Below are 55,933 nucleotides of genomic sequence, written 5' to 3'. Positions count from 1 at the left end.
GGCGGGACGGAAGGGTGGTGATATTAATGCAGAGTGAAAACCAACAACCAACCCTTGTAAGACCTAAGGTTAAAGGATTCCATCCATTACCAATCCGATCAATCATTACCAGCAACCCCTAGACCAACCCACCAAAATAGCTGTTCCTTGGCACAAAATGCCGTGTTATGATTAACCTAAACCATTGCGAAATGTGATGATTTAATCAGGTTTTAGGAGTGTACCATGGCCCCTGTAAAAGTTGTCTTACCAAATGGCCTGCGAATTTATACCGATGAAATGCCCCATACCCATTCAGTTTCGATGGGTATTTTTACCCAAGTTGGCTCGCGCTATGAAAATGCTCGCCTGACGGGAATTTCACATTTTTTGGAGCATATGTTTTTTAAGGGTACTGCCAAATACCCCACTGCCAAAGACCTTAGCGAGGCAATTGAGGGCATTGGTGGCTATATCAACGCTACTACCTCGTATGATACAACCTGTTATTATTGTAAAGTTGCCAATATTCATACCGAACGCGGCATCGATGTGTTAACTGATATGCTCAACGCTGCCCTATTCGACCCTAAAGAAATTGAAAAAGAACGCGGCGTGATTCAAGAAGAAATTAAAATGTCGCTCGATGTACCCGCTCAATGGGTGCATCAATTGCTCGACGAATTAATGTGGGGCGATCAGCCACTTGGCCGTGATATCGCTGGCACGCTCGAAAGTGTTGGAGCCTTTAGCCGCGAAGATTTGTTGAATTACCGCGATCAGCATTATGTTGCAGGTAATACGGTCATTTCGTTGGCTGGCAACTTTAATAGCACCGAAATTGTTGATCGTCTGACGAGCTTATTTAGCCATTATCGGGTGCTTGACGTGCCCAAACCAATTACCACCAATAGTTTTGGCACAGCTCCAGTTGTGCATCTTTTAAATAAACCAACCGAACAAACCAATTTTGTGTTGGGCCTCAAATCGTTTGGCTATGGCGATAGCGATCGCTGGGCGCTCAGCGTGCTCGATAGCATCCTTGGTGGCGGTATGTCTTCGCGCTTGTTCCAAGAAATTCGCGAAGAACGCGGCTTGGCCTATAGCGTCGGCTCCTACACCGCCGAATACGATGACGCTGGCAAATGGATTGTGTATGGCGGGGTTGAAGTCAGCAAGGCAGTCGATGCAATTGCCGCAATTATCGAAGAACTGCGCAAATTGCGCGATCATGGGGTGACTGCCGCCGAGTTACACCGCATCAAGGAGCAAGTTAAGGGCGGAATGCTGCTTGGGCTGGAAGATACTTGGTCGGTGGCCAATCGCAATGCTCGCCACGAACTGCGCTACGGCGAGGTGATTCCGGTTGAGCAAATTGTGGCTTGGATCGAAGCGGTCACGCTCGAAGATATTCAGCGCGTGGCTCAACGCCTAATTCGCCCAGATAACTTATACTTAGCAATCATCGGCCCGCATGCCGAGGCTGCTGAATTTGAACAAGCTATCACGTTATAGCCATTCGCCGCGAGATGCTGGTTGGCAACGCAGCCAACCAGCCGCATATTGCAAGCATAAGGAGAACACCGCGTGAGCCGTTTTGATGAAATGCGCATTTTTAGTGGAACGGGCAACCCAACCCTAGCGCAGGCGATCAGCTCGTACATTGGCATTCGCCACGGTGAACTGAGTATCCATACGTTTCCGAATGAAAATATTTTTGTCAAAATCGAAGAAAGCGTCCGCGAACAAGATGTGTTCGTGGTGCAATCATTAGGTGCTCCGCTTAACCATTTGATTATGGAAATGTTGATTATGCTCGATGCCTTCAAACGGGCTTCGGCTGGTCGCATTACCGCTGTGATTCCTTACCTCGCCTATAGCCGCACCGATAAAAAAGACCAACCACGCGTGCCAATTACTGCCCGTTTGCTGGCCGACCTGATCGTCGCTGCTGGAGCTCAACGGGTGCTGACCCTCGATTTGCATGCTGGTCAAGTTCAAGGCTTTTTTAGCGTCCCCGTCGATGAAATGAGCACCATGCACCTGCTGACCAACGAGGTCAAATCGTGGGGCTTGGAAAATGGCATCATCGTCTCACCTGGCTTGGGTTTTGCCAAAAAAGCCCGTAACTTCGCCGAAGCTGTCAATATGCCCTTGGCCTTGGTCGAAAAACGTCGAATCAATCACCACGATGGCACGGTTGGTCATTTGGCAATTTTGGGCGATGTGGCTGATCACGATTGTGTAATCGTCGATGATGAAGTTGCAACTGGCCATACCATGGTGCGGGTTTCCGAGTTGTTGATGGAACGCGGCGCACGCTCGGTTCGCGCTTGCTGTATCCATCCTTTGCTCTACGGCGATTCAGTTGAGCGGATCAAGCGCAGCCCAATCGAGCGCTTTGTCACCACAGATACGATCACCTTGCCACCGGAAAAACGCTGGCCAGCCTTGGTGGTCAAGTCAGTTGCTCCGCTCTTGGGCGAGGTCATTCAGCGTATCCACACTGGGATTTCGGTCGGCGCAATGTTTCCCGCTGGCCCACAAATTGGCCGCTGGTAAATTAATACCCAAATAAGCACCATAACCCGAAGATTTAGCTAAACAGTGCGATCTTCGGGTTGTTTAATCTGGCATAAGGATGTTTGGCGATGCTTGATTCGATTGATGTTTTGGTAATTGGTGGTGGCGCAACGGGCACGGGAGTTTTGCGCGATTTGGCGATGCGCGGCTTGAGTTGCGTTTTGGTCGAGCGCCGCGATCTGGCCGATGGCACAACTGGCCGCTACCACGGCTTGCTGCATTCTGGCGCACGCTACATTGGCCGCGACCGCGAAGCAGCCCGCGATTGTGCAATTGAAAATCAGATTTTGCGCCGCATCATTCCGCATTGCATCGAGGATACCAGCGGCTACTTTGTGTCCACGCCCCAAGATCCCAAACGCTACGCCGAAGAATTTTTAGGTTTGTGCTTTGCGGCAGGCGTGCCAGCCCAACAAGTGCGGGTTAGCAGCCTTTTGCAACGTGAGCCAGCGCTCAATCGCGGCATTTCGCATGCCTTCGAGGTTGCCGATGGTTCGGCTGATGCCTTTTTGACAGTTGAAGCCAATGTACGTTCGGCTCGTGAGTATGGCGGGCAGACCTTACTCTATCACGAAGTGATCAATTTAATCGTTGAGGCTGGCACAGTCGTTGGCGCTCGCTTGCGCAATACCCTGACTGGCGAGGAATTTAATCTCGCCTGCCACTACGTAGTCAATGCTGCTGGAGCGTGGGCTGGCCGGATCGCCGCCATGGCTGGAATCGCCGTTGATATTGTGGCGGGCAAAGGTGTGATGGTGGCCTTTAATCATCGCTTGGTTAATAGCGTGATCAATCGCTGCAAGCAGCCAGGTGATGGCGATATTATCGTGCCTGTGCGCACGGTTTGCGTGGCTGGAACCACCGATGAAAGTGTGCCCGACCCCGATGATCGTTCGATGTTGGCCCATGAAATTGCCACAGTTTTGGATGAAGGTGAGATTCTAATTCCTGGTTTGTCTCAAGCCCGCATGCTGCGAGCATGGGCTGGCGTGCGCCCACTCTATCGCGAGCAAGCCACCACCGAAGATCGCGATCTTAGCCGCGATTTTAAAGTGCTTGATCATGCCCAACGCGATGGGTTAGACGGCATTGTTTCAATTGTAGGCGGCAAATACACAACCTATCGCATGATGGCCGAACGTACAGTCGATCTGGTTGCCAAATATGTGCAAAACACCAGCGCCTGTCGCACCGCTGAGGAAGCCATTCCAGCGCCCGATCAACGTCGTTTATTTACGGTTGGTGCACCATTGGCAACAATTGAGGCCGAACAAAGCTATGGTGATTTAATTTGTGAATGCGAATTGGTTACCCGCCAACGTTTGCTCGATGCATGGCAAGCAGGCGCAACCAGTATCGACGATTTGCGCCGCGACACGCGCATCGGCATGGGGCCGTGCCAAGGTGGTTTTTGCACGATGCGCACCGCCGCTCTTGCTTACGAAGCCCAAGTTGCCGATCAACAACAAAGTATCGAGGCAATTGAGCACTTTTTGCAAGAACGTTGGCGCGGTATTCAGCCAATTCTCTGGGGCGATCAGTTACGTCAGGCACGGCTCGACGAGCAAATTTACCTTAATTTGCTGAATGTAAACCCTGAGGATGCCCAATAATGCGGCAGCAACTTGCCCGTTGGCAACAATTGGCTCGCCAGCTCAAACAACAACTACGGGTACTATTGTTGGCATGGCGTGATCCGCGTGTGCCGTGGTATGCCAAAGCCCTAGCAATGTGCACCTTGGGCTATGCGTTCAGCCCAATCGATCTAATTCCCGATTTTATTCCGGTGTTGGGATATTTAGATGATCTCTTGACCCTGCCGCTTGGCATTATGTTAAGCATCAAACTCATTCCTAGCATTGTTTGGCAAGAATATACAATCAAGGCCCAGCAAACTCCAGCCCAAGCTAAACCAGTTAGTTATATCAGCGCAGGCTTGATTATTGGGCTTTGGCTTGGAGCAGCATGGTGGGCATTTAATTGGCTACGCTAGGCATAAATTCAATCAAAAGTCGCTTCATTAATCAAACCTAGAATGCTATACTAGGAAAATACTGACTAAAGTACCAAACCAATGAGGGAAGAACAATGCAAATCGCCGCATTATTGGCCGAGGCTCGCCAAGCCTTGAGTGTAGGAGATCGTGCCAAAGCCAAACAGTTCGCTTCACAAGCCTTGCGACTTGATAGCAAGCACATTGAAACATGGCTTTTACTGGCCGATTTGGTTGAAGTTCCCGCGCAAAAACGCGATTGTTTTCAACGAATTTTGGCCATCGATCCTACCAATGCACAAGCCAAACAAGCCCTGAACCAACTTGATGCACCAGCCCCAGTTGCTGCCGCCAGCTTTGAATTACCCAAATCGGCGTGGTTTGGCAGCAAATCAGCTGAGCCAGAACTAACCGCCCAAGTTGGTGGGCCGATCGCAACAGCACCATTAGCAACCAACGCACCGAGTGGCATTCGACCACTCGGTTCGAGCCAAGCTGCCTCATTAGTTGAATTGAGCAATACGGCTGTGGGTGGCACCACCCCAACTGGCTATGTTCAGCCAATTCAGCCTAGCTATAACCAAACAAATTATCCACAACCCAACCAAGCCTATAGTTTGCCAGCAGCAAGTTATGGCCAAGCCCAGCCACAATATGGTCAAGTGACCTACCCATATGTTGAGCCAAGTGGCGCAGCCAAATTCTTGAAATGGCTAGTTTTTGCAACATTAGGCTTAATAGTAGTTTGTGCAGGGATTGGCTTGATGGTCAATTTTGGCAAAGAGCCACCGCCAACGCCCAAAGTCAGTGCCCAAGATCGCACGACAGCGATGCTTGGTGATACCATGAAGATAATCGTTAATCCCGATTTTTATGATAAAAGCAAACAGAAAGCCATTGTTGAGCCTTATTTGAATAACTATTTTATTGAGGCTGCCCGTACTAATACTGGACGGTTAGACCAAACTGTTCTTGATAGCTTCGATAATGGAGTAGATCAACAGGCCTTTCTGGCGGCTCTACCTTATATCAAAGATGCCTATGTTACGCCAACCCAGTATACGGTAGAATCACAAACGAATGAGATGATTACACTCAAGTTAATCAGTGGAGATCTTGTATTTACTTTTCATAATGGTAAATTTCTCCAAGTTCCATTAAAAGATACCTACGATACATTTACCTGGGTCAATGATGATGGAAGATGGTATCTTGCTGGGATAAGTTTAAAATAAGTTAGTCAGAGGCATTATCTATTCTCAATATTGATATAGAATAGCATTAAACTGTTACTCCGCCCCAATGCTGTGGCTGGTATACTTAAGCGAGAGAGTCGAAGGCCATTCTTTGTGCGGAGGCTTAGAACCCATGGACGCAACAGCCGATATTGGCTTAATCGGGTTGGCCGTAATGGGCCAAAACTTAGTTTTGAACATGAACGACCACGGTTTTGTGGTCGCTGTCTATAATCGCACCACCAGCAAAGTCGATCAATTTTTGGCTAACGAGGCTCAAGGCACCAATGTTGTCGGAGCGCATTCGTTGGAAGAATTGGTCGGCAAACTCAAGCGCCCACGCCGCGTGATGTTGATGATTCAGGCTGGCAGTGCGGTCGATGCCACAATCGATCAATTAGTGCCCTTGCTGGAACCTGGCGATATTATCATTGATGGTGGTAATTCACTGTTTACCGATAGCAATCGCCGAACTGCTGATCTCGAAGCCAAAGGCTTGTTGTTCATCGGCACAGGGGTTTCGGGCGGCGAGGAAGGTGCACGCCATGGCCCTTCGATTATGCCTGGTGGTTCGCCCGCCGCATGGCCGCATGTGCAGCCAATTTTCCAAGCCATCGCGGCCAAAGTTGATGATGGTTCGCCATGTTGCGATTGGGTTGGCGAGGGCGGCGCTGGCCACTTCGTCAAGATGGTGCATAACGGCATCGAATATGGCGACATGCAATTGATCGGCGAAACCTACGATGTCATGCGCTCGTTGGGCTTGAGCGCCGACGAGATGAGCAGCGTGTTTGGCGAATGGAACGCGGGCAAACTCGATTCATATCTGATCGAAATTACCCGCGATATTCTGGCCTTCCGAGATAGCGATGGAGCACCGTTGGTCGATAAGATTTTGGATAGCGCTGGCCAAAAAGGTACAGGCAAATGGACGGTCGTTTCCGCTTTGGATAATGGCATTCCGCTGACATTAATCGGCGAAGCCGTGTTTAGCCGCTTTTTGTCGGCACTCAAAGATGAACGGGTGCACGCCGCCAGCGCGATCAGCGGGCCAGCCGATCAGCCAAACGTTGATCGGGCCGCCTTGGTCAACGATCTCCGTGATGCCTTGTATGCTGCCAAAATCGTTTCATATACGCAAGGCTATATGCTGATGCGAGCCGCTGCCAAGGAACAAGGCTGGAATCTCAATTATGGTGGGATTGCCTTGATGTGGCGCGGTGGCTGTATCATTCGCTCGGCCTTCTTGGGCAAAATTGAGGAAGCCTATCGCAATAATCCCGAATTGGTGAACTTGTTGCTCGACCCCTATTTCAGCAACGAAGTACAGCAATCGCAAGCCGCTTGGCGACGAGTGATTGCCCACGCCGTCCTCGCAGGCATTCCAGTGCCAGCCTTATCGAGCGCTTTGGCCTTCTTTGATGGTTACCGCACCGGCAATTTGCCAGCCAATCTGTTACAAGCTCAACGCGATTACTTCGGTGCTCATACCTACGAGCGCATTGATGCTGAGCGTGGCAAGTTCTTCCATACCAACTGGACAGGCAAAGGCGGCACGACAACTGCCGGAACGTACCAAGCGTAGTTCAAGGCAGAAAGCACAAGTCAAAAGTCAAAATAGTTCATTCTTGGTTTAATCTAAGAAACCATTTTGATTTTTGACTTGTGCCTTTTGAATTAATTTGGTATGCATAGTATGTTAGGATTAACCAAATTCAGCCATTGATCAAAAAAGGCCTGCCTAACACTTGGTTGAGCAGGCCTTCAGTTTTAGAGTAATCGAAGGTTACTTGAGGCTTTCGGCAATCTTGGTGGCTTGTTCGCCATCGATGTTGCCAGTAATCACGAAGGTCACATCGCCTTCTTGCCAAGTCAACACCACACCAACATTGCCACGGCCTTCAATCAAGGTGCCTTGAACGCCACGGACGGTTACTTCAGTGCCGCCACGTTGAATCTTAGCATCTGGATCATCGCCTTTGGCTTGAACCAAGGTCCATTCCACATCAGCGCCAGCGTAGGTTTGAATTACGGTGGTGGCTTTGGCAAGGGTCAACAATTGAACATCGCTCAAGGTTGTGCCCAAGGTTTCGCCGGGAGCCAACAGTTCGAAGCCTGCTTGTGCCTTAGCTTCGTCCAAGGTCAAATCGGTAGCTGGAGCAGCTTGTTCCATTTCCTTGATCATATCGGCGATCTTGACGATTTCGGCGTTAGCTGGTGGCTGAGCGCTGAAAATCGCCATATCGATGCCTTTATTGACTTCAAGGGTTTCAGCGGCAAAGCTGACATTGCCCATATCTTTGGCATCAAGCACAAACTTGACTGGCATCCAATTGGTATCTTCCAACCAAACGTTGATGTCAACCAACAAATCGATTGGCAATTGTTGTTGGGCATCTGATTTTGGCGCAATGCTGACTTTGTAGGTATTGAAACCAGCAACTTCTTCTTCGCCCAAAATTGTGATTGTTAAGGCATCCAAGCCTTTTTCAACGACACCTTGCAATTGGCCGAGCATTTCGGTTTGATCCATGCGACCGCGACCGCCTTGGCCTTGCTCTTGATCTTGTTGGCCTTGGCCCATTTGCGATTCGCTCAACTCAGCGGCAGTGCCAACATAGGCTTTATTTTCAGCGGGGTCGTAGAACCAGCCTTGAGTACCATCAGTCACGACTTCCGCGCCAACCATCTTAGCATCGTTGGCATCAAGAATTTTAGCGCGGAAGGCTTTGATTTCGTTGCCTTCAGCATCTTTGTTGCCAGTTTTGCTCGACCAAACTTCGGCCTTGATAAAGCCGGTTGCTTGATCCGAGGTGTAATCGACGCGCATAATTGCATGAACATTGTTGGTATTGGCTTGGCCTTCCCGAATTTTGGTAACGATGTTTTCAGCCGTGATATCTTCTTGACCACAACCTGCTAACACCATTGTTAACACGAGCATCAAGCTCCACATTCGCTTGAACATTTGGTTCCTCCTAGCAGTATTGAACGGTTTTATAGTAGCACGGCCCCTGGTTACAAACTAGGTCAGCGATGTAATAAAATGATGAACAGCTATTAACTCACCAAATCCATGCCGCAACCAAACTGGCAGCCCATAAACAAAACCACATCACGCTGGCTTGGGTCATTTTGGCACTCGTCATCCGATCAAGTTCTAAGCCTGGAATAGCAGGCCGCAGGAGTTGGGTCATCAAATTAAACACACTCCAAGCAACCATCAATAATTGGGCCAAGCGCAAAACCGCCAGCCATGGCTCGCCCCACCAAACGCCGAGCAAACCCACCCCAATCCCTGCAATTAGCAACAAACTACTGCGCCAAAGCATGGCGCTCAGCAAGGCCAAATAGGTGGTTCGCCCCAAGGTTTCGTGCTGAATCCGGCTTTGGTTGTTTAATAATAACCACCATGCTGGCAGTTGAATAATGGCAATAATCAGCCCAAGTTGCAGCACCACCCCCATCGCTTGCACCAAGCTTTGTTGCGCTAAATTGGGTGCACGCAACAGCAACATATGCACTGCCACTAAGCCCGACCAAAGTCCAATATAGCCCCAAGTTGTGCGTTGATGGCCTTGCAACACCTCTTGCACCGCCCCCGATTCGATCATCGATTCGGGGCGTGGACGCGGCATGGCCACATTACGAGCACGCGGGCGCGGCTTGGTTGGTTGTTTCGGGGCGGCTGGAGTTTCCAGTGGCTCGGTTTGGCTGGGAATTGGCTGAGTTGGCGTTTCCAGTGGCTGGGTTTGATTGCGAAAGCGCTGCTCGGCCAGCTCAGCAAAATCTTCTAAGGCCGAAAGTGCAAGTTGATTGGTTGGATTAATCGCCAGCACCCGATCTAAGCAGTAACGCATTTTATCGGCAGAATCAACCACACCGCTCAGCCAGAGCCATGCTTGCTCGTGGTTGGGGTCGCGTTGCACAATGTTGCTCAACAATTTTCGCGATTGTTCAGTATTACCTTGATTGGCCGCCGCTTTGGCTAAGCGCAACAATTCATCAATCGATTGTTCGGTCATGCTACTTCCTCAATATTAACAAGCCTATTTTAACCGAGGTTGGCAGCACAACGCACAAGCATCAAGGCTGTATAATGGTAGCAACCACTGATCAACGCTATCAATGGCTGCATTTGTCGTAAATGATGCAAGCATTCGCCTGCATCGCTAGTGCGGAGTGTCAACGGTGACCTACTTCGACTCTTTGTTAATTGCCAATCGGGGCGAAATTGCGGTGCGGGTAATTCGGGCTTGTCGCTCATTGGGCATCGAAGCAATCGCGGTTTATTCCGATGCCGACGCACGCGCCTTGCATGTGCGCGAGGCTGATCGCGCGATTCGCATCGGCCCAGCTGCTGCCGCTCAATCGTATTTGAATATCGAAGCAGTGCTAGCCGCTGCCCAACAAACTGGAGCACAGGCGATTCACCCAGGCTATGGCTTTCTCTCAGAAAATGCCAATTTTGCCCGTGCCTGCCAATCAGCAGGCATTGCCTTCATTGGCCCGCCCGCCGAAGCAATCGAGGCCATGGGTTCGAAAAGCGCCGCCAAACGCCTCGCCGAATCGGTGGGCGTGCCAACCGTGCCAGGCTACAACGGCGATGATCAAAGCGAACAACGCTTGTTGGCCGAAGCCGAGCGAATTGGCTTTCCATTGCTGATCAAGGCTTCAGCTGGTGGCGGCGGCAAAGGCATGCGCAGCGTGCATCGGCTTGCTGAATTTTCAGCGGCCTTGGCAGCAGCGCAGCGCGAAGCCCTTGCCGCATTTGGCGATCAGCATGTTTTGCTCGAAAAGCTGATTGAACGCCCACGCCATATTGAGTTTCAAATCCTCGGCGATCAACATGGCACCATGCTGCATCTTGGCGAACGCGAGTGTTCAATTCAACGCCGCCACCAAAAAGTGCTTGAAGAATCGCCCTCAATTGCATTAACTCCAGCATTACGCGCTACGATGGGCGCGGCGGCGGTGCGTTTGGCGCAAGCCGTCAATTATTACAATGCTGGCACTCAAGAGTTTATGCTCGATGCCAATGGCGAGTTTTATTTCCTCGAAATGAATACCCGTTTGCAAGTTGAGCACCCCGTGACCGAGTTGGTGACAGGCTTGGATTTGGTGCAATTGCAAATTGCGATCGCCGCTGGTCAGCGTTTGCCCTTTGCTCAAGCAGATATTCAGCAAACTGGCCATGCGATTGAAGTGCGCTTGTATGCGGAAGATCCCGTGCAAATGTTGCCCTCAATCGGCCAACTCAGCAGCTACACGCCGCCCGAAGGCCCAGGCATTCGACTGGATACTGGGGTCACAGTTGGCGATCATGTCACGATCAATTATGATCCGATGCTGGCCAAGTTGATCGTGTGGGGCGAGCAGCGTGAGCAAGCGATTGCCCGTTTGCGCTATGCCTTGCAGCATTTCGAGGTTGCTGGCGTTACCACTAACATCCCATTGTTGCAAGCGATTATCAACACGCCAGCCTACCAAGCCGGAGCCACAACCACCGATTTTCTGCAAACCTATGCAATTAGCGAGCAATTGCAACATCGTCAGTTGCCACCTAATTTGGCTTTGGCAGCCAGAGCGTTGTTTGATTTAGAGCCTGATCCTGATGCAGCATTAGTTGGCGACCCTTGGAATGTGCCATGGCGGGCGGCCCACATGCCGCATCAACTACGCTATCAAAGCAACGATCAAACCGTGCCGATCAAGGCGCAGCCGCAAGCGCCTCAAGCATGGCTGGTAACGATCAACGACGAGCAACTTGAGATTGTGGTTTTGCGTCGCCATCTCAATCGCATGGTTGTGCGGGTTGCCGATCGAATTTATCAATGCCAACTTGAGCAGGATAGCCTCGTTTGGCAAGGCGTTGGCTATCAGATTCAGCCTGCTGCCGCCCCCAGCCTTGACCAAAATAATGGTCACAAAGGCGATGCGAGCCTTGAAGCGCCCATGCCAGGCACAATTATCAAACTGCTAGTAGCCGAAGGCGAGCATGTTAGTGCAGGCCAGCCATTGCTGATTATGGAAGCCATGAAGATGGAGCACACTGTGACCGCGCCCTACGCTGGCACTGTTGCCAAACTGCCCTACCGCCAAGGCCAACAAGTCAGCGGCGGGGTAGCGCTGGCCGAAATTACCGCTGAGTAACTATCGCCACAGTAACAGCAAGGGATTGATAAGCATTTAAGTTTATCGATCCCTTATATTTTTAAGCTTGATAATTGGTTTATCTCCGTTATACTGTAATTGCCTGATACCCATGAAGACAATCCCTCACCCCCAGCCCCTTTCCCACAGCGTTGGGCGAGGGGTGTTGCAACCTTCATGCGACGATGATTCCCCCTCGCTCGCTCGGCGGGAGAAGGGCTAACTTACAAGGGTAGGTTGCAGCTACGAACCACGGATAGGCTGGTTCATCGATGGATGGATGCCAGCTCTGATTGCCCGTGAGGGGGTGCAGGGGGATTAAAGCCCCCTGCGTCTCCCGCCTTGAGGCGGGACGGAAGGGTGGTGATTGACAATAATTGTTAAAACCTACCCTTGTAAGGAGGGGGCTAGGGGGTGAGGTCACAAAACGCTACGCTCACTAAACCGTTGGAGGCTCCCCATGAATCCCAACAATCCACAAATCTCGAATACTATTAATGGAAGCACTATTAATGGCGGCAACGTCGCAATCGGTAATAACGGAAACATCAATCAAACTAATAATAACTATATTACCCACCAAAACAGCAATGAATATATTGAAGTCTTTGGAACGTTATCAATCTATCTAAAAAGTGATAAACAATATCAAGATTTCGATCCTTATGTTCCGTTTAGTTGTATGGCTGAAATAACTGAAGATAGAACAACCAGAACCACAAATTACACATTATTTACTGATTATTTATATTTAGATAATTATCAAAGATCTTATACATCTGAATTTGATTATTATTATCAATTTCGCAATGATAACAATAAATATCTACGAAGAATTTTTAGAAATATGATTGATGAATTAAAGAAAATAGGATTTTACTTTAAAGAAGAAGATGAAAAATTCATATTAGATACATCTATTGGAAATCCTTCATTATCAGCTTTAAAATCGTTTACAGGATCAGAACACAAGTGTTTCCTTCGTATCTATGATAATTTTATATCAATCGACAAAAAAAATACACAAGTATGTACAATGTATCAATAAATACTGATAATATCAGTATAAATCAAAAAATCCTTAATGAATGGCTGGCTAGTAAGCCGCGACCTGATAAAGGTGACTTAATCGAAATACATTGGCTTTTATCTATATCTATAATCGTTATAACAATCTTTATCGCCTTTTCCCAATACGAAAAGCAAGCAATACCTATTATTATAGGTATGATTATTGTATTAAAAGTTTTAGGATTTATCATCGATTTAATTAATCATATCTATAAAACATCAAATGATTAGATCCTCTAGCCAAAGCCCCAACCAGCAGCTATACTAGCGCCAAGCGTCTGGATTGAACGGAGGTTGCAACGATGGCCTTAACCTTTCAAACCGCCCCACGCATTTCGCAAGCAGAGTTTCGGCGCGTGCTCGAACGTGGCACAGAGCTTGGTCGCTCGCCCGTCGCCCCTTTTGCCGATGAGTGCTACCAAATTATTGTTGGCTATGGCTTAGATCCAGCAGTGGCACTCGGTTTTTTCGCCCACGAATCGCAATTTGGCCTTGATGGTGTTTCAACCAAAAGCCTCAATTGGGGCAATGTTCGCACGCCTTACGATCCCAAACGAGCTGCCGGAACCGTGCAAAGTGCTAGCGGTCATGGCGAATTCGTCTGTTTTCGTTCGTGGCAGGATGGGTTGCGCGATTGGTGTGAGCGAATTCTCAATCGCTATATCAAAGAACGTGGCCTAACGACGGTCGATGCGGCGATTCCAGTCTATGCCCCTTCATCCGATGGCAACAACGAAAAAGCCTATATCCAGCATGTTGAGCGATTGGTAACTCGTTGGCAGGCGGAAGATCCGCAGCCTGTGGTAGTTTCAACAGGAGGTCCAAGCGTGGCTGAATTACAAGATGCCTTGATGGTCGCAGCGTTCGAGGCGGTTGGTGCAACCTATCATCCAGAGTGGGCTTTTCATCAATATGCAATGAACGAGGCCAAGGCTGGGCGGTTTCTTGGCTCGCCACTCGGCGAAAGCAAACGAATCACGGTGGGCGGTCAACAATTTTCGGTGCAAGTCTTTGCGCTCGATACACTCTACACGCCGATTGGCAACCCTGAGAGCAGCACCAACTGGAGCGATATTCGACGGCTCAGTGCTTTGCTCAAGTAAGCTAGAAGTTCGCAATCAAATGCAGCGCAAAGGTCATGAGATCAGGCACAATCAAATCGGGGGTATGCTGCGAGGCTTCGGTGGTGGCTTGCGGTCGCTTGACCCAGGCCGCCCGTAAGCCTGCCAACTGCGCACCTTGCACATCGCGAAACAGATTATCGCCAATATACCAAGGATGGTTGGCCGGAGTTTCGACTTGAGCCAAGGCATGAGCAAACAAACGCGGGTCGGGCTTACGATAGGCATAATCCGAAGAAATAACGATTGGGTCGAAATATTCCAGAATTTCTAATTCAGCTAATTCAGCCAGTGCAATCACTCGCTGCGCATCAGAAACAATGCCCAAGCAATAGTGCTGGCGTAGAATGCGCAAGGCCTCTTTGGTATCGGGGAAAAGTCGTAGATGCTTAATGCTCAACACTCGTAATAATTGAGTGATACTCACCGCCTCAGCCGGATCAAGCCCAAATTCAGCGAGCAACTCAGCCCAAACCGCCTCAGTTTGCCATTCGGGGTAGGCTTCATGGGCTGGCAAATTGGCTTGCATCGCCGCAAAATAACGCTTATGTAAACTATCAGCACTACAAGCCAAACCACGATACCGCAACCACTGCGCCAAGTGTTGCCACAACGCTGGCTGATGTTCGTCGGTATGCACATCAACCAGCGTGCCATAAATATCAAACAATACTAGCGGACGACCAGGCATGCCTGTGCCTCCGCGACCAACCGTTGACGATATTCCCAGCTAAACCATTCGTTGCGAGCGATCCGCAGCAAATAGCAGCCCATATAAAATTGGCCACGTTGGGTAAAGGCGGCAAATTCCTCTTGATCAAAATCGCTCAACAAGCTATAGCGATCATAAACCCGGCGGATTAACCACTCGGCAGCGGTTGGATCACCCGTAGCATTGAAGAAGGCATGCTTCAATTCAGCCACCATACAACCAATATCAATCGCTGGATCATCGTGGCGGGATCGCTCCCAATCGATTAATGCAAGTTCCTCCGGAGCAGTAAAGAGCATGTTGGCCGGAGTTGCATCGCCATGAATCATCGAACGCAGGCCTTGATGCAGCACACCGCTGGCATCCCAATGTACTTGGAGCATGCGTAAATTTGCCAAGGCTGCATGATTGAGCAATTCTTGTTCACGCAATTGGCGCAACAATTTTTCCCAATATTCCCAAGCATTGGTCACATCAATTTTATCGGTGGTGGCAGTTCGACGGTGCAAGGTGGCCAACCAGCCAGTAATCGTATTGACATAGGCCATCAATGGGCCAAGATTGCGAGTCTGCAGGGTGGTTTCGAGAATTGAACCCCAACTTTGGCCTGGCAGCCACTCAGTGATCAACAGCAGGCGCTCAGGGTCGGTGGCCAGTGGGCGTGGCACCAAATAGGGGGCTTGGGCAAAACCCAGCGCATGCAATTGCGCCAGCGTCGTGGCTTCGCGGTTCAACAACGTGCGTGAGTAGGTGGGCAAAAATCGCCGGCCATCTAAGCCCGTTTTATGCTCAAACGACTTAATTACTACGTGTACTCCGCTATGGGCTTCATGCACCCGTTGCACGCTGGGAGTATTCATAATTGGTTCGACATTGAACGTTGGATGTAGCGTGAAAATCCCTAAACTTGGCAGGGCTTGATCACGTAGCGCAGGAAATGCGCGATGATCTGAGAGCAGCATGATCGTCATCGTTCGCCCGCTCCTTCCTTTATACGAGTTCCACCACCATCGGTTGGGCGGCTCACATTGCCGCTAGTGGGGAATGGCTAGAATGTGCAGAACCTAGCTAAATTCAAGTTTTGCAAATGTTCACCTATTCAGCAATGGTTGAATAGTCCTTGCTTCCTCACAGATAGTTAGGTCTTTTTAATTTGTGTAAACGTTTACAAATACTAACATAGCTAGCTAGCATTGTTAATCACAGTCAAGGGAGTAGAAATAGGTGATTCGTTATCCTATGTTGAGGTGATTAAAGATCCCCTGTAGGAGTTATTAATCACCTCACTTGACGACAATTAACATTAACAAAAACTAACTATTAGATCACGATTGGGAGTTTAAATGTCATTTCTCTCGCGAGGCAGTTTATTCGACCGCGCCGTGCAATTTATGAGCTGATTTACGTGCAATCAGTTGTAATGGCACGAGTTCTGTAAAGAGAAAACGAAAACTTCCGCAGCGTTCAAGCATTTGAGGGCCGTAGAGTGCCAGCACCCAGCGCCAATAGGCCGATAAGCCATGTTGCTCGCCATTGCGAACCTCGCCGCCTCGTGCAATAAAATCATCGGTCAATGACGTTAATACGCTGTTGGCTTCTGGCTCAGTTGCCGCAAGTTTCTGCAACCAATGGCGATAAAACTTGCCCCATGGATTATCGTTTTGTTGCCACCATGCCAGCCGTTCTGTTGGCACGCTTGGCGCTGTAGCTGCTTGCCACGCTTGCTGGTAACTGTGAGCAATAATCAACGGTTGCTGAATGCCCAAGCCGCCAGCGGTGATTGGCCAATGAAACCAACCTTCAGGCAAACTAACGCTGTTGTTCAAACGCTGGTGAATCAAATCGCCAATATAGGCCACCATGCTGCCTTGTTGAATGATTTGTTGACCATAGCGCCATAAGGTTGTACGCACCTGCTCGCGATGGCTAGCCCCAAGGTTGACCCGCAGACCAATCGCTTGGCATAGGTAGGTACAAGCGCCATTATACACCTCAATTTTATTAAGAATTGCAGGTGTATTAGTGATAGTCTGGGCAGTTTGGTTAATATATTCGCCAATCAGACTATGATCAAGTTGCCATGTGCCTTGCGCATCAAGCGTCAAAAAGAGCCAATGCGGCGCTTGATGCGGTAATTCGCTGGGTAATTGGTCATTAATTGCCATTGCGCCAGTTTTTTGCTCGTTCAAATTCAGGCCACAGCTAGTACACCAGGTTTGTAGTGCTTGCCATGCTTTGCGCATTTCATCAGGATCGGTGGCGATAATCGTCAAATCATCGACGAAGCGCACGATTTGCACATGAGCATGCAACTCAAGATATTGCTCCATCAACCGCAACACCAACTCGCCTAAAATGTCTGAAATTGGACGATGATTGGGAATGCCAATCTGTTGTTGGGTCGCTTGCTGATTGACTTGCAACGGCACTGCCATATATTCAGCAAAAAACCCGATTTGCTGCTGGCTCAAGCCCATACGCTGCAACACATCGAGCACAAATTGCTGATTGAGCGATGGATAATAATCGCGGAAATCGGTTTTGAGCACATAGATGGCTTGGTCGGGCGTGGCGTGCAAGCCAAGCTGAATTTCGGCGTTGATCAAGCGTAATGCAACTTCGAGATTATGCTCATAATTGCTATCATACTCGGCCAATTGGCTCCATTGCTGCAAGCGTGTAATTTCAGCGGCTCGACTGGCAAAAATCGATTGCGGATTGCCATATAGTTCAAGCTGTTCAGCCGCATCGAGTGCCAGCGGGCGGCGCAGGGTATGCCACAAATTAACGCTTTTGGAAACTGCATAGCTTTCGGCAATTAACTTGTTCAAATCGCGATCATAGCCGCGATCTTGGGCGATGCGCTTGAGTTTTTTCAGGGGCAAGCTGCTGTTGACCCGACAAAACTTAGCAAAATACTCTTGCCAATGTTCAGCAACGACGTGATGCAAACAGGCGGTCAGTAAATCTTCTTGCAAAAATAAACGCCATTTTGTTCGCGCAAATTGAGCAACCGCCGTAACTCCGGACTTGGGCCAGCGCCAATCGGCCAATTGCGTCCGCACAATCATCAACGCATCGGCCAATTCTTTGCGCATAATCGGATCGCCCAAAATCTGACGAGCCTCAGACCGGGTAGCGGCGCTGTAAAAACTATCTTTGGCAATCCGCCGCAAGATCGCGCAGAGTGTATCGCTATCAATTTCATCAGGCTCAGCCTGTAGCGCTTTGCTCAATTCGCTGCGAGTTTCAGGATCAAATTGATCATGAAAGATGGCATCGAGCACCACCCCATGCGTGGTTGCCATGCTTGGCTGATTAATTTGGGTAACGAGGCTCTGGGCCTGCTCGGGGTAGCTCGCCGCCACTTCAGCATGATCAAGCCATTCTTGAAATAGTGCGCCGAAAATCGAGACTAATTCGGCTCGCAGTTGGCCGCTAGCCAGTTCGCGCTCTAGCTCAGCCGACCACCAAGCAGTTAATTCGCTACTCGCAGGCGTAGCTGGATCGCTCAATAAACGCATGTTGGTGATGCTTGGGTGCAGCGGCTGTTTGGCAAAGGTTAATTGCTGGAGCTGCTCGTGAAGCAGGTTAATCCGAGCGTGGGGGTCTTCAATTGTGGCTAAACGTTGGCTAATTTCAGCATAGGTTGCAAGGGCTTGCTCACGTTGCAAGCCCAGCTCGCGCAATTTAATCGCAGTTACCAATTGTTCACTTGCAGTTAACATCAGTGCCTCCAGCGTGGAGCACCTTCTGCTAGCTTTTGTGCATCAACTCGCTCAATGCGGCAAAACTTTGAGAACGTTCGGCAAAAACATAGTGGACTGGCAGAACCGTAATGCCTGTCGAGCCAATCGAACGCAAATGATCGATCGCTGGCAAAATGTTGGCGCTATCGACGACCAACGACACCGCGTACCAGCCTTCACCACCATCGCGACTCCAAACTGGCGAAACAGTTGGGCCTTGCAATCCTGCCAAGGCGGCATGGGCTACCACTCTTGCCCCAACATCGGCAACATCCGAGCCTGGCACGTTGGCAATCAACGAAACATAGGTTTTGGCGCGATGGCGAGCTTCGATCAGCTCTAAAATCGATTGGACAACCCGTTGTTTTTGCGAACTTTCCCGTAGCGACCGTCGGTTGGCGATTAATGCAGCTTGCGCTTGCAGAATTGTGCCTCCTTGAATCATTTTGAGATGATTATCGCGTAGGGTTGTCCCAGTGGCTGTCAAATCGGCGATGATATCGGCATATCCCAACGAAGGCGCGGCCTCGGTTGCACCTTGCGAGTCGATCAGCGCAAAAACATTGATGCCTTGCTGATGACACCATTGGCGCACCAAATTGGGAAACTTGGTGGCGATGCGCAATTGGCGGCCAGCCCGGGCATACTCCGCCGCCAAATCGGCCACATCACGCCACGAGGTTACGTCAATCCAATGATCGGGCACGGCCAGCACCAAATCGCAGTAGCCAAAGCCCAAATCTTTATAGACCACGACTAGATCATCGCTCTCGCCGCCCAGTTCTTCGACCAAATCATAGCCACTTACGCCCAAATCAATCGAGCCATCGGCGACTTTCTCGACAATATCGGGTGCACGATGCAGCAAGACTTCAACTTCGGGCAGCGCTTTGATCGAAGCCGTGTAGCGGCGCGGATTGGGTCGCGAGACTTTCAGGCCACAGCTTTCAAAAAAGCGAAACGTATCATCAGCAAGAGCACCTTTGGAAGGCACAGCAAAACGTAGCATTAGCGCGTTATCTCCACAGTCCATTCAGCAGTTACGTCGGGCAAATTCAAACGACGCACCTGCATTTCGATCTTCCAGCGCCCAACCAAGCTTAGCGCTCCTGAGGTCGCGGTAAAACGTCCATCAGTAGCAGGTTCAAGAATTGCCACTTGTTGGCCAGCTTCGAGATCAAGCGATTCAAAGCGTAAGCGTACTCGATCTGGGCGAATTACGCCATTCGCATCGCGGACGGTTGCGCTAAATTGGCGTTCACCAGGCCGATTATCATCAGTATCGAGGGTCATGGTTAAATCTTCGCGCTGCGCTGTTAGATAGAGCGGCTGGGCGACCCGTGGGGTTGGCGTTGGCAAGGTTGGTCGGGCAGTGCCACCAGCGCTGGGAGCGGCTTTGACTGGATGTGGCGTTTGAGTCAAAGCGCTAGCAACCAGAATCACCCCAATCGCCAAAGCACTTTCCAAGCCCAAGGTCAGGCCAATTTTTACCACAGTTGTTTGATCTTTGGCAGCTTGCAAACGGGGATTAAGCTTACGCCAATGCCAAGAGCCGAGCAACAAAGCTGCCAGCATCACCGCCAACTTGATCAACAAGGTCTGGCCGTAGCGCGATTCCCACAAGCCTGCCAAGGTTGGCAATTGGTCAAAGGTACGCATCGTACCAGTCAACACAACCATCGCAATGCTAAACAAGGCCAACGGGCTAAATCGGGCAATCAGCCAAGCCAAAGCGCTGTTACGTAGCGCCGCCTCGGTTTTACGGAGTACCCAAGCACTCAAAGCCATACCAATCAAGCCACCAAACCAAACCGCCGCCGTCAGCATATGCATCCAATCTGAGGCCACCGGCGTGATTGGATCGTCGATGTTAGCCGCTGCATGGCCGCTCATACTAAAGGTCAATAGGCTTAAACTTGCCAAAGCCAAGGCAACATAGCCCATTGGTTTTTGGTAAGCAGCCAAGAACGTCAGCGGAATTAACAGTGTGATCGCGACCAAGCGAATCAAGGCCAACACGCCCCAACGGCTAATCGCCATCGAAGAAAGCACATCGGCATATTGAATTGAGGCTAAACTACCATCACCAAAATCGCTGGCCCGCACCACAAATTCCCAAACCGAGCCAATCAACAGCCAAACCAAACTCAGCTGGGTCAGCCAAATCGTTGGGCGAACCAGCAACGGCAAACGTGATTCAGGATTATGTTGAATTGCTGGCAATAATAAAATCAACAACCACGCCAAGCCGCCAATCGCCCCTAAGCCGCCAGTTAAGGCGATTGAACGCCCGCTGACCACGCCCCAATTCAAGCCAGCATTGGCGGTTGCACTAACTTCGACCGAGGGCGCGGTGGGAGCAACCCCAGTGCCAATGCTAAACAGCAACGAGCCAGCCGAACGATGGCCATCGGCGGTCGAAAGCACTTTGTAAATCAAGGTATATTCGCCAGGCCGAAGCTCGGCAGGCAAGGCCACTTGCATACTATCGGCAGCAGGAAACTGGGTTTGCGGTAGGCCAATTGGCTGCGATTGCTCATTGTAGAGCGTCAACGAGCTATAACTACGATCAAGCGGCTCGCTAAATCGCAACACAACCTCGGCAGGTGCGACATCGAGCACCGCCCCATCAACAATGCTGCTCTCGATAACCAAGGCATGAGCCGCCGCCACACTTGGCCATAAACACAGCACAAATAGAGCTACAATTAAAATCCGCTTCATAGCTATTGTTCCTTAAATCTAGTAGGGGTCGGGCTAGGATTTACGATCCCTCACCCCCGATCCCTCTCCCACTGCGGCGGGCGAGGGGCGTTCCACGCTTCATGATCGAAGGCTTCCCCCTCGCCTTGCTCGGCGGGCTAGGGGGTGAGGGCATGTCAATCGACGGTAAATCACACCCAATCGCCGATCCCACACCCCCAACAACCGATCCCCATTCCTCTATAGCAAAAAAAGCGTGCTAGGCCGCAACCTAGCACGCTTAATCACTCAAACTACAGGCTTAGGCACGAACTGAGCGGCGGCGCAAAGCCACGCCAGCAATCATAAAGATAATGATTGCAGCCACCAGCATGCCAAGATTGAAGCCATTGCTACCAGTTGCTGGCAAGCCTGGGCTGTGATGATCTGGCTCGGCGGGGGTTGGCACAGCCGCATCGCCCACAGCAAAGCCAATTGAACCAGTTACTTCGTGACCATCGCTGCCAACCACCGACCAACGAACGGTGTAGCTGCCCGTCCCCAAGCCCGATTTCAACGAAACGCGCATAGTTTTGCGCTCAAGATCAGCCAAATCAACCCGACCATCACCGGTATCAACCACAGCGCCATTGGCATCGGTAACGCTTAATTTCAAGCCTTCGGATTCCAATTCGTCGTTGAAGGTCAGCACAACTTCGCTTGGCGCGGCTGCCAACTTCGAGCCATCGGCGGGGGTTGAACTAGCCAATTTTGAGTGTGCTGAACCAACGCTTGGCTGAGCAAAAATAATTACCAATGCTAATAATGCAATTAAACGTTTCATTCTGTAAATCCTTGATTGCAGCAGATCACAACGATCTGCCAAAGAATGCCAAAACCGATCAAACGAATGAGATTAAGCATTACAACCAAGGTAACGTGGCGGCGGGGCAAGTGGACGCTCGATCCATGAACGCCCAAGATAGCCTAATTCGCGGTAGATCCAACGGGCAATTCGGATTGAGCCAAGCAAAATCAGCAAGGTTGCTAAAGCCAAGGGCACTTCATGGCCTTGCTCCAGCACGCCTGAAGTAAACGGCGCAGGTTGGAGATGTTGAAAATCATCAATCATAACCGGAATTTGGGTTTGGTGATGATGATGCCCATGATGGGCGATTAATGGATTATCGGACTGAATCACGGCACAATAGACAATACAGGCTAGGGCAATCCCATGCGTGAGGATCAAGCCACATAGGCTACCAGCGATTGGCAGCCATGCCTGTTTGTTGGTTAATTTGTGCCAGTGTTGCTTCATGAATTTATTGCATCAAGGTCGGAGTTGGCCCCGGCGAGATCAAACATAATTGGCGTTGCTCGGATAGTTTACCCGGCCCCCACCATGCTTTCACTCGGGCGATGATCGTAATTATTTCTTCTTCGCTGAGTTGCGAGCCAAAGGCTGGCATCGAATTTTTACCATCGCGAATCAGCGAAATTAATTCCCAATCGGGGTGTGAATAGGCATGCATGCCATCGTTGAGCGCAGGAAACGGCCCCATACCCTCGCCACTTTGGCCATGACAATTGGCACAATATTGACCAAATAAGGCCTGACCACTGGCTAATTTTTCGCCAAATGCTGGCTCGATATAAGGCACGGCTGGCTCGCCTAGGGTAAGTGTCGCTTGCTGAGCCGCCTCACCACAAGCAATTAAACCGGGGATTCCTAATGTCAACAACAGGGCAATTAGCCGCCACCGATTGAATTTATGTTGCATGGGCATCCGACTCCATCGCCGCCTTGCGCAGCATCCGATTGCGCAGCGCTGCCAAGGTAATTAAGATTGCTAGCACAATAAGAGGTGCCATGTAGAGAATTACGTTGAGCCAGCGCATAATGCCACCAGCAACATTCACGGTTGTGCGAAATTCTTGGGTTTGGCCAGCCTCGCTGAAGCTCATCAGAAATTGCCAATCGCCGCTGCTCGAAAAATCGAGGTCATGCGAACCATAAATTGCATCTTCTGGGCGGCTTTCGGGCGCAGGCGTGTAGCGAAATTCTTGACCATCAGGATCAATCAACACCAACGAAATTGCTTCAACAGGCAATGCGGCATAATCGTTGCTGTTACGCACCGCAATGCTGGCATCGCCACGGCCAACGCTCATTGGCGCAGGAGCCAACGAAACGACCACAAAATATTGATTTCGTGTCTCATTGATGATGTAATTGCCGCCATGAGCTGCTGCTAGATCTGTCCACCACAAACTAGCCAGCACCACCCAACCAACGAGGAAACATAGGCGTTTCAGCATAGAGTGTATCACAATCTTTGGCCGGATAGTGTGGTAGTTTCTTAACCAACTGTCTCAACAATTCGCACTGCCCCACCATCATCGACCAACTGATCAAGGCGAATCGACAACACTTTGGAAGCTCCATCAGGATTCATCGTCACGCCATATAAGGTTGAAGCCGCTTCCACAGTACCACGGTTATGCGTCACCAAGACAAACTGGGTCTGTTGACTCATCTCAATTAATTGTTCACGAAGTCGCACAACATTGGCTTCATCCAGGGCTGCGTCAACTTCGTCCATCACACAAAACGGCGTGGGATTAACTTTCAACAAGGCCACCAACAGTGCCACGGCGGTCAATGAACGTTCGCCCCCAGAGAGCAAGGAGAGCGGTTGGCGGCGTTTGCCTGGTGGTTGGGCAATAATATCAATGCCACTTTCGCTGCTATTGGGGTCGTTCAAAATCAACTGGGCTGTACCACCACCAAACAAACGGGTAAAGGCTAGGCTAAATTCTTCGGCCACGGCACTAAATGTTTGGGCAAAACGGCTATTCATGGCCGTTTCAAGCTCGTTAATCAACTCACGCAGGCCATCAGCCGCTTGGCGAATATCGCTGACTTGGCCCGTTAAGAATTGATTGCGTTCGCCAAGCTCAGCATATTCTTGCGGCGCAAGTGGGTTAATCGTGCCCATTCGCCGCAGTTTGTTGCGCAACTGATCAATTTGCTCGTTCAAGGCTTGGGCCGATAATTCAGCCTGCTCAACCTCAGGCGTTTGGCGCAAATCCAATTGCTCAATATCAATATTCTCTTCGGCGCAACGTTCCCACACATGGTCGCGGCGAGTGTTGGCTGTCGCCAATTGGCTTTCAGCCCGACTAAGGCTGGTTTGCGCTTGAACAAAGGCCTGCGAGGCTGCCCGCTCTTGCAATTCGGCGTGTTGCAGCGCCAAATTTGCCTGATTCAAGCGTTCGAGCAACGGGGCTTGCTCGGCATAAACGGCCTCACGTTGCAGCTGGGCTTGCTGACGGCGTTCGGCTACAAGCACGCTTTGGGCTTCAGCCAAGGCCAATTGTTCAACCAACTCGTGCTGGCGTTGCTGATCTTCACGGCTCCGCCGCACCAAGCCATCAATCACCTGTTGCTGATCGCGTTGGGCACGCTGGGTCGCCTGCAAGGTTGCATCGCTGGAGACAATCGCTGCTCGTGCTGCCGCAACCCGTTCTTCGCTAGCCCGACTGGCCGCCGCTGCGGTTTCGGCTTGCTCACGGGCAGCAACAACCAAACGTTCATGCTCAGCACCATGGATTTGCGCCTGCTCAATTGCGGTTTGGCTGGCGGCAAGTTGCTCGGCAAGGCGGGCTTGCTCTTGTTGAACATTGTTGCTGCGCAGTTGTTGCCATTGTTGCTCTTGCTCAATTTGCTGAAGGCCACGTTGGCGTTGCGCCAAACTATCACGAGCTTTTTCCATGGTAGTGCGGTTGCTGCGGCGGGCTTGCTCGGCCTCACGAACTGCTTTTTCAGCATTGCCAATTGCGGCAATCGCCTGCTTGAGCTGTTGTTCATGCTCGGCGAGTTGTTGTTGGGCGGCCTCAAGTTGGGCGGGCAATTCACGCAATTCTCGTTCGCGGCGCAACGTACCAGCCTCACGAGTTCTAGCGCCACCAGTCATCGCCCCCGATGAGCCAACTTGTTCGCCACCAAGCGTCACAATCGTCCAAGCACCATCAAGTTCGGCTAAAACTCGCCGTGCAGTGGCTAAATCTTCGACCACAATTGTGCGCCCAAGCAAATGCTGCACCGCCCGTTCATAGGCCTCGGCATAGTTCACCAACTCGCTGGCAAGCCCTAAAACCCCTTTGCCTTGGGGAATGCGGCTTGGGCGTGGCGTGCGTAGCGTATCGAGCGGCAAAAAGGTAGCACGGCCAGCATCAGTGCGTTTGAGTTCAGCAATCGCGGCTTCGGCGGCTTCCCAATTGGGCACGATAATATTTTGCAAGCGTGCACCCAACGCCACTTCCAAGGCCGTTTCTAACTCAGCAGGCACTTCAATCACGCTGGCAACCACGGCAAATTGCTGGTGCTGCTTTTCGGCCCATTGCAAAGCCGCCCGAACCCCAGTAAACATGCCAGCTCCGGCAGCGGCAGTGCGGCGCAAGGCATCCAAGCGACTATGCAAGGCATCGGCTTCACGGCGGGCGTAGGCCACAGCTTCTTCTTGCTCACGGCGCAGATTACGGGCTTCCAACAAACTTTTTTGGGCAGCCTCTTCATTGGCTTGAGTTTGGTTAAACTCAGCTTCGGCCTGTTGATATAGCTGTTGGGCTTGTTCAAGGGTGGTTTGGGCTTGCTGAATGCGCGTTTGGCTAGCGGCAAGTTGCTGTTGGTTGGTGGTTAATTCATTGGCCAACGCTTGCCAACGCTCTTGCTGCAATTTGGCCCGTTGCTGAGCCTCGTTCAAGGTTCTGGTTGCTTGCAAAGCAGCTTCTTGGGCTTGTTTGAGGGCTTGATCAGCTTCGCGGCGGGCGGCAATAGTCGCTTGTTCGCCAGCCTCAATTGTGGTTAAGGCGTGGCGCTGAGCAATCAAGGCCGCTTGGGCTTGGGCAGCCTGTTCAGCTAACTCAAGCGCTCGCGCTTGGGCTTGGGTTTGCTCTCGCTCTAGGCTTTGCTGACGCTCGTGAGCCTCAGCGCGACGGGTGATCAGCGCTTGTTGGCGCTCAGTCAACACCGCCCATTCACGCTCCACGGCTTCCCATTCACGCTCAAATTGGGCCAATTGCTGGTGTTGTTGCTCAACCAATTGCTGCTGCTGATCACGCTGCTGGCGTAATGCACCAAGTTGTTGCTCGGCTTGAGCCTGGCCAACTTGAGCGTGAGCTAGAACTTTTTCGGCCTTAGCAAAAGCAATTTCGGCTTGAGCGACCAAGCTTTGGGCGGCCTGCCACTGGCGGCGATAAGCAATCAGCAGGGCTTGCTGCAAGGCGGTTTCAATTTCATGAACCTGCTCAGCCTCACGCGCTTGGCGGCGCAGCACCTTCAAACGTGGCTCGATCTCAGCCAAGGTATCCAAAATGCGGCCTAGATTGTCTTCGGTTTGTTTGAGTCGCCGCTCGGCCTCGGCGCGTTTACTGACCGAAAGGCTAATCGAGGCGGCATCTTCGAATAAGCTGCGGCGCTCCTCGGGACGTAAAGTCAAGGCAGCATCAACCAAACCTTGATTGATCAGGGTATAACTCGAAGCCAAGGGCGATGTGGCTTCTTGAATATCGCGCAAACGAACTTTATTTTTATTCAAGAAATATTCATTCTCGCCAGAGCGAAACGAGCGGCGCGTGATTGTGACTTCGTTGAAATCGAGCGGCAAGGTGCGATCGGTATTATCGATCGTTAGGGCGACTTCAGCCATACCTTGGGCGGCACGTTTGCCACCGCCGCTATAAATGAGATCTTCGGTGCGGCGACAGCGCAAAGCCGAGAAACTTTGTTCGCCCAGCACCCAACGAATCGCATCGGTAACGTTGGACTTGCCCGAACCATTTGGCCCGACAATCGCCGTCACTCCTAGCGGAAACTCAATCACTGTGCGATTGGCAAAGGTTTTAAATCCCTGAATTTCAAGTCGTTTGAGATACATTCAAAGCCCTACTTTATGCTGCGGTGGTGCGTAATTGATGCTGCATGGTCACATAGGTTGGCTCAGGATAGCCTTGATGGCTGTGGTATTCAGTAATGATGTAGCCCAATTGTTGATACATGGCGATCAAGTGCGGCAAGGCTAGACGCACGCCAATCGTAATAATCTGACGCTGTTCGGCTTGGGCAATTGCTTCAACCGCAACAATCAGCTGTTTAGCTAAACCACGGCCACGATAGGCGGGCAACACCGACAAGCGTCCCAAATAGAGTGTATCGCTGCCACGTCGCTCGTACAGCACGCAGCCAATTAATTGATTGTGCGATTCGACGACCAATACCCCGCCATCGCCCATGCGCGAGCGAAAACTCTCAACGGTTTCCCAGCCAACACTAGAGGGCGGATCGAGGATCGCTTCATATTCAACAAAGGCTTGGCGAATGATCTCCAAGGCTTGGCTATGTTCATCAACAGCTGCTTCACGAATCTGCATCGAACTCCCTCAACACAACGGACTGGTGGTCGTGACTGGCGCATATTATACCTGTATCAGGCAGCTTAGATGCAACGCTAAAACAAAAAACTCAAGGGTTGCGCCTTGAGTTGATTTGGTGGAGGTGAGGGGGATCGAACCCCTTACCTTCGCAATGCCATTGCGACGCTCTACCAAGTGAGCTACACCCCCATATCGATTTAGTTACACCAAGCAAGTTGGTGGAGGCGAGGGGACTCGAACCCCTTACCTCGACAGTGCGATTGTCGCGCTCTACCAGGTGAGCTACGCCCCCGCTTGTCGGTGTTGTGTGTTTGTTCACAACGCGAGCGATTATAGCATAGGCGGCATGGGCTGTCAAATTTGGCGAAAGCACCAAGAAGGATCGCCTTTTTTAACCACGAAGAGCACGAAGATAATTAATGTACGGGATGCTTCATGGTTAAATTTCATCCCTCATCCTTTCGTTAGTTGACGAATCAACTATACTCAGCTGAACTACCATGTTGAATGGGAGATATGTGTGTTTGATCAACGCTGGCAACAGTTGGCCAAAATCATTGTCCATCACTCATTAGAGCTACAACCAAACGATTTGCTACGAATTCAAGCTGAAGCTATTGCGAAGCCATTGCTCTATGCGCTCTACCGCGAGGCACTCCATGCTGGAGCCTTAGTTATTCCCAAAATTGTCGATCCGGTATTTGAAGAAATTATGCTCAAAGAGGGCACTCCTGAGCAGCTGCAATTTGTGCCAAGCACCTTAGTTCACGAAATTGAAACCATGACTACTTGGTGTGATATTTATAGCGAAATAAATACGAAACATTTCAACCAAGCCGATCAACAACGCCAACTATTGCGCCGAAAAGCATTCGGCCCAGTCCAAGTATTATTCGATAGCAGAGCAGCTCAAAATCAATTGCGCTGGTGCGATGTGCTTTATCCAACCGAGGCTTTTGCTCAAGACGCAGGTATGTCGCTGTGGGATTTTGAAGACTTGGTAGTAAAATCCTATCTGCTTGATCATCCAGATCCAGTTACAGCGTGGCAGACCATCCATCAACAACAGCAAAAAGTTACCCACTTCCTCAATAGTTGTCGCTCAATTCGGATTGAAGGGCCAGACGTTGATTTGAGTTATCGCTGTGAAGATCGCATTTGGATTAATTGTGCTGGTAAACGCAATCTGCCCGATGGCGAAGTCTTTACCGCGCCAATCGAAGATTCAGTCAATGGCCGATTGAAGATTAGCTATCCAAGCATTTATCAGGGGAATTTGGTTAGCGGAATTCAGCTCGTGATTGAAGATGGCAAAGTAACCCAAGCAACTGCTGAGCAAGGCCAAGATTTTCTGCATACCATGCTTGATCTTGATGCTGGTGCTCGGTATATTGGCGAGGTTGCCTTCGGCCTGAACCCAGGCATTACAAAACCAACTGGTCATACTATTTTCGATGAAAAGATGGCTGGAACGATGCACTTAGCACTTGGTCGAGCCTATCCTGAGTGTGGCGGCAAAAATGAATCAACCCTGCACTGGGATTTAGTCTGCGATTTACATCAAGCTGAAGTGTATGCCAATAATGCGCTGTGCTACAAAAATGGTGAGTTTATTATTTAACATAGAAAGCACCATATGGATAGTTTTGAGCCATTACGCGCAGCTGGCTTGGATGTAACATTCCATGTATGGGACGAGGAAGAAGTCGCAACCGCAATCCGCTATGCTCAACAACGTCGAAGCCAAGGACTTCCATCTCAAGTACCCTATTTTTGGTATGCCAACGTATCCAAGCCCGCCGATCACCCAACCTATAATCTGTCGCAGGATGTTACACAGGAAAAAACACCAAGGCCACTAGATAGTCTTGTATCAAGCATTGCATTGCAGATTGAAAACCGCCAAGCCTGCTATTGGAAAATCTGGGATTACATTCCAGGCCCAGTTCATCACGAATTTTTCTGTCATTACGAATCACTTGATATGCTGATACCCAATCTTATCAACTATTATTGTGGAGAGTCTACAATAATTAATGATTGGGTTGTTCCATTAAATCGGCATCCTGAATTGAACCCTAGGCGAGTAGCGACGATTATTGTCCACGCAAGGCCTACCACACTCACCAAGCTTGAGAAGCATCAAACCAACCAATCTCACCGAGACCAGATGCAATGGAATCGTGAACGTTGCACACGCCATGCCTTCCTACGCCAATACCTCATCATCAAGCATAATAGTGATCCGACGAGCCAACTTTATCTGCGACGTGATTGCCGAGCTGCTTGGATCATTCCTCAATCTGATTAAGAGCTAAAACAGAATCGAGTTCAATTCTAGGACTATATGTTATGTCAAAAATTACGAATCACTATACACGTAATGTGGGGATGCAAGTTCAAGAGCGGATTAATCATCTTGGTATTGGGCAAAAAATGCAGGATCTACCCGAACACCTTTGGCATGAAAGTTTTCGCTATTATGTTAAAGAAGATCCATCACGTCAAGGTGGGCCAAATCTACGGATGATTCGCTTAGATCCTAATAAGCCATCGTTAACAGTTACTGCCTTTATCTTCAATAAATTTGTCCATCCTTTTGAAAATAGATTTATTACAACTCGTGAGGCTGCACGATTACAAGGCTTTCCTGACAACTTCGAATTTATTGGCTCATTAACTAGTATTCAACGTCAAATCGGTAATGCAGTTCCAGTTCCATTAGCAACGGCTATATTACAAACAATCTTACAGCATGCAAAAGCTCATCATCCAGAAAAAAGCTTATTTTCAGCATTAAGTATTTTCAGTGGGGCAGGTGGGCTTAATTTAGGTGCTCAACAGGCCAAATTACCCAATGCAAAATGGCAAACAATTGCATCAATTGATATCGATCGTGATGCATGTACCAGTCTTGAACATCATTTCGCGAATAAAAATGTGATTTGTCAAAATATTATTGATATTACTCAACCTAAATCATTAATGAGCCAACCACTCGATCTATCATATGGTGGGCCTCCTTGTCAATCATTCAGTCAGGCTGGTAAACAAAAAGGGTTATCCGATCCTCGTGGAAATTTAATTTACGAGTTTATTCGTTTTCTAAGTGATCTTAATCCAAATTACTTTTTGTTAGAGAACGTAAAAGGTTTACAGGGAATTAATAATGGCCAATTATTACATCTGATAATCGATGATATTCGTAAGCTTGGGTATAACGTAACATTCGGTGTAGTCAATGCTGCTGATTATGGAACACCGCAGCTTCGCAAAAGAATTATTATCCTAGGTTGTAAGCAAGATTTAGGATTTGTAAATCTGCCGCTACCAACGCATGCGACTGAGGCTAATTTGCTATTACAGCCCTATAAAACAGTTGGTCAAGCTTTGCAAAATCTACCACCCGCCTTAGTTTGGCAAAAAACAACCACCAAGTAACGAACTACTTGGTGGTTGTTCTAAATTGCGTTTGATAATTCAAACCCATATAGCATCGCCAAAATCGCATTAATCTCATCGCCCTCACCGTAAACTCGCTCGTTAATCACCCATACTACCATCAACGAATCACCCATCATCCTAATTTGGTACACGCTGATGCCTCACTGATACTGTAAGTGAGCGGGGCAAGGCAACTAGCATAATTCGCCGCATGATCTCTGCGGCGCATCGCTAGTGTTCCGGATTTTCAAGAAAGGGCGTTTATGCGATTCCTCGATTCAACTCACAAGCGGCGCACATCCTTCCGCCTCGTCACCTTGCTCAGTTTCCTGCTTTTGGCGCTTGGGATGCCTGCCACCTTTGCTTCGACACCACAGGGAGCTGCACCAATTTATCTTCCCGCCGTTTTCAATAATCGAGCCTTCGTCATGTCCGATGGCTTTCAATTTGCCAACTATGGCGGGAACAGCTATCAAAACTTAACTCCAGTCGAGATGCGTCGCCTCTATGGATCATAAGTATGTGCCACCATCCAAAATGATGTCTGTACCCTCACCCCGCCTGCCGAACGCTGGATGGAGTGGGTCAATAGCACGATGGAATATGGGCATTGTGAGGGGATGGCTGTACTCAGTATCCTATTTCAGCGTGGGATCTTGAATCCTGCTGATTTCGGAGCAGCCCGCACCCGCGACCTTGTGTTAGAAGGCAATCAAAAGCTCCAACGCGAGATTGCCTATTGGTATGCAACCATGATTCCTAATCCTGGGCGGGCGGCTCGGATTATCGCCCCACCCCGCGATCTAGTAGCCGTCTTGCGAACAGCGTTTGCCAATACCCAAACTGCCTTTTATACCTTACGCTTCAGCAAATTGGATCGCAGCGGTGGCCACTCGGTCGTGCCGATGGGGCTGCGCGATATTTCAGCAAACGAAGTGGCAATCCAAGTCTACGATAGTAATAGCCCCACGATCGCCCGTGAGTTGATCGTCAATACTGCAACCAATACATGGTCATACTCGCCTGCCCTAGACCCCAACCAAACCAGCGATGACTACAACGGGACGGCGCAAAGCCTCACGTTAGGCCTTGCACCAATCGAGCCACGCCAAGGCCAACAAACCTGCGCACTATGCGCCGAATCAGATCCGTTACTTAACACCACAGCTTCATCGGACAATCCGATCATTTTACCACCAACAACGACAAATGATGGAATGGGAAATGTGAATCAAGGAAATGCGGATATTTCCAATCCCGAATTCATCACGCCATGGATGGATTTGGCACCGTCGAATCCGCTGGTTGATTCATGGTCAAGCCCTGTCTTAAAGTATTTTGTTTTACAGCCAAATGCTGATGGTCACTTTGTACTTTCAGCTCCAAGTGAAAATCAAACTAATATTCCCGTGAGTATCAGATCGATTGGGCGTGGCTATACCTTCGAGGTGGAAACGACCGTTGCAAGTGGCTTCCCAAGCGAAGTCATTGTTGGCAGTCAAGGCAATGTTATTACCTTTACCACCCAAACAACCACCTCGCCCACGATGTATCTTGGCTTTGAAACTCCCACCGACGACTTCGATTTCTATATCGAGGACTTTGACCTCAGCGCCGATGATTCCTTCCGACTTGAGGTTGATGCCTCAAACAAACTCGTTGGGCTACGTGCCATCACCGCTATCCCCGACGAAAGTGTTACCTTTAGTCTGTCGATGGAGCGGATTGATGATCAAGGGATTGAAATTTTCAACTCTCCCGACGAAGGCATTAGTTTGTTTGAAAACGAGATTTTGCTGATCGATTTCAGTCAATGGTCGGGCAATGGCGGAACTCTACGTATGGGCTACGACGATAATCTCAATGGGTTGATTGATGCCAATGAAGCATTTGTAATTGAGGATGTCGGCGATACCATCCCTTAATTAATTCGCGTTAACAGCAAACCAACCGCTCCACATGGATTATGCATGTGGAGCGGTGTAGTGCCTCTGATGATCATCGATGAATAGCAGAAACCTTACGGCGTAACGCTACAGGCGATACCATTCAAGCTGAAAGCAGTTGGTTTGGCATTTGTGCCACTAAAGCTCGCTTGCATGCCAAAACTAGCAGTTGCCCCAGTGCCTAAGTAGCCATTCCAATTGACGTTGGTCACATTGACCGCTTGACCAACTTGGCTCACATTGCCATTCCACAAATTGCTAATAAATTGATTACCAGCATACGTCCAAGCAAGGTTCCAGCCATTGATCGCCGCACCGTTGTTTTTGATCACAACATCGGCGGTAAAGCCGGTTGGCCATTGGTTAGAAATTGTATAGGTCACTTGGCAACTTGAGTTCGTTTGGGTTGGCACAACTGGCGTGTTGGTTGGCACAGGAGTTGCCGTCGCTGGACGTGGCGTGGCGGTTGGCACAATTGGCGTAGCCGTCGCGGTTGGGCCAATCGGGGTTGCCGTCGCCGGAATTGGCGTAGCTGTGGCTGGGCGTGGCGTGGCGGTCGCCGGAATTGGAGTCGCAGTTGGCGGAATTGGCGTAGCCGTCGGTGGTATTACCGAACCAGCCTTTTCATCTAAATAGGCGGCGACCCAAGCTAATGGTGCATTCCAGTTGATGGTAATTTCGTTGGTTGACCACGATTCGATATGATCGACGAAACATTTTTGGGCGTTGCAGCCAGGCAAGCCAATGCTTTGAGCATAAGGGTCTTGCAAGGCCGAGTTAGGGCCGCCTGAAACTGCCCCAGCTGGTGGGCGAGGAAAGCCACTATTCGCTTGAAAGGCCCAGAAACGGTGATGCGGGTTTTGCAAGGGGTTTTCGCCATAGCCCGTCACATACGATTTGTCCATCGCATTGCGGCCCAGCAAATAATCCATACCTTGGCTCATCGCATTGAGATAGCTCACGTTGCCAGTGAAATCGTGGGCCAAGCCCAAAATAATGCCATTATTCAAGACAAACGAGTTGGAACCCCATGGATAACCAGTGCTGGTTGAATTAAATGGTGTGCCATAGCCTTGTCCAGTGGTGTTATTGGCAAACACGGTGGCTGCGCTGATCACTGCATTGCGCACGCCCGCCAGTTCGCTGCTATTGAAACCGCTGGGTACAACCGCCAACGAAATTGTGCCAAGTGCCTCGGTTGTGCCCCACGTCATGGCTGGTTCGCGGCTGCTGTAATCGCTGGGTACATCTTGGTAGTAGCTTGAGCTTTGCAAATAGCTCTTGTATTCGGCTTTGCCAGTTGTGATGTAGAGTTCACTGGCGGCCCAATAAAATTCATCGCCAACTTGCGGATCGCCATACGAACCACCGCCAGTTCCATCGCTATCCAAAGCAATTACGTTGGGGTTAGCCCGCGCCGCTGCCCAAGCAGTTTCGGCAGCGCTCAGCAAACGTGCTGAATACGTTGGATCAATGAAACGCCAGATCCGTGAGCCTTGGGCCGCAGTTGCCGCCAAGTTCAAGGTTGCGGCGGTGCTTGGTGGGCGTAATACCCGATCCTGTGAATCTTGATCGGGGCGCAGTGGAATGCCAGTCCAGTTGGCATCGTGCATTTTGTGGTGCACCATGCCAGCCCGTGGTTGGCCAGCAGGCACTTGCATGCGCAACATAAAATCCAATTCCCAACGCGCCTCGTCGAGCAAATCGGCTACACCATTGCTATTTTCAGGAATACTCATGCGGCCATCGCCAAAATCGGCTGCCGACGAGCCTAAATATTGGTTGCGCTCATATTGGTTAAGCAATGTCCAGACCGAAATCCCACCATTGACCACATATTTGCCATGATCGCCAGCATCGTACCAGCCGCCAACTACATTCAGCGAATAGCTACAGCCAGTGCCAGGCGCACAGGGTACATTGGTATCGCCACGGTTGGGAGCGATGCCAACGTGGCCAGCAGGTCGAGTCAGATCATTGCGTCCAGCATAGGGCATGGTGATCGCAATTCCGCTGCGATTATGGTAGAAGTAGGCGAGGGCATCGTATTTTAATTGGCGATACACTGTTGAGCTAATATCAAATTGATGGCTCAGATTGCCAGCCGCTGCTAACGTAAAGCTGCTGCCTGTGCCAGTGTAGCCCGAAAAATCGATGATATGAATCGTATCGCCAGAACTGGCATCGTAGCCAAAAACCGTGGTATTGCCTGAAAGTACGGTTGTGCCAGAGCTATTGCGCAATTGCCATGCCACAGGCGAGTTACTGCTATTGACCAAGCTAGCGCGTTTGATCGCGTTGGGCAAATAGCCATGTTGGTTGACCCGAATCAGTGAGGAAGCTGCTACCGCAGCGGCGGGGAGATTAGCCGGGGTCGTATTGCGGGATTCGTGTTGGATAACCCCAAACACTGAGGAGATGTTCCCAAAAGCCACACTTGCCGTCAATGCAACCGTGCTACAGGCTGCGATCAGCGTGCGTGATCGTTTCCGCCGTTGGAAATGAACAGTCATTGGTCGATCCTTTTTGGGCTATTGCAACAGGACAATTATCTGCTGCAATAGTTCAACATAATTAAATAGAGCAGCATTTGGGATCGGTTTCAATCTAGGATGGAGATTGCTCAGCTAGCAGTCGCAGCAAAAGTCTTTGAATTGCAACAACTATTTGAGATCGTTCCCAAATTATTGAAGAAAATATTAAATGATTTTTACAACTCTGTCAATGCTCTAGCACTAAAATAGTTAAATCATGCTATAGCCAATATTGGTATAGATCGTTAAACCAAGATGATCGATTAGGGGCTTTTGCAACATATTTCTTAAAAATCATTGACTTTTACTTAAGGAATCTTTATAATTCCAGTGAAATTATAAAGAGCGTATTAAATGTTACTACGATCAAGCCTTTACGCTTTTGTCCGCCAGCGTTGGTTGTGTTGAACTGGAAAACCCATAACGCGGAGCCACGCCGCTCCGAACCTAGTACGAGGGGGACAATCCAATGGTACAACGCCGTATCTTTAGTTTAACCGTCGGTTGTTGGTCGGCATTATTGCTGGTTTTGGCAATTAGCAGCCAAGTTAACGCTCACGGAGCGATGCAAACGCCAGTCAGTCGGACATATGCATGTTTTCTTGAAGGCCCAGAAACTCCTGATACCGCCGCTTGTCGCGCAGCAATTGATATCGGAGGCACGCAGCCACTCTACGATTGGAATGAAGTTAATATTGGTAATGCTGCGGGTCAGCATCGTTCGTTAATTCCCGATGGCAAATTGTGTAGTGCAGGCCGCGCCAAGTATGCCGGCTTTGATCTAGCTCGCGCCGATTGGCCCGCCACACCATTAACATCTGGCAGTTCGATGAGTTTTCTCTATCGGGCGACCGCACCGCACCCTGGTTCGTTCGAGTTTTATATTACTCGCGACGGTTATAGCCCGACCCAAGCCCTCAAATGGTCGGATCTTGAGGCCACGCCCTTTTTGAAGGTCACCAATCCGCAATTAGTTAATGGCTCATATGTGATCAATGCCCGCATTCCTAACAACAAAACTGGCCGCCATTTGATCTATTCAATTTGGCAGCGCTCGGATAGTGCCGAAGCCTTTTACACCTGCTCGGATGTGACCTTTGGCGGCACCAACCCAACCAGCGTGCCAACCGCCACACCACGGCCAAGCGCAGTGCCAACCGCAACCGTGCCACCAACCGGCACACCAATTGCCACCGCCACACCGCGCCCAACCAACGTACCAACTGCCACGCCAACCAATCCAACTACTCAAGCTTGGCAACCCTATACCAGCTATGCCACTGGCGCAGGCGTAGCTTATGCAGGCAACACCTACATCTGTCGCCAAGGCCATACCTCGCTGCCAGGTTGGGAACCCTCAGCAGTGCCAGCGTTATGGCAATTGATCAATTAAATGAATCAAAGCCCCGCAGATCTGGCTGAAGCTGCGGGGCTTTAAATTTAGTCAGCTAACGGCCATAATACCACTTGGTTGGTCATAATCAGCGGCATCAATAGAACTTTACGTTGATGGTCAAGATTAATATCGGCGGGAGCGCCAGTTGGGCCATGGTAAATAATGCGTTCGCTGCCATCAGCCATTAATTGATGAATATTGGCGGTTTGCCACGATGAAACCAACAAACTTTGATCAGCTAACACTACCAAGCCATCGTGTTGGCTAGCGCTAGCCTTGCGATAAGGCTGCAATATACCATCAGCAGTCAGTTCAAAAATCTCAACCGCAGTATCGTAGCGGCAAACCAACAGCGTACCATCAGCAGTCATAGCCAAGCCATTAGGATTACCATCGGCAAGTTTGACCGCCAGCGAAACATTACCAGCAGGGTCAATTTGATAGATCGCCGCCGTACCAGTGCTGCCAAACGCCTCGTTAATTCCCATGTCGCTGACAAACACCGTTCCATCATCACGCGCCACAAGATCATTTAAGAAGCTGCTACCGCTAATTGCAATTGTGCCTTTGACCTCGCCCGAAACTGCATCGAACAAGCGCACGCTATCCAGATCGGCCACATACAGGGTATTATTGGCAATCGCCATGCCTTTGGGGGCATTCAATTCGACCTCAGCACTCGCGCCATCGATCCATTTGGCTTGATTAAGCGTGCCATCGGGGTTAATTTGCGCAATATAGCCGTTATCATCGCGGCCAAATGGTGTACCATTAATATTTGAAACCAGATACAGATCGCTAAGCTGATTGTGTAACATGCCTTCTGGTTGGGCAAAACCTTCGCTCAAGGTAATGGGGGCAGTAATTGCGGCAATTGGGGCGGTTGTTGGCTCAAGCGTGGGGGCAACCGTTGCAGTTGCTTCAGCTTGGCTAACGCTAGTTGTGCTTGGTGCGATCGTTGCAGTCGGGGCGACGGTGCTCCCACAACTCGTTAAACTCACACCGATAATCAGCATTAATAGATAGATCCGAGCCATTGGAGCATTCCTTTCCTGAATAATGATCACAGCAGAATGCTACCAAGCCACGGCTTCGCTAGTAAGACATGGAAATATCCTATGACAAAAACTCCTAGCCTCGTGCCAACCAAGCCAAATCAGATTCAGCGCCGTCGTTTGCTGACCGATTTTCTGCGTGCTCGGCGTGCCCGCATTTCGCCGGAAAGTGTTGGTTTGCCTAATGGCCAACGCCGCCGCACCCCTGGCTTACGCCGCGAAGAGGTCGCTTTGTTGGCGGGAGTCAGTGTTAGTTGGTACACTTGGTTTGAGCAAGGCCGCGAAATTCAAGTTTCCAGCGCGGTTTTAGATAGTTTGGTGCGGGTGTTGCAACTTGATGGCTATGAACGTGAACATTTGTATGTTTTAGCCCGTGATAGTGTTAATCCCTTGCCTTGGCTCTGTCATGAAATCGATTCAGGCACCCAATTGATGCTCGACATGCTCGATCCGGCTCCAGCTTATGTGATTAGCCCATGTTGCACGGTGGTGGCGTGGAACCAAGCAGCACAGCTCGTTTTTGGTGATTGGCAAGCCAAAAGTATGCGCGAACGCAACTTGCTTTGGATGACGTTTAGCCAGCCGGGCGCTCGTTTATTTTTTGCTGATTGGGTTGGCGAAACTCAGCGCGTGCTAGCATTTTTTCGCGCCAACAGCACCAAATATATTGGTCACCCAATTTTGCAAGAATTAATCAACGATTTGATGGCAATCAGCCCTGAATTTTGCCAATTATGGGCGCAACACGATGTTGGCGGCATCACGATTGAGCGCAAAGAGCTACGCCATTGGGATTTAGGCAGCTTGGTGTTTCACCCCAAAGTTCTGCAAATTCACAATAGCGATCAGCAACAGCTAGTGGTCTATCTGCCGTTGGATGAGGCACAAACTCGCGAGAAACTTGAACAAGCTCTGACCACGACGATCTAACATTCTGCTAACATGGAAGCAGCGAAAAGTAGCGCATAATACTACTACGTTGTTGTATCGAGATAGCCACATGTTTGAACCAATCACCACTGATCTTTATCGGGTGCCAATTCCTGTGCCGTTGCCACTCAAATATGTCAATTGCTATTTGCTCAAAGCTGATCATGGCTGGGTCGTGATCGATACGGGCATGCGCTATGCCCAAGCCGAGCAAACGTGGCAAGCAACCTTTGAGCAATTGGGGATTGCATGGTCACAGATTAAGCAAATTATTGTGACCCACTATCATCCTGACCATTATGGCATGGCGGGCTGGATGGCCGAGCGCAGTGGAGCCAGCGTTTGGATGTCGCCAATTGAAATTCAAAGCGTGCAACGCGCTTGGTATCAACCATTGCCCGATGCTGCTGATCATTTGGCCGATTTTTTCGAACTGCATGGCATGCCCAACGATCTCAATCGCCAAATTTGGCAACATACCATGGATGCAAGCCAATATGTCGATCCCAAGCCGCTGCTCCAAACACTCGATATGACCCAACCTTTGCAGCTTGGGCAACGCTCGTGGCAACTCTTGCACGCACCTGGCCACGCCGATGGTCAACTCTGTTTATACGATGCCGCCGATCAATTGTTGATTGTGGCTGACCATGTGTTAGCCGATATTACGCCCAACATCAGCCTTTGGCCCGAAGCCAAACGCGACCCATTGGCCGATTATTTGGCATCATTAAACGAATTTGCGGCGCTCGATGTACGCTTGGCCTTGGCGGGGCATCGCAAGCCAATTATGGCCTTTCGTGAACGTTGCCATGAAATTGCGCAACATCATGATCAGCGGCTTGATTTGATGCAGCAATACGCTAGCACAGGCAAAACCGCCTTTGAAGTCTGCGAATTTGCCTTTGGCGTAACCACCCTTTCAGCCCATCAATTACGCTTCGCAATCACCGAAACCTTGGCGCATCTGGTTTATTTGGAGGGTCAAGGGCGTTTGCAGCGCGAACAACGGGCTAGACAGATTATCTTTCTTGATCAACACTAACGCCGATTCGCAACGTTTTTTGGAGGGTGTATGCGCTGGTGGAAAAAACTTGGCTTATTGGTGGTAGCAATGGCCTTGGTGGCCTGTGGCAACGCCGATGTCGATGCAGCAAAAGTGGCGAGCGAAGGTGCAACCGCCTTTGAAAGCGTCAACAATTTTCACTTTAAACTAACGGTCAGCGAAGGCGAAGCCGCGCCTTTGGGCGATATTATCATCATCGATGCTGATGGCGATAGCATTCGCCCTGATAAAATTCAAGCTAAAATCAAGGCCAAATTGGCAGGTGCACCAATCGCCGTCAATATCAACGGCATCATCATCGGAGCCGATGCCTGGATCACGCCGAATCCGTTCAACCCAACCGCCTTCGAAAAGTTGGAAGATACTGGTGGGCTTGAAACATTTTCGCCAGCCAAGGGTATTAGTGATGTGCTGCGCGGCCTGAAAACCCCAACGTTTGTCGAAGAGGCAGAAATCGACGGCACGGCAACCTATCATATCAGCGGCGAAGTTGATGCTCAAAGCGTCTCAGCGCTGACTGGTGGAGTCGCCGAGGCTGGTACAATTAAGCTCGATCTGTGGATTGGCAAAGACGACAAATTATTACGTCAATTGGTTGCGGTTGGCCGCTTGGTCAGCACCGAAAAAGAAACCATCAAGCGCACCTTGATTGTTTCGAAATTCAACCAAACGCTCACAATCGAGCCACCACAATAGTTTTCCGTAGGCTGGTTCGTTATGTCGAACCACGATGCTATGGATAGACCAAACACTGTAATCGCGAGGTATCCAAACATGCTTGATCAACCATTAAACGATATATTTACAGGGTGGGCTGCTATGACTGAACACAATAGCGATCTAGTGGCTGATCGTTTTGGCATGCCACGCGCTGAACTCGACGAATTAGTCCATGGCTCGGTGGCACATTTGGCACAAACCCATTACTATCATTATTTAGCACGGCCAAAGCCTCAGTTTGATGATGATAGCGACGAAAACACCGCTGCCCAAAGCAAACCCCGCCATGTCGTGCTGTTTCGCACGCCCGATGATGCACTATCGTTCGCCCAACGTATTCGCATTGGCGAAACACCACGGGTACGCCAAATTAGTCGTGAGAATATGATTTGGCATATGCTCAACGATGAAGCGATTGTGCGGGTGATTTTCTTTGAGCAACCACTCGAAGAATTGCCAACTGGCCTAAATTTGCAAACTTTGGCCGATTTGCCTGGCGCAATTGCAATCGAACGCAACGATGTTTTGACCTCGCGCCAAATTTGACCCTTACCTATCTGGGTGTTAGAATCCCGATAGGCGGAATATTAACTAGTAATGCTGATACCAAGAGCTACGATAAATTCGTAGCTCTTTATCTATGTTATGCATTACCCAATGCGAGGTTGTATGTTAGTTGTCATGGACGCACACGCTACACCTGAGGATATTCAAGCTGTTTGTACAGTGATCGAGGACATGGGTTTGCAGGCCAATACCATGCCCGGCCCAACCCGCACGGCGATCGGGATTACCGGCAATAAAGGGGCAATTGCCGAAGCTGCGCGGCTTAAATTGATGCCTGGCGTGCGCGATGTGATTCGCGTCACCGCACCCTATAAATTAGTCAGCCGCGAGTATCGCGAAGCCGACACGATTATTGAAATTAATGGCGTGCAAATTGGTGGCCCTTCGCTGGTGGTGATGGCTGGACCATGCTCAGTCGAAGGCCGCAAACAATTGCTCACTACTGCCGAGGCGGTCAAAGCTGCGGGAGCTACAATTTTGCGTGGTGGAGCTTTCAAGCCCCGCACCTCGCCCTATAGTTTCCAAGGCATGGGCGAAGATGGGCTGAAACTATTGGCCGAAGCGCGTGAACTCACTGGCATGCCCGTCATCACCGAAGTGATGGATACCGAGCAAGTTGATTTGGTCGCCGAATACGCCGATATTTTGCAGCTTGGCGCACGCAATATGCAAAATTTTGCCTTGCTCAAGCGGGTTGGCCGTACTCGTCGCCCAGTTATGCTCAAGCGCGGCCTCTCTTCAACCGTCAAAGATTGGCTGCTTTCCGCCGAATATATTATGGCCGAAGGCAACCAAGCAGTGATTTTGTGTGAACGCGGCATCCGCACCTTCGACGACCACTCACGCGGCACGTTCGATTTGAGCGTGGTTCCGGTATTGCGCGAATTGACCCACTTGCCGATTATTGTCGATCCTAGCCATGCAACTGGCCGCTGGCAGAGTATTTTGCCAATGGCTCGCGCTGGTATCGCCTCGGGTGCTGATGGCTTGATGATCGAAGTACATCCGAACCCTGCCGAAGCGTGGTCGGATGGCGAGCAATCGCTCTTGCCCGAACGCTTCGTCGAATTGATGGAGCAGGTCGAACGGATTGCCGACGCCATGGATCGACCAATCCAAGGCCGCACCAAAGCAGCCACAGTTTAGATCCCTCGCCCTCAACCCCTCACACACTGCGGTGGACGAGGGGAGCCACAGAATTAAAAGCCCCTCTCCCGTTCGACGGGAGAGGGGTTGGGGTGAGGGCATTACCGCCCATAGCGCATCAAACGATCGGCCACGCTTGGCACAAAGCGCTGCAATTGAATTAACAGCTTGACCTTGCCAATTGCCAATTGATACTTATCGCGGCTAAAACCCCGCCAAAACTCCTCAACCAAAGCTTCGGGGCTGATTTTGCCCTTACCACGGCCAGCAGTCATCGCCGTATCGACCAATGGCGGAATAATCTCAAACACCCGCACCCGCGTTTGCTCTAATTGCCAGCGCAGCGCCTTGGTAAAAATATGAATTCCAGCTTTAGTCGCGCAATAAATCGGTGCTTGTTGCTTGGGAACCAAGGCCAAGCCCGATGAAACATTGATAATCGCCGCTTCTGGTTGCTGTTGCAGCGTCGGCAAAAAGCGCTGAATCAAATCAATCGGCGCAGTTAAATTAATCGCAATTTCTTGGTCACGCTCAACCTGGGCATATTGCTGCTCGACCAAATCGCCATGATATTGCACCCCAGCATTGTTAATTAAAATTGAGATATTGGAAACTTGCTCGGCCAAGCGTTGGCGCTCGCTAGCTTGAGCTAAATCAGCTTGAATTGTCGTGATCGCTGGCTGAGTTGCCTTGAGTTCGGCCAATTTGTGGGCATCGCGGCCAACCGCAATCACGTGGTTGCCTGCTTGAGCAAAACGCAAGGCTAAGGCTCGGCCAATCCCGGCTGCGCCGCCCGTAATTAAAACTGTATGACCTGTGGTTTGCATTGAAGGTACCTCGCTAGATAAATTTAATTTCCTGCGCTTACTCTAGCAGGTAGCGGCTTGCCACGCATTATCATAGGTTAATCGTCACGCAATTGGCGACGAATGCGGCTCAAACTAACGGGGGTAATTCCTAAATACGAGGCTATGTGATATTGCTTGATCACGCCTGCCACGCCTGCGAAATCGAGCAAAAAGCGCTGATAGCGGGTAGTTGCATCATCGAGCAACAGGCTACTTTCGCGCTGTTCTTTTTTGATAAACAAGCCTTCAGCCACCCGCCGCAACAAGCGATCCCAACAAGGGTGTTGGGCGGTCAGGGCAGCAAAATCAGCATAATTGGCAACTAAATAATGGCTTGGCAACAGGGTTTCGATTGTAAATTGGCATGGTTCGTTCAGCAACAAAGCCCGATAACCACCAATTAAATCGCCAGGCAGACAAAACGATTTTGTCCATTCCTCGCCATCGCCAGTTAAGTAGTAGAAGCGCAGCAAGCCATCGACCAAAAAGCCAACTTGATTCGTCGTCTCACCAGCATGCAGCCAAATCTGCTCAGCCTCAAGAAAACGCGGCTTGAACAACTTCAAACAAGCCTGCATTTGCTCAGGCGGAATTGGCGCAAGCTGCTGAAAATTGCGCTGCATTAATCCATAGCTATCAATCGCCATTATTCAACTCCAATCGATTTTCGCTTTTTTAACCACGAAGAATACGAAGATAGAAATTATTTATTGTAGCCACGAATTATGTTTCTGATTCCAAACCGTATTTTCATCCCTCATAATTCATCCCTCATCCTTCTGTTCTCTGCATCCCTAACCTCTAGCTGTAATGGTTCATTCGGTTGGCAACCATGGTTCATGCCCTCACCCCCAGCCCCTCTCCCACGGCGGCGGGCGAGGGGAGCACTGTTGGAGTGGTTCCCCCTCGCCTCGCGTGCGGGAGAGGGGGTCAGGGGGTGAGGGAACGCTGGCGGTTGTTAATGCGATAAACCCCTGACCCCTAGCACCTGACCTCTACTTAATTTGCTAGCAAATATGTTTGATTTAAGCTAATTAAGGTACAATAGCAATATTTGAATTGTTTAAAGCGGTGGCGCACAATGACAGATCATGTTGATACGTTGCTAGCAGATATTCAGGCGCTCTTTGCCAGCGAGCCGCAGCTTAAAGCAGCCTTAGCAGCAGCCCAACCCAATACAACCCGCACAATCACGCCTGTACCAAGTGCAGCACGCCGCGTCGTCGCCGCCATCGCGACCCGGCAACATCGGAGCAGTTTGTTGATTGCTGCTACACCTGATGCCGCAGTACGCATGCACGCCGACCTAACCGCATGGCTCGGCGAGAACGTCATGCTCTTTCCACCGACCGATACGCTGCCCTACGAGCATATGTCGGCGGATATTGGGATTGTAGCGCAACGTTTGGCAGTGCTCGGGCGCTTGCATGCTAGCGAACCGATCTGCGTAGTCGCTTCGGTCAAAGCCTTGATGCAACCCACCATGACCCCTGAAGAATTTCAGTTTGCCACGCGCTTGTTGCGCCAAGGCGACCAGCATGATCCACGCAAGTTGCTCGCTCACTGGGTCAGTTTGGGCTATCGGGTTGGCCCAACCGCCGAACAACCAGGCGATCTCAGCCAGCGCGGCGGGATTATCGATATTTTTCCGCCAACCAGCGATCGCCCAATTCGGCTCGAATTTTGGGATGATCAGCTCGAAAGTTTGCGTATTTACGACCCAATCTCGCAGCGCTCAGATAAACGGGTGCGCCAAATTCAAATCAGCCCAGCCCATGAAATTCCGTTTTGGCGACGAACCGAGGCGATCAAACGGATCGAGCAGTTGCAAATTGCCAGCTTGCGCCGCGAAGTACAGCACGAATGGGCCACCGCCCGCGAACATCTTGAAACAGGCCAGCGCTTTGAAGGGCGGGCCTTTTATGCCCCGTTTTTTCGCACGCCCCACGAAGCAGCCGAGGCTGGGCTATGGCAACATTTGCCAGCCTCAGCAATCATCCTGCTTTCCGAAGAGCATGAATTGAATGCCCAAGGCATTGAATTGCAAAGCCATGCCGATTTGGTGCGCAGCACTCAAATTGAAAATAATGAATTACCGCCCGATTTTCCGTTTCCATTAATCGCTTGGACGTTTATTCGGCGGTCGATTCAACGCTGGAGTTGCCTCAACCTCAGCAATCAGCCCATCGCCGATGATCAAAACGATAGCTTTGTGCATGAAATTAATACATTTAGCCAAGCTGCATCCTATGGCGGCCAAACTGATCGGCTGTTTGAGGATCTGCGCGAACGCTTGGTTGGTGGCGAACGAGTGGTGTTGATTTCACCACAGGCTAGTCGGCTGCGCGAATTGGCTAGCCAACACAATTTAGCCCTAATTGGCGAAGAAGACGGCCCCGATGTTGACGATCCGCCATTTCAAAGCGGCACGATCATCATTCGCCATGGCAATTTATCAGGTGGGTTTAGCAGCGATCCATTGCGCTTAACGATTTTAAGCGATAGTGAGATTTTTGGCTGGCAGCAACGCCGAGCACTTTCAACTCGTGCCCGCAAACAGCGCACCGAAAGCGATCGCACGGCCTTTTTGCAATCGCTCAAAGTTGGCGATTATGTGGTGCATATCGAGCATGGCATCGCTCAATACGAGGGTTTATCACGGATCGAGGCTAGCGGCGCTGAACGCGAGTTTTTGGTGCTGCGCTACGCTTCGGGCGATAAATTATATGTGCCGGTCGATCAGGTCGATCGGGTATCACGCTATATCGGCGCAGGCGAAGGCAAGCCAACCCTCACCCGTTTGGGCACCTCAGATTGGGAGCGTGCCAAGCGCAAAGTGCGGGCCGATGTTGAAGAACTCGCGACTGAATTGCTCGATTTATACGCAGCTCGTCAGTTAGTCGAGGGCTTTGCCTATAGCAGCGACACCTCGTGGCAACGCGAACTCGAAGATAGTTTTCCCTATACCGAGACCGACGATCAACTGCGGGCAATCGAAGAAGTCAAAAGCGACATGGAAAATACCCGCCCAATGGATCGGCTGATCTGTGGCGATGTGGGCTTTGGCAAAACTGAAGTTGCCTTACGCGCCGCCTTCAAAGCGGTGCAAGATGGCCGCCAAGTTGCGGTGCTGGTACCAACCACCGTCCTAGCCCAACAACATTTTGAAACCTTCTCGCGGCGCATGCAAATGTTTCCGGTACGGATCGAAATGCTTTCACGCTTTCGCTCAGCATCACAGCAAAAATCAATCACCGAACGGATCGTCAAGGGCGAAATTGATATTGTGGTTGGCACGCATCGGATTTTATCCAGCGATATTCATTTTAAGCAACTCGGCTTGGTGATTATCGACGAAGAACAACGCTTCGGCGTTAAAGATAAAGAGCGACTTAAAAAATTGCGCCATGAAATTGATGTGCTGACATTAACTGCCACGCCGATTCCGCGCACAATGCACATGGCTTTGTCGGGTATTCGCGATTTAAGCGTGATCGACACACCGCCCGACGATCGCATGCCAATCAAAACCTATGTGCAGCCCTACAACGAAATGTTGGTACGCGATGCGATTTTGCGCGAATTAGGGCGTAATGGTCAAGCCTATTTTGTGCATAATCGGGTGCAATCAATTTATACTGTCGCCAATCGGCTGCAAAAACTCGTGCCCGAAGCCCGAATCGGGGTTGGCCATGGCCAAATGCCCGAAAAAGCGCTCGAAAAAGTTATTTTGCAATTTTTCGAAGGCTTGTTTGATGTGTTTGTGTGTACGACGATTATCGAAAGCGGCATCGACGTGCCCAGCGCCAACACCATGATTATTGATGATGCAACAACCTATGGACTAGCCCAACTCTATCAATTGCGGGGGCGAGTTGGTCGCTCAACCCAGCGCGGTTATGCCTATATGTTCTACAACCCCACCAAAGCCATGGGCGAAGAAGCGCAAAAGCGGCTTGAGGCGATTCAAGAGGCCACCGAACTTGGGGCAGGCTTTCGCATCGCCATGCGCGACCTAGAAATTCGTGGCACTGGCAATTTGCTTGGAGCTGAACAATCGGGCAATATCACCACGATTGGCTTTGATCTCTACTCGCGCTTGCTTTCGCAGGCAGTCGAGCGCGTGCGTGAAGAACGCAAACGCGGCCAACAGCAAAAATCTGGCGAACAAAAAGCCCAACGCGCTCGTGCAGTCGAGGCCTTGCGCCGAGCAGCAGTGGTTTCAGCTCGCAGCAGTTTTAGCGGCGATGCCGATGATCCAGTCTTGCCCGATGCGATGGTCAGCATTGATCTGCCGATTAATGCCTACTTGCCGCAAAATTATGTTGACGATGAACCGCTGCGTTTGCGCGTCTATCAACATATTGCCGAAGCACGTTCAACCCGCGATATTCGTATGTTGCGCCAAGAATTAGAAGATCGCTTTGGACCTGTGCCAGAGCCAGCCGCCCGCCTGCTCGATTTGCTGACAATCAAAGTTTTAGCCTTACAAGCTGGCGTTATTTCGATCATTTCTGATGATAATGAAATTACTGTGCGCTTGCCCAAGAGCGTCTATCTTGATCGCGAGCAACTTCAGCGCGAATCACCACGTGGCGTAGTAATTGGCCCGCAATTGGCGCGGCTTGATCGGCGGGTATTGCGCGATGATTGGGAAGTTGTGTTGCGGCAGTTGCTCGAAGCACTCAACAAAATTGGCAATTAATCGGATTATGTACGATCGATATGCTTAATTGCGCATACTTTTTAATCAAATTTTGAGCTTTATCGCCATAAATATCACAGAAACCGCATATTTGCATAAAACCATGGGATCTGCTATAGTTTGAGTGAATGCACCGTCTTGAGCTTGCACAACCAACGTGCATTCACGGCGAGGTAGCAATACCCAGCCACAACAAAACAGGCCACAGCGAAAAAAAGCGAGGCGTGCGTTCCGGGAAGACGCAGGCGCAGCTTTTTTCGTTTTTAGTTGGCAGATTTTTGGATACAGGAAAGAGGATTCCAGTCATGTTCGAACGAAGCAAACGCTTAGCCGCCATCGTGCTTACTGGCGCGATTTTGGCAGCATGCGGTAGCGGCACCAGCACCACACAACCAACCACTGGCAGCAGCGAGGCAACCGCCGTCGTTGAGCCAGGTACTGATACTGGGTCGCAACCCAGCAGCGATGGCATTGTAATCATTGGGATGAGCCAATCGCCAGACACCTTATTTGGGATGGAATCGCAATCGAGCGCCACCACCCAAGTGTTAAACTCAGTGCAACCAGCCTGTGTAACGACCCTCAGCTACGATTATCAACCAGTCTGTTTCGCTGAATTGCCCACCTTTGAAAATGGCGGCGCAGTCGAAGAAATGGTAACAGTTGATCAAAGCTATACCGGCCCATTCGTGATCGAGAATGAACTGATCACTGATACCAGCGTTTTGACTGGGCCAATCGAATTGCCCCAAGTTAAAGTGACATGGAAGTTGATCGATGGCATTACTTGGGAAGATGGCACACCAGTAACCGCCGATGACTTTTTGTTTGCTGCTGAATTGTATGCTAACCCAGGCACCAAAGTCGCCAGCCGCTTCACCATCGAGCACACCGCCAAATACGAAAAAGTTGATGATCAAACTTTCTCATGGTATGGCGTGCCAGGCTATCAAGATTCAACCTATTTCTTGAACTACGCAGGTGGCGCACTTGGCCCTGAACCCAAGCATGTGCTCGGCAGCGTCGATGCAGCAACCATCGGCGGTAGCGATTATTCCAGCAAACCGTTAGCTTATGGCCCGTACAAAATTGACGAATATGTGCCGCAAGAACGGGTGACAATGAGTGCTAATCCACATTATTGGGGAGCAAAGCAAGGCCTACCCAAAATTAGCAATGTAATCTATAAATTCGTCACCAGCGAAGATCAAATTTTGCAACAATTGCAATCAGGCGAAATCGATGTCGTTGGCCAAATTGGCTTATCGCTAGCTCAAGCGCCATCACTTGATGAATTGCAAGCAGGCGCTGAATTCGATATTCAATATGTGCCAGCCACGGTTTGGGAACATATTGACTTTGCTGTTGAGCGCGGCGATGGCGTTGCAACCCCATTTGCTGATGCCAAAGTGCGTCAAGCAGTCGCCTATGCAATCAACCGCCAAGAAATCATCGATCAGATCTTGTTTGGTAAAACCGTCGCAATGAACAGCTTCATGCCCGATGATCACTGGGCCTATCCCAGCGATGCCAGCGTGATCAACTCTTATGCCTTTGATCCCAGCAAAGCGATTCAATTGCTGAATGAAGCTGGTTGGGTTGCTGGCGATGATGGCATTTTGGTCAAAGATGGCGAACCATTCAAGGTTGAATTCTTCACCACCGAAGGCAACGATACCCGTCAAGCAGTCGCCCAATTGGTGCAAGAATACTTGCGCGATGTCGGGATCGACGTTGAATTAAAGTTTGTCGCTGGCACTGATGTGCTGTTCAAAAATGGCTCGGAAGGTATTTTGGCAGGTCGCCGCTACGATATGGCATTGTATGCTTGGGTCAGTGGCCCTGAGCCATCAACGCCGTTGTATCTGTGCAGCCAAGTGCCAACAGCAGCCAATGGCTACGCTGGCCAAAACAACACTGGCTACTGCAACCCCGATTACGATAAAGTAGCGCTCGAAAGCCAAAGCATCATCGAACGGGCTGGCCGCTTGCCATTGCTTAGCCAAGCCCAACAAATCTTCAACCGCGATTTGCCAACCTTGCCGTTATATCAACGGATCAACGTTGGGGCTGCCCGCAAAACAATCAGCGGCTTCAAGCTCGATCCAACCAGCCAACAAGATTTCTACAACATCGAAACCTGGGAATTAGCCCAATAACGTTTTGATCCGTTAACCACGAAGAGCACGAAGGATCAGCTTTCGTGCTCTTTACGATTAATGACCCATGAAGGACACGAAGAGCACAAAGGCTTTAATTGTTTAGCCACAGATTCCCACAGATGTGAATGATTCATCTGTTCTATGCTCTATGTGTAATGGTTCATTGGATTAACAACCAATTGTCACCGTCCCCTCACCCCCTTCCCCTCGCCCACTGCGGCGGGCGAGGGGAGCACGGCTAGAGCGGTTCCTCCTCGCCTCACGTGCGGGAGAGGGGGCTAGGGGGTGAGGGCATGCTGGCCGTGTTAATACTATAAACCATTACATCTATGTTCTTTGTTCTACAACGCCTGCCCCTCTGTGCCTTTGATTTTTGCCTTCTGCCTTTTGACCTGTTAACAATTGCTCATCAAATGCTTACACCGTACTTGCAATTTCTTTAACCAATTCAAGGTAGCCTATGGGTATCGATCATATGAGGAGACTCATCGGCATGGCAGCAATTAATCCTTGGGCAAAACGTCTATATCAGACTGGTCGCTGGGCCAGCAACGTCGTTATTTGGCTGGTACTATGGATCAGTTGTGTGGCGATCATCTTTTTGATGATTCGCTATTTCAGCGGCGCAGAATGGCTAAGCAATCTGCAAGGCTCAGCCCATTTTGTCGCCGAATTTGGCATGCGCCTGTTGATGGCTGCGCCATTTACCCTCTGGCTTTTGTTGATGCTGCGACCAATTCGCACCCGTCGCTGGGTCGTCAGCCACATACTCAAATTGACTCAACGCTTGCGCCGCCAGCCCAAGCCCCAACTTGAGCCAGCCATTGATCAGCTAGATCGAGAAGTTCAACCTACAACCAACCCAACTATGAGCGCAAAACCGCTCAGTCGCCGTCGATTTTTGGTTGAATCAGGACTGGTTGGTGGTGTGGTCGGTTATGCAATGTTGATCGAGCCATATCAGATTCAGGTCCGCGAAGTTAATTTGCCAATCGCCAATTTGCCCGAACGTTTTCGCGGCATGCGCATCGCCCAAATGAGCGATTTGCATATCAATGCCTACACCACCAGCGCCGATTTGGCCCGCGCTGTGGCCCAAATCAACCAGCTCAACCCTGATATGGTGCTGCTCACTGGCGATTTTGTCGATTGGGATGCACGCTTTGCTGATGCCGCCACCGAGCCATTCCGCCAGCTGCGTGCACCCGAAGGTATTTATTCGGTGCTTGGCAACCACGATTACTACAGTGGCAAGATCGATATAATCAAACAAGCCATCCAACGCCACGATTTAGGTTTGTTGGTCAATCAGCATACCATTTTGCGCCGTGGCGCTGATCAATTGGTCTTGGTAGGTTTTGATGATCCACGGCATAATCGTAGCGGCGGGCCACGGCTCAGCCCTGAGAGCATCAATCCTGAAGCGGCCTTGAAGGGTACGCCGAAAAATGTTGCCCGCCTAGCAATGGTGCATAATCCAGTAATTGTGCCGCATTTTGTCGCCAATTATCAGCTTGATGTGATTCTATCGGGGCATACCCATGGCGGCCAATTCCAAGTGCCAATTCTCACCGACCAGCTGGTGGGCAATGCTGAATATTTTGTGCGCGGCCATTACGATTTGGGTAAATCACAGGTTTATGTCAACAGTGGTTTTGGTTTTACCGGGCCGCCCTTGCGATTTCGCTCGGCTCCAGAAATTACATTAATTAATTTAGTTAATGCCAAAGCCTAGTCCGACTCAGGGCTGAGGCCGCGCAGGGCCAACGACTGAGCGCAATCTGTGTTTTTGCTGTATAATAGCCATTACGTGTCAATTTTTATGGTTGTACGAAACGCCAAATAAAGGGGGTGAATTCTAGTGGCAAGCATTTCGGTAGATTCAAATGAATCAATCGACAAAGCACTGCGCCGTTTTAACAAGGCCGTGCAAGCTGACGGCATTTTGACGGAAGCCCGTCGCCGTGAGCATTATGAAAAGCCTAGCGTTAAACGCAAGCGCAAGGAAGCTGCTCGTCTGCGTAAGTTGCAAAAGATGGCTCGTGAAGCCAACAACTAAGCAATTCGCATGACGCACCCCAAATCGCCGCAGCTTGTGGATACCCCACACTGTGGCGATTTTTATGTATCATGAGAGTTGCAGATTTATTAAAGAAGAGGTTTAACTATGTCGATTCAACAACAATTGCAAGAAGATATGAAAAATGCCATGCGCAATAAAGAGCAACAACGGCTCGATACAATTCGCATGATGCTCGCATCGCTCAAAAACGCGCAGATTGACCTTCGGCGCGAGCTTGATGAAGTTGAAGCAGTTGGGGTAATTCAAAAAGAAGCCAAGCGTCGCCGCGATGCCATGGCCGAATATACCAAAGCTAATCGCCCTGACCTCGCTGCTAGTGAAGAAGTCGAATTGGTGATGATTGAGGCCTATTTGCCAACCATGCTCAGTGCTGATCAATTGCGCCCTGAAATTGCCGCAATTATTGCCGAGCTTGGCGCAACCAGCATCGCCGATCTTTCCAAAGTAATGCCTGCAGCGATGCAACGCTTCAAAGGCAAAGCTGAAGGCCGAGTTATTAACGAGGTTGTGCGCTCATTACTTAGTGCCTAAGCCATGATAGTTCGTTCATATCGCTTAAAAACCTTGCTACGTTCGTTCATCGAGCATCACCACCATTTGGTGTTGGTGCTCTTTGGGGCCGTGCTCACGCTAATTTTGACCTTGATTTTTACGTGGCGCTCGGCGATCAACCAAGATATTATGGTTGGTCGTCCCAGCCCACGCACAATCAACGCCGACCGCGATTTGACCTTTGAAAGCCCCTTGCTGACTGAGGCCAAACGCCGTGAAGCCGCCAACGATCCCCGCAACTTGGTCTATAACGAAGATACTCAAATTCATGGTCAACAGCGTGAACAGCTGCAAGCAACCTACAGCGTGATTAACTCGGTTCGCGAAAATCCCAGCCTCAACCTCGATCAACAACGCGGGCAACTGACTGAATTGCCTTCGCTGCCGCTCTCCGATACCCTCGCCATCACCATTCTTGAAGCTGATGACGATACCTGGCAACGGATCAAAGATCAAACCAATGCCTTGTATGATCGAACGCTGCGCGAAAATAATTATTCAATTGATGAAACCACCCTCGCCGAAATTAAAGTGCGCTATTTGCCTTACAACTTGCCCAGCAGTTTAAAGCCCGATCAACGAGCGGTTGTGCTGTATTTGGTCGAACAAACCCTGCATGTTAATCGCACCCTGAATCAAGAGGAAACTGAGCGCCGCCAACAAACAGCCCGCAATGCTGTCCAATCGGTCTCAAAAGATGTCGTCAATGGCCAAAATATTGTGCGCCAAGGCGATACGGTTTCAGCAGAACAATACGAAACCTTGATCAAAATGGGTCTGATCACGCCTGAATTAGGCTTTGATGGCTTTATGGGGCGCTTCTTGCTAGCGCTCTTAGTGGCGTTGGCCTTATGTACAGCACTTTATATCGATCAACATAATCTTTTGACATGGCCACGGGCATTGCTGGTCATCTTGATTTTGATGGTTATTCCGATTTTGTCTGGGCGCATTTTCCTCAACACATGGCTGAATTTCCCTGAAACGTTTGCTTTGGCGGTGATTGCGATTCCGTTGGCAGCGCTATTTAACAACAATTTGGCCTTAGTTATTTCAGCCTTAGTTTCGATTGTGATGATGTTTTTGGGCGAAGGCGCACTCCAAGTTGGCATGATCAGCTTTGCCGGAGCCTTGTGTGGCATCTACGCAATTCGTCGCGCCGACCGGGCCATGGCCTTTATTATGGCTGGCGTTTGGATTGCGCTGGGAGTATTCGCCACCGCCATGATTTGGCGTTTGATTCAGCCCCAAGGCGTAACCTGGCAACAAACTATGTTCACCTTGATTTTTAGCATGCTCAACGGTGGCATCACGGCCATGATGTCGTTGACCTTGCATAACGTGCTTGGGCGGATCGCTGGCATCGTTACGCCAATGCAATTATTGGAGTTGGCCCACCCCAACCAGCCGCTGCTGCGCCGCTTGATGCAAGAAGCTCCAGGCACTTATCATCACTCAGTCGTTGTCAGCAATTTGGCCGAACAGGCTGCTGAACGGATCGGCGCTGATACCTTGCTAACCCGCGTGGGAGCCTACTATCACGATATTGGCAAAATGCTGCGGCCATTCTTCTTCACCGATAATCAATACGATCGCTCAAATGTCCACGATAACCTTGATCCGCAAACCAGCGCCAAATTAATCGCCGATCACGTGATTGAGGGAGCTAAAATTGCGCGGCAGCATAAGCTGCCTGAGCAAATTGTTAATTTCATCGTTGAGCATCACGGCACCGATGTGATTCGCTATTTCTATCAGCAAGCCTTACAAGCCCAAGATAGCGTTGATATCAACGATTATCGCTACCCTGGACCCAAGCCACAATCCAAGGAAACAGCGATTTTGATGCTAGCCGATGGAGTTGAGGCCACTGTGCGCTCCAAGGAGCAAGCGGGCATGCTCGTGGCTGAGCGTCACGATGACGATGATCAACAAGCACCCAAAGGTTGCCAAAGCATTGCCCAAGTGGTCAACCAAAGCATCGATATGCGCCTTGCCAGCGGCCAGCTTGATCAATGCCCGCTCACCCAAAAAGATCTCAACACAATTCGCCAATCGTTTGTCAAAACGCTCCAAGGGATCTATCATCCACGGGTTGAGTATCCCAAATTGATGCGGGAACCGCAAAATAAATAACCATCTACCAACAAGGAATTTGCGCGGTATGTTAGAACTAACAGCCCATATTGAAGTTGTGCCCACCGATCTTGCGCTCGATACCAGTTTATTAGAGCAAGTCGTGGCCCAAGTGCTCGCCGATGAAGGCCAAACTGGCACATGGGAAATTGGCATTCGCATCACCAACGATCAAGAATTGCATGAACTCAATCGCCAATATCGTGGCGTTGATCGGCCAACCGATGTGCTTTCGTTTGGCGAATACGAAGATGATGACGATGATTTTATCGTGCCCGACGGCGTGTACGATGATGATGAATTCGATGACCCTGAGGCTGATGAAGCGGCCTATCTCGGCGATTTGGCAATTTCGTATGAGCGGGTGCTGGCTCAAGCCCAAGAATATGCCCATTCAAGCCGCCGCGAATTATGCTATTTGGTAGCTCACGGTACATTGCACTTGCTCGGCTACGATCACGAAACCGACGAGGAGCGCGAAGATATGCGCCAACGCGAAGAAAAAGCCCTCAGCACGCTTGGCATCACCCGCGAAGCCGAGCCGTTTGTTTAGGGGCGAGGGATCAGGGTCTAGAAATTGATCCACAAAGGGCAGGGAGATCGAAACCGCGAAGCACACGAAGGTCGCGAAGGTTAAGTTTTTAGCCACAGATTCCACAGATTTATGTGATTATCCTGCTATGCCCAATACCTGACCCCTAGCCCCTGATCCCCAGTCCCTATGTTTATGCTCTATGTGTAATGGTTCATGAGGTTGACACCCATGATTCATGCCCTCACCCCAATCCCTCTCCCACGGCGGCGGGCGAGGGGCGCACTCCTGGAGCGGTTCCCCCCTCGCCTCGCGGGCGGGAGAGGGGGTCAGCTTTCAAGGGTAGGTTTTAACCGTTTTCCGGTTTGAACCACCAATCCCGTGGTTCATCGCTGGAT

At 50.2% G+C, this 55,933-nt stretch carries 44 protein-coding genes and 2 tRNA genes; 27 read left to right on the top strand and 19 right to left on the bottom strand.

Translation table 11 applies throughout. The features are described from left to right. Positions 1-225: 225 nt before the first annotated feature. From DEF47_RS15195 to gnd, 6 genes are all read left to right on the top strand, one after another. A complete protein-coding gene (locus DEF47_RS15195; protein ID WP_012190160.1) occupies positions 226-1,494 on the top strand; it encodes a M16 family metallopeptidase in 1,269 nt (422 codons plus the stop codon). Positions 1,495-1,566: 72 nt separating this feature from the next. Then, positions 1,567-2,541 (top strand): ribose-phosphate diphosphokinase, encoded by a 975-nt coding sequence (locus DEF47_RS15190; protein WP_012190161.1) that lies wholly within the window; start codon positions 1,567-1,569, stop codon positions 2,539-2,541. 89 nt (positions 2,542-2,630) lie between these two features. Then, positions 2,631-4,175, top strand: coding sequence for an anaerobic glycerol-3-phosphate dehydrogenase subunit GlpA (gene glpA / locus DEF47_RS15185; protein ID WP_012190162.1), 1,545 nt, complete (start codon positions 2,631-2,633; stop codon positions 4,173-4,175). Next, on the top strand, positions 4,175-4,555 hold the full coding sequence (locus tag DEF47_RS15180; protein WP_012190163.1) for a YkvA family protein: 381 nt from the start codon (positions 4,175-4,177) through the stop codon (positions 4,553-4,555). The genes glpA and DEF47_RS15180 overlap by 1 nt, the downstream gene beginning before the upstream one ends. A 95-nt stretch (positions 4,556-4,650) precedes the next feature. Next, positions 4,651-5,790 (top strand): tetratricopeptide repeat protein, encoded by a 1,140-nt coding sequence (locus tag DEF47_RS15175; RefSeq protein WP_012190164.1) that lies wholly within the window; start codon positions 4,651-4,653, stop codon positions 5,788-5,790. Between the two features lie 133 nt (positions 5,791-5,923). Next, the gene (gene gnd, locus DEF47_RS15170) at positions 5,924-7,375 is read left to right on the top strand and encodes a decarboxylating NADP(+)-dependent phosphogluconate dehydrogenase (RefSeq protein ID WP_012190165.1); all 1,452 of its coding nucleotides are present in this window, start codon (positions 5,924-5,926) and stop codon (positions 7,373-7,375) included. Positions 7,376-7,576: 201 nt separating this feature from the next. Here gnd and DEF47_RS15165 read toward each other — a convergent pair whose 3' ends face one another. After that, positions 7,577-8,758, bottom strand: a complete 1,182-nt coding sequence (locus DEF47_RS15165) for an outer membrane lipoprotein-sorting protein (protein ID WP_041304508.1) — start codon at positions 8,756-8,758, stop codon at positions 7,577-7,579. 97 nt (positions 8,759-8,855) lie between these two features. Then, the gene (locus DEF47_RS15160; RefSeq protein ID WP_012190167.1) at positions 8,856-9,815 is read right to left on the bottom strand and encodes a tetratricopeptide repeat protein; all 960 of its coding nucleotides are present in this window, start codon (positions 9,813-9,815) and stop codon (positions 8,856-8,858) included. Positions 9,816-9,981: 166 nt separating this feature from the next. Here DEF47_RS15160 and DEF47_RS15155 point away from each other — a divergent pair, with 166 nt between their 5' ends. From DEF47_RS15155 to DEF47_RS15145, 3 genes are all read left to right on the top strand, one after another. Continuing rightward, positions 9,982-11,943 (top strand): acetyl-CoA carboxylase biotin carboxylase subunit, encoded by a 1,962-nt coding sequence (locus tag DEF47_RS15155; protein WP_012190168.1) that lies wholly within the window; start codon positions 9,982-9,984, stop codon positions 11,941-11,943. Positions 11,944-12,403: 460 nt separating this feature from the next. Then, positions 12,404-12,991, top strand: a complete 588-nt coding sequence (locus DEF47_RS15150) for a hypothetical protein (RefSeq protein WP_012190169.1) — start codon at positions 12,404-12,406, stop codon at positions 12,989-12,991. A gap of 325 nt (positions 12,992-13,316) precedes the next feature. Then, positions 13,317-14,117, top strand: a complete 801-nt coding sequence (locus tag DEF47_RS15145; protein ID WP_012190170.1) for a glucosaminidase domain-containing protein — start codon at positions 13,317-13,319, stop codon at positions 14,115-14,117. Position 14,118: 1 nt separating this feature from the next. On the opposite strand, the gene DEF47_RS15140 is transcribed toward DEF47_RS15145, so the two are convergent. The 13 genes from DEF47_RS15140 to DEF47_RS15080 form a co-directional block, all read right to left on the bottom strand. Beyond that, on the bottom strand, positions 14,119-14,826 hold the full coding sequence (locus DEF47_RS15140; protein WP_012190171.1) for an HAD family hydrolase: 708 nt from the start codon (positions 14,824-14,826) through the stop codon (positions 14,119-14,121). Beyond that, positions 14,808-15,818, bottom strand: coding sequence for an aminoglycoside phosphotransferase family protein (locus DEF47_RS15135; RefSeq protein WP_012190172.1), 1,011 nt, complete (start codon positions 15,816-15,818; stop codon positions 14,808-14,810). The genes DEF47_RS15140 and DEF47_RS15135 overlap by 19 nt, the downstream gene beginning before the upstream one ends. Positions 15,819-16,214: 396 nt before the next feature. Further along, positions 16,215-18,575, bottom strand: a complete 2,361-nt coding sequence (locus DEF47_RS15130; protein ID WP_012190173.1) for a reverse transcriptase domain-containing protein — start codon at positions 18,573-18,575, stop codon at positions 16,215-16,217. A gap of 28 nt (positions 18,576-18,603) precedes the next feature. Continuing rightward, a complete protein-coding gene (gene hisG / locus DEF47_RS15125; protein WP_012190174.1) occupies positions 18,604-19,605 on the bottom strand; it encodes an ATP phosphoribosyltransferase in 1,002 nt (333 codons plus the stop codon). Further along, positions 19,605-21,320, bottom strand: a complete 1,716-nt coding sequence (locus DEF47_RS15120) for a copper resistance CopC/CopD family protein (RefSeq protein ID WP_012190175.1) — start codon at positions 21,318-21,320, stop codon at positions 19,605-19,607. The genes hisG and DEF47_RS15120 overlap by 1 nt, the downstream gene beginning before the upstream one ends. Positions 21,321-21,600: 280 nt before the next feature. After that, positions 21,601-22,122: a copper resistance CopC family protein gene (locus DEF47_RS15115; protein WP_012190176.1), complete on the bottom strand. Its 522-nt coding sequence runs from the start codon at positions 22,120-22,122 to the stop codon at positions 21,601-21,603. Positions 22,123-22,194: 72 nt separating this feature from the next. Beyond that, positions 22,195-22,596: a hypothetical protein gene (locus tag DEF47_RS15110; protein WP_012190177.1), complete on the bottom strand. Its 402-nt coding sequence runs from the start codon at positions 22,594-22,596 to the stop codon at positions 22,195-22,197. A 4-nt stretch (positions 22,597-22,600) separates the two neighbouring features. Then, on the bottom strand, positions 22,601-23,059 hold the full coding sequence (locus DEF47_RS15105) for a c-type cytochrome (RefSeq protein ID WP_041304510.1): 459 nt from the start codon (positions 23,057-23,059) through the stop codon (positions 22,601-22,603). Further along, complete coding sequence (locus DEF47_RS15100; protein ID WP_012190179.1) at positions 23,049-23,597, bottom strand: hypothetical protein; 549 nt, start codon at positions 23,595-23,597, stop codon at positions 23,049-23,051. The genes DEF47_RS15105 and DEF47_RS15100 overlap by 11 nt, the downstream gene beginning before the upstream one ends. 41 nt (positions 23,598-23,638) lie before the next feature. Further along, on the bottom strand, positions 23,639-27,217 hold the full coding sequence (smc, locus tag DEF47_RS15095; RefSeq protein WP_012190180.1) for a chromosome segregation protein SMC: 3,579 nt from the start codon (positions 27,215-27,217) through the stop codon (positions 23,639-23,641). Positions 27,218-27,230: 13 nt separating this feature from the next. Next, positions 27,231-27,710: a GNAT family N-acetyltransferase gene (locus tag DEF47_RS15090; protein ID WP_012190181.1), complete on the bottom strand. Its 480-nt coding sequence runs from the start codon at positions 27,708-27,710 to the stop codon at positions 27,231-27,233. A 116-nt stretch (positions 27,711-27,826) separates the two neighbouring features. Then, positions 27,827-27,902 (bottom strand) — tRNA-Ala (locus DEF47_RS15085). Positions 27,903-27,929: 27 nt separating this feature from the next. Then, positions 27,930-28,005 (bottom strand) — tRNA-Ala (locus tag DEF47_RS15080). Between the two features lie 228 nt (positions 28,006-28,233). Between DEF47_RS15080 and DEF47_RS15075 the strand changes: the two genes are divergently transcribed. The 5 genes from DEF47_RS15075 (at position 28,234) to DEF47_RS15055 (ending at position 33,082) form a co-directional block, all read left to right on the top strand. Continuing rightward, entirely contained in the window at positions 28,234-29,334 is a 1,101-nt protein-coding gene (locus DEF47_RS15075; protein WP_012190182.1) for an aminopeptidase, read from the top strand. 15 nt (positions 29,335-29,349) lie between these two features. Continuing rightward, the gene (locus tag DEF47_RS15070) at positions 29,350-30,024 is read left to right on the top strand and encodes a hypothetical protein (protein WP_012190183.1); all 675 of its coding nucleotides are present in this window, start codon (positions 29,350-29,352) and stop codon (positions 30,022-30,024) included. A 41-nt stretch (positions 30,025-30,065) separates the two neighbouring features. Continuing rightward, positions 30,066-31,154, top strand: coding sequence for a DNA cytosine methyltransferase (locus DEF47_RS15065; protein WP_012190184.1), 1,089 nt, complete (start codon positions 30,066-30,068; stop codon positions 31,152-31,154). 266 nt (positions 31,155-31,420) lie between these two features. Continuing rightward, positions 31,421-31,675: a hypothetical protein gene (locus DEF47_RS15060; RefSeq protein ID WP_041304513.1), complete on the top strand. Its 255-nt coding sequence runs from the start codon at positions 31,421-31,423 to the stop codon at positions 31,673-31,675. A gap of 102 nt (positions 31,676-31,777) precedes the next feature. Then, positions 31,778-33,082, top strand: coding sequence for a hypothetical protein (locus tag DEF47_RS15055; RefSeq protein ID WP_287045216.1), 1,305 nt, complete (start codon positions 31,778-31,780; stop codon positions 33,080-33,082). A gap of 95 nt (positions 33,083-33,177) precedes the next feature. On the opposite strand, the gene DEF47_RS15050 is transcribed toward DEF47_RS15055, so the two are convergent. Next, positions 33,178-35,616: a glycoside hydrolase family 9 protein gene (locus tag DEF47_RS15050; protein WP_012190186.1), complete on the bottom strand. Its 2,439-nt coding sequence runs from the start codon at positions 35,614-35,616 to the stop codon at positions 33,178-33,180. A 490-nt stretch (positions 35,617-36,106) separates the two neighbouring features. Here DEF47_RS15050 and DEF47_RS15045 point away from each other — a divergent pair, with 490 nt between their 5' ends. Beyond that, positions 36,107-37,030: a lytic polysaccharide monooxygenase auxiliary activity family 9 protein gene (locus tag DEF47_RS15045; protein WP_012190187.1), complete on the top strand. Its 924-nt coding sequence runs from the start codon at positions 36,107-36,109 to the stop codon at positions 37,028-37,030. A gap of 47 nt (positions 37,031-37,077) precedes the next feature. On the opposite strand, the gene DEF47_RS15040 is transcribed toward DEF47_RS15045, so the two are convergent. Continuing rightward, positions 37,078-38,070, bottom strand: coding sequence for an SMP-30/gluconolactonase/LRE family protein (locus DEF47_RS15040; protein WP_012190188.1), 993 nt, complete (start codon positions 38,068-38,070; stop codon positions 37,078-37,080). Positions 38,071-38,151: 81 nt separating this feature from the next. Here DEF47_RS15040 and DEF47_RS15035 point away from each other — a divergent pair, with 81 nt between their 5' ends. The 5 genes from DEF47_RS15035 to aroF all read left to right on the top strand — a co-directional run bounded on the left by DEF47_RS15035 (position 38,152) and on the right by aroF (position 42,517). After that, positions 38,152-39,018: a helix-turn-helix transcriptional regulator gene (locus tag DEF47_RS15035; protein WP_287045214.1), complete on the top strand. Its 867-nt coding sequence runs from the start codon at positions 38,152-38,154 to the stop codon at positions 39,016-39,018. A 70-nt stretch (positions 39,019-39,088) separates the two neighbouring features. After that, positions 39,089-40,063: an MBL fold metallo-hydrolase gene (locus tag DEF47_RS15030; protein ID WP_012190190.1), complete on the top strand. Its 975-nt coding sequence runs from the start codon at positions 39,089-39,091 to the stop codon at positions 40,061-40,063. Positions 40,064-40,093: 30 nt separating this feature from the next. Beyond that, positions 40,094-40,780 carry an LppX_LprAFG lipoprotein gene (locus tag DEF47_RS15025; RefSeq protein WP_012190191.1) on the top strand — a complete coding sequence of 229 codons (687 nt, stop codon included), beginning with the start codon at positions 40,094-40,096 and terminating at the stop codon, positions 40,778-40,780. 123 nt (positions 40,781-40,903) lie between these two features. Further along, positions 40,904-41,350, top strand: a complete 447-nt coding sequence (locus tag DEF47_RS15020) for a hypothetical protein (protein WP_287045213.1) — start codon at positions 40,904-40,906, stop codon at positions 41,348-41,350. A gap of 123 nt (positions 41,351-41,473) precedes the next feature. After that, positions 41,474-42,517: a 3-deoxy-7-phosphoheptulonate synthase gene (gene aroF, locus DEF47_RS15015; RefSeq protein WP_041304515.1), complete on the top strand. Its 1,044-nt coding sequence runs from the start codon at positions 41,474-41,476 to the stop codon at positions 42,515-42,517. A gap of 101 nt (positions 42,518-42,618) precedes the next feature. On the opposite strand, the gene DEF47_RS15010 is transcribed toward aroF, so the two are convergent. Both DEF47_RS15010 and DEF47_RS15005 read right to left on the bottom strand, forming a co-directional pair. Then, complete coding sequence (locus DEF47_RS15010; protein WP_012190194.1) at positions 42,619-43,344, bottom strand: SDR family oxidoreductase; 726 nt, start codon at positions 43,342-43,344, stop codon at positions 42,619-42,621. Between the two features lie 77 nt (positions 43,345-43,421). Beyond that, a complete protein-coding gene (locus tag DEF47_RS15005) occupies positions 43,422-44,012 on the bottom strand; it encodes a Crp/Fnr family transcriptional regulator (RefSeq protein ID WP_012190195.1) in 591 nt (196 codons plus the stop codon). Between the two features lie 434 nt (positions 44,013-44,446). Between DEF47_RS15005 and mfd the strand changes: the two genes are divergently transcribed. The 7 genes from mfd (at position 44,447) to ybeY (ending at position 55,556) form a co-directional block, all read left to right on the top strand. Further along, positions 44,447-48,070 carry a transcription-repair coupling factor gene (mfd, locus tag DEF47_RS15000; protein WP_012190196.1) on the top strand — a complete coding sequence of 1,208 codons (3,624 nt, stop codon included), beginning with the start codon at positions 44,447-44,449 and terminating at the stop codon, positions 48,068-48,070. Positions 48,071-48,375: 305 nt separating this feature from the next. Beyond that, on the top strand, positions 48,376-50,229 hold the full coding sequence (locus tag DEF47_RS14995) for a peptide ABC transporter substrate-binding protein (RefSeq protein ID WP_012190197.1): 1,854 nt from the start codon (positions 48,376-48,378) through the stop codon (positions 50,227-50,229). Between the two features lie 496 nt (positions 50,230-50,725). Beyond that, positions 50,726-51,967, top strand: coding sequence for a metallophosphoesterase (locus DEF47_RS14990; RefSeq protein WP_012190198.1), 1,242 nt, complete (start codon positions 50,726-50,728; stop codon positions 51,965-51,967). A 126-nt stretch (positions 51,968-52,093) separates the two neighbouring features. Further along, complete coding sequence (gene rpsU, locus DEF47_RS14985) at positions 52,094-52,291, top strand: 30S ribosomal protein S21 (RefSeq protein ID WP_012190199.1); 198 nt, start codon at positions 52,094-52,096, stop codon at positions 52,289-52,291. Positions 52,292-52,399: 108 nt separating this feature from the next. Beyond that, positions 52,400-52,846, top strand: a complete 447-nt coding sequence (locus DEF47_RS14980; RefSeq protein WP_012190200.1) for a GatB/YqeY domain-containing protein — start codon at positions 52,400-52,402, stop codon at positions 52,844-52,846. Between the two features lie 3 nt (positions 52,847-52,849). After that, the gene (locus DEF47_RS14975; RefSeq protein WP_012190201.1) at positions 52,850-55,003 is read left to right on the top strand and encodes an HD family phosphohydrolase; all 2,154 of its coding nucleotides are present in this window, start codon (positions 52,850-52,852) and stop codon (positions 55,001-55,003) included. A gap of 28 nt (positions 55,004-55,031) precedes the next feature. Continuing rightward, positions 55,032-55,556 carry an rRNA maturation RNase YbeY gene (gene ybeY, locus DEF47_RS14970; RefSeq protein ID WP_012190202.1) on the top strand — a complete coding sequence of 175 codons (525 nt, stop codon included), beginning with the start codon at positions 55,032-55,034 and terminating at the stop codon, positions 55,554-55,556. The last annotated feature ends 377 nt before the right edge of the window (positions 55,557-55,933 follow it).

It is taken from the genome of Herpetosiphon sp. (assembly GCF_003512625.1).
GTDB classification, from domain to species: domain Bacteria; phylum Chloroflexota; class Chloroflexia; order Chloroflexales; family Herpetosiphonaceae; genus Herpetosiphon; species Herpetosiphon aurantiacus.
The sequence above is the reverse complement of the archived record's forward strand: the minus strand, read 5'-3'. Positions and strand labels throughout refer to the sequence as shown.

Bases quoted from the DNA above. Each gene is read 5' to 3' on its own strand.
- smc (WP_012190180.1), bottom strand. From the start codon at position 27,217: ATGTATCTCAAACGACTTGAAATTCAGGGATTTAAAACCTTTGCCAAT.
- DEF47_RS15115 (WP_012190176.1), bottom strand. From the start codon at position 22,122: ATGAAACGTTTAATTGCATTATTAGCATTGGTAATTATTTTTGCTCAG.
- DEF47_RS15050 (WP_012190186.1), bottom strand. From the start codon at position 35,616: ATGACTGTTCATTTCCAACGGCGGAAACGATCACGCACGCTGATCGCA.
- glpA (WP_012190162.1), top strand. From the start codon at position 2,631: ATGCTTGATTCGATTGATGTTTTGGTAATTGGTGGTGGCGCAACGGGC.
- DEF47_RS15030 (WP_012190190.1), top strand. From the start codon at position 39,089: ATGTTTGAACCAATCACCACTGATCTTTATCGGGTGCCAATTCCTGTG.
- DEF47_RS14975 (WP_012190201.1), top strand. From the start codon at position 52,850: ATGATAGTTCGTTCATATCGCTTAAAAACCTTGCTACGTTCGTTCATC.
- DEF47_RS15060 (WP_041304513.1), top strand. From the start codon at position 31,421: ATGCGATTCCTCGATTCAACTCACAAGCGGCGCACATCCTTCCGCCTC.
- DEF47_RS15025 (WP_012190191.1), top strand. From the start codon at position 40,094: ATGCGCTGGTGGAAAAAACTTGGCTTATTGGTGGTAGCAATGGCCTTG.
- mfd (WP_012190196.1), top strand. From the start codon at position 44,447: ATGACAGATCATGTTGATACGTTGCTAGCAGATATTCAGGCGCTCTTT.
- DEF47_RS15130 (WP_012190173.1), bottom strand. From the start codon at position 18,575: ATGTTAACTGCAAGTGAACAATTGGTAACTGCGATTAAATTGCGCGAG.
- DEF47_RS14995 (WP_012190197.1), top strand. From the start codon at position 48,376: ATGTTCGAACGAAGCAAACGCTTAGCCGCCATCGTGCTTACTGGCGCG.
- hisG (WP_012190174.1), bottom strand. From the start codon at position 19,605: ATGCTACGTTTTGCTGTGCCTTCCAAAGGTGCTCTTGCTGATGATACG.
- DEF47_RS15105 (WP_041304510.1), bottom strand. From the start codon at position 23,059: ATGCAACATAAATTCAATCGGTGGCGGCTAATTGCCCTGTTGTTGACA.
- DEF47_RS15165 (WP_041304508.1), bottom strand. From the start codon at position 8,758: ATGTTCAAGCGAATGTGGAGCTTGATGCTCGTGTTAACAATGGTGTTA.
- DEF47_RS15090 (WP_012190181.1), bottom strand. From the start codon at position 27,710: ATGCAGATTCGTGAAGCAGCTGTTGATGAACATAGCCAAGCCTTGGAG.
- ybeY (WP_012190202.1), top strand. From the start codon at position 55,032: ATGTTAGAACTAACAGCCCATATTGAAGTTGTGCCCACCGATCTTGCG.
- DEF47_RS15100 (WP_012190179.1), bottom strand. From the start codon at position 23,597: ATGCTGAAACGCCTATGTTTCCTCGTTGGTTGGGTGGTGCTGGCTAGT.
- DEF47_RS15045 (WP_012190187.1), top strand. From the start codon at position 36,107: ATGGTACAACGCCGTATCTTTAGTTTAACCGTCGGTTGTTGGTCGGCA.
- DEF47_RS15035 (WP_287045214.1), top strand. From the start codon at position 38,152: ATGACAAAAACTCCTAGCCTCGTGCCAACCAAGCCAAATCAGATTCAG.
- DEF47_RS15120 (WP_012190175.1), bottom strand. From the start codon at position 21,320: ATGAAGCGGATTTTAATTGTAGCTCTATTTGTGCTGTGTTTATGGCCA.
- DEF47_RS15175 (WP_012190164.1), top strand. From the start codon at position 4,651: ATGCAAATCGCCGCATTATTGGCCGAGGCTCGCCAAGCCTTGAGTGTA.
- DEF47_RS15195 (WP_012190160.1), top strand. From the start codon at position 226: ATGGCCCCTGTAAAAGTTGTCTTACCAAATGGCCTGCGAATTTATACC.
- DEF47_RS15145 (WP_012190170.1), top strand. From the start codon at position 13,317: ATGGCCTTAACCTTTCAAACCGCCCCACGCATTTCGCAAGCAGAGTTT.
- DEF47_RS15135 (WP_012190172.1), bottom strand. From the start codon at position 15,818: ATGACGATCATGCTGCTCTCAGATCATCGCGCATTTCCTGCGCTACGT.
- DEF47_RS15070 (WP_012190183.1), top strand. From the start codon at position 29,350: ATGGATAGTTTTGAGCCATTACGCGCAGCTGGCTTGGATGTAACATTC.
- DEF47_RS15040 (WP_012190188.1), bottom strand. From the start codon at position 38,070: ATGGCTCGGATCTATCTATTAATGCTGATTATCGGTGTGAGTTTAACG.
- DEF47_RS15010 (WP_012190194.1), bottom strand. From the start codon at position 43,344: ATGCAAACCACAGGTCATACAGTTTTAATTACGGGCGGCGCAGCCGGG.
- DEF47_RS15065 (WP_012190184.1), top strand. From the start codon at position 30,066: ATGTCAAAAATTACGAATCACTATACACGTAATGTGGGGATGCAAGTT.
- DEF47_RS14990 (WP_012190198.1), top strand. From the start codon at position 50,726: ATGGCAGCAATTAATCCTTGGGCAAAACGTCTATATCAGACTGGTCGC.
- gnd (WP_012190165.1), top strand. From the start codon at position 5,924: ATGGACGCAACAGCCGATATTGGCTTAATCGGGTTGGCCGTAATGGGC.
- DEF47_RS14980 (WP_012190200.1), top strand. From the start codon at position 52,400: ATGTCGATTCAACAACAATTGCAAGAAGATATGAAAAATGCCATGCGC.
- DEF47_RS15020 (WP_287045213.1), top strand. From the start codon at position 40,904: ATGACTGAACACAATAGCGATCTAGTGGCTGATCGTTTTGGCATGCCA.
- DEF47_RS15140 (WP_012190171.1), bottom strand. From the start codon at position 14,826: ATGCCTGGTCGTCCGCTAGTATTGTTTGATATTTATGGCACGCTGGTT.
- aroF (WP_041304515.1), top strand. From the start codon at position 41,474: ATGTTAGTTGTCATGGACGCACACGCTACACCTGAGGATATTCAAGCT.
- DEF47_RS15055 (WP_287045216.1), top strand. From the start codon at position 31,778: ATGGCTGTACTCAGTATCCTATTTCAGCGTGGGATCTTGAATCCTGCT.
- DEF47_RS15110 (WP_012190177.1), bottom strand. From the start codon at position 22,596: ATGAAGCAACACTGGCACAAATTAACCAACAAACAGGCATGGCTGCCA.
- DEF47_RS15160 (WP_012190167.1), bottom strand. From the start codon at position 9,815: ATGACCGAACAATCGATTGATGAATTGTTGCGCTTAGCCAAAGCGGCG.
- DEF47_RS15180 (WP_012190163.1), top strand. From the start codon at position 4,175: ATGCGGCAGCAACTTGCCCGTTGGCAACAATTGGCTCGCCAGCTCAAA.
- DEF47_RS15005 (WP_012190195.1), bottom strand. From the start codon at position 44,012: ATGGCGATTGATAGCTATGGATTAATGCAGCGCAATTTTCAGCAGCTT.
- DEF47_RS15150 (WP_012190169.1), top strand. From the start codon at position 12,404: ATGAATCCCAACAATCCACAAATCTCGAATACTATTAATGGAAGCACT.